General features: G+C 38.1%; 57 protein-coding genes and 1 pseudogene (1 of these 58 running past the window's edge). 47 read left to right on the forward strand and 11 right to left on the reverse strand.

The window, feature by feature from the left end; genetic code table 11:
* Window positions 1-297: 297 nt before the first annotated feature.
* The 18 genes from ACFQWC_RS00005 (at window position 298) to ACFQWC_RS00090 (ending at window position 19,535) form a co-directional block, all read left to right on the forward strand.
* Window positions 298-1,260, forward strand: a complete 963-nt coding sequence (locus tag ACFQWC_RS00005) for a helix-turn-helix transcriptional regulator (RefSeq protein ID WP_377105462.1) — start codon at window positions 298-300, stop codon at window positions 1,258-1,260.
* Window positions 1,261-1,334: 74 nt separating this feature from the next.
* Complete coding sequence (locus ACFQWC_RS00010) at window positions 1,335-1,967, forward strand: type 1 glutamine amidotransferase family protein (protein ID WP_377105464.1); 633 nt, start codon at window positions 1,335-1,337, stop codon at window positions 1,965-1,967.
* An 854-nt stretch (window positions 1,968-2,821) separates the two neighbouring features.
* On the forward strand, window positions 2,822-2,947 hold the full coding sequence (locus ACFQWC_RS00015) for a hypothetical protein (protein ID WP_377105466.1): 126 nt from the start codon (window positions 2,822-2,824) through the stop codon (window positions 2,945-2,947).
* A gap of 66 nt (window positions 2,948-3,013) precedes the next feature.
* Window positions 3,014-3,805, forward strand: coding sequence for a hypothetical protein (locus tag ACFQWC_RS00020; RefSeq protein ID WP_377105468.1), 792 nt, complete (start codon window positions 3,014-3,016; stop codon window positions 3,803-3,805).
* A gap of 120 nt (window positions 3,806-3,925) precedes the next feature.
* Entirely contained in the window at window positions 3,926-4,294 is a 369-nt protein-coding gene (locus ACFQWC_RS00025) for a hypothetical protein (RefSeq protein WP_377105470.1), read from the forward strand.
* Window positions 4,295-4,722: 428 nt separating this feature from the next.
* Window positions 4,723-5,703: a LacI family DNA-binding transcriptional regulator gene (locus tag ACFQWC_RS00030; protein ID WP_377107182.1), complete on the forward strand. Its 981-nt coding sequence runs from the start codon at window positions 4,723-4,725 to the stop codon at window positions 5,701-5,703.
* Between the two features lie 6 nt (window positions 5,704-5,709).
* Window positions 5,710-6,600 (forward strand): ribokinase, encoded by an 891-nt coding sequence (gene rbsK, locus ACFQWC_RS00035; RefSeq protein WP_377105472.1) that lies wholly within the window; start codon window positions 5,710-5,712, stop codon window positions 6,598-6,600.
* Entirely contained in the window at window positions 6,597-6,983 is a 387-nt protein-coding gene (gene rbsD, locus ACFQWC_RS00040; protein ID WP_377105474.1) for a D-ribose pyranase, read from the forward strand. The genes rbsK and rbsD overlap by 4 nt, the downstream gene beginning before the upstream one ends.
* Window positions 6,984-7,001: 18 nt before the next feature.
* The gene (locus tag ACFQWC_RS00045; RefSeq protein WP_377105476.1) at window positions 7,002-8,492 is read left to right on the forward strand and encodes a sugar ABC transporter ATP-binding protein; all 1,491 of its coding nucleotides are present in this window, start codon (window positions 7,002-7,004) and stop codon (window positions 8,490-8,492) included.
* On the forward strand, window positions 8,485-9,438 hold the full coding sequence (gene rbsC, locus ACFQWC_RS00050) for a ribose ABC transporter permease RbsC (protein WP_159362499.1): 954 nt from the start codon (window positions 8,485-8,487) through the stop codon (window positions 9,436-9,438). The genes ACFQWC_RS00045 and rbsC overlap by 8 nt, the downstream gene beginning before the upstream one ends.
* A gap of 10 nt (window positions 9,439-9,448) precedes the next feature.
* A complete protein-coding gene (gene rbsB / locus ACFQWC_RS00055) occupies window positions 9,449-10,387 on the forward strand; it encodes a ribose ABC transporter substrate-binding protein RbsB (RefSeq protein WP_377105478.1) in 939 nt (312 codons plus the stop codon).
* Window positions 10,388-10,683: 296 nt separating this feature from the next.
* Entirely contained in the window at window positions 10,684-11,073 is a 390-nt protein-coding gene (locus ACFQWC_RS00060) for a hypothetical protein (RefSeq protein ID WP_377105480.1), read from the forward strand.
* A gap of 513 nt (window positions 11,074-11,586) precedes the next feature.
* Window positions 11,587-12,441 (forward strand): malate synthase, encoded by an 855-nt coding sequence (locus tag ACFQWC_RS00065; RefSeq protein ID WP_377105482.1) that lies wholly within the window; start codon window positions 11,587-11,589, stop codon window positions 12,439-12,441.
* Window positions 12,442-12,772: 331 nt separating this feature from the next.
* Window positions 12,773-14,164 (forward strand): ABC-three component system protein, encoded by a 1,392-nt coding sequence (locus ACFQWC_RS00070; protein WP_377105484.1) that lies wholly within the window; start codon window positions 12,773-12,775, stop codon window positions 14,162-14,164.
* Window positions 14,161-14,871: an ABC-three component system middle component 1 gene (locus tag ACFQWC_RS00075; protein WP_377105486.1), complete on the forward strand. Its 711-nt coding sequence runs from the start codon at window positions 14,161-14,163 to the stop codon at window positions 14,869-14,871. The genes ACFQWC_RS00070 and ACFQWC_RS00075 overlap by 4 nt, the downstream gene beginning before the upstream one ends.
* Window positions 14,864-17,224, forward strand: a complete 2,361-nt coding sequence (locus ACFQWC_RS00080) for an AAA family ATPase (protein ID WP_377105488.1) — start codon at window positions 14,864-14,866, stop codon at window positions 17,222-17,224. The genes ACFQWC_RS00075 and ACFQWC_RS00080 overlap by 8 nt, the downstream gene beginning before the upstream one ends.
* A gap of 135 nt (window positions 17,225-17,359) precedes the next feature.
* Window positions 17,360-17,653, forward strand: a complete 294-nt coding sequence (locus tag ACFQWC_RS00085; protein ID WP_377105490.1) for a hypothetical protein — start codon at window positions 17,360-17,362, stop codon at window positions 17,651-17,653.
* A 739-nt stretch (window positions 17,654-18,392) separates the two neighbouring features.
* Entirely contained in the window at window positions 18,393-19,535 is a 1,143-nt protein-coding gene (locus ACFQWC_RS00090; RefSeq protein ID WP_377107184.1) for a restriction endonuclease, read from the forward strand.
* 238 nt (window positions 19,536-19,773) lie between these two features.
* Here the strand turns inward: ACFQWC_RS00090 and ACFQWC_RS00095 are convergent, their stop codons facing one another.
* The gene (locus ACFQWC_RS00095; protein ID WP_377105492.1) at window positions 19,774-21,102 is read right to left on the reverse strand and encodes a purine-cytosine permease family protein; all 1,329 of its coding nucleotides are present in this window, start codon (window positions 21,100-21,102) and stop codon (window positions 19,774-19,776) included.
* Window positions 21,103-21,343: 241 nt separating this feature from the next.
* On the opposite strand from ACFQWC_RS00095, the gene ald reads away from it, so the two are divergent.
* Complete coding sequence (gene ald, locus ACFQWC_RS00100; protein ID WP_377105494.1) at window positions 21,344-22,462, forward strand: alanine dehydrogenase; 1,119 nt, start codon at window positions 21,344-21,346, stop codon at window positions 22,460-22,462.
* 179 nt (window positions 22,463-22,641) lie between these two features.
* Here ald and hxlB read toward each other — a convergent pair whose 3' ends face one another.
* On the reverse strand, window positions 22,642-23,199 hold the full coding sequence (gene hxlB / locus ACFQWC_RS00105; protein WP_377105496.1) for a 6-phospho-3-hexuloisomerase: 558 nt from the start codon (window positions 23,197-23,199) through the stop codon (window positions 22,642-22,644).
* Between the two features lie 7 nt (window positions 23,200-23,206).
* A complete protein-coding gene (gene hxlA / locus ACFQWC_RS00110; RefSeq protein WP_044339358.1) occupies window positions 23,207-23,839 on the reverse strand; it encodes a 3-hexulose-6-phosphate synthase in 633 nt (210 codons plus the stop codon).
* A 195-nt stretch (window positions 23,840-24,034) separates the two neighbouring features.
* Here hxlA and ACFQWC_RS00115 point away from each other — a divergent pair, with 195 nt between their 5' ends.
* The 4 genes from ACFQWC_RS00115 to ACFQWC_RS00130 all read left to right on the forward strand — a co-directional run bounded on the left by ACFQWC_RS00115 (window position 24,035) and on the right by ACFQWC_RS00130 (window position 27,244).
* On the forward strand, window positions 24,035-24,400 hold the full coding sequence (locus tag ACFQWC_RS00115) for a winged helix-turn-helix transcriptional regulator (protein ID WP_377105499.1): 366 nt from the start codon (window positions 24,035-24,037) through the stop codon (window positions 24,398-24,400).
* Window positions 24,401-24,568: 168 nt separating this feature from the next.
* Window positions 24,569-25,249 carry a metal-dependent hydrolase gene (locus ACFQWC_RS00120; RefSeq protein ID WP_377105501.1) on the forward strand — a complete coding sequence of 227 codons (681 nt, stop codon included), beginning with the start codon at window positions 24,569-24,571 and terminating at the stop codon, window positions 25,247-25,249.
* A 105-nt stretch (window positions 25,250-25,354) separates the two neighbouring features.
* Window positions 25,355-25,597 carry a hypothetical protein gene (locus tag ACFQWC_RS00125; protein ID WP_324744920.1) on the forward strand — a complete coding sequence of 81 codons (243 nt, stop codon included), beginning with the start codon at window positions 25,355-25,357 and terminating at the stop codon, window positions 25,595-25,597.
* A gap of 327 nt (window positions 25,598-25,924) precedes the next feature.
* Window positions 25,925-27,244, forward strand: a complete 1,320-nt coding sequence (locus ACFQWC_RS00130; protein WP_044339354.1) for a DRTGG domain-containing protein — start codon at window positions 25,925-25,927, stop codon at window positions 27,242-27,244.
* A 276-nt stretch (window positions 27,245-27,520) separates the two neighbouring features.
* Here ACFQWC_RS00130 and ACFQWC_RS00135 read toward each other — a convergent pair whose 3' ends face one another.
* Window positions 27,521-27,826, reverse strand: coding sequence for a YtpI family protein (locus ACFQWC_RS00135; protein ID WP_377105504.1), 306 nt, complete (start codon window positions 27,824-27,826; stop codon window positions 27,521-27,523).
* 93 nt (window positions 27,827-27,919) lie between these two features.
* Between ACFQWC_RS00135 and ACFQWC_RS00140 the strand changes: the two genes are divergently transcribed.
* Window positions 27,920-28,861 (forward strand): DHH family phosphoesterase, encoded by a 942-nt coding sequence (locus ACFQWC_RS00140; protein WP_377105506.1) that lies wholly within the window; start codon window positions 27,920-27,922, stop codon window positions 28,859-28,861.
* Window positions 28,862-28,985: 124 nt separating this feature from the next.
* On the opposite strand, the gene ACFQWC_RS00145 is transcribed toward ACFQWC_RS00140, so the two are convergent.
* Window positions 28,986-29,351 carry a hypothetical protein gene (locus tag ACFQWC_RS00145; RefSeq protein WP_377107282.1) on the reverse strand — a complete coding sequence of 122 codons (366 nt, stop codon included), beginning with the start codon at window positions 29,349-29,351 and terminating at the stop codon, window positions 28,986-28,988.
* A 534-nt stretch (window positions 29,352-29,885) separates the two neighbouring features.
* Here ACFQWC_RS00145 and ACFQWC_RS00150 point away from each other — a divergent pair.
* The 4 genes from ACFQWC_RS00150 to ACFQWC_RS00165 all read left to right on the forward strand — a co-directional run bounded on the left by ACFQWC_RS00150 (window position 29,886) and on the right by ACFQWC_RS00165 (window position 33,291).
* On the forward strand, window positions 29,886-30,392 hold the full coding sequence (locus tag ACFQWC_RS00150) for a CBO0543 family protein (RefSeq protein ID WP_377107186.1): 507 nt from the start codon (window positions 29,886-29,888) through the stop codon (window positions 30,390-30,392).
* Between the two features lie 281 nt (window positions 30,393-30,673).
* Entirely contained in the window at window positions 30,674-31,255 is a 582-nt protein-coding gene (locus tag ACFQWC_RS00155) for a TetR/AcrR family transcriptional regulator (protein ID WP_377105508.1), read from the forward strand.
* Between the two features lie 203 nt (window positions 31,256-31,458).
* Window positions 31,459-32,631 carry an MFS transporter gene (locus tag ACFQWC_RS00160; protein ID WP_377107188.1) on the forward strand — a complete coding sequence of 391 codons (1,173 nt, stop codon included), beginning with the start codon at window positions 31,459-31,461 and terminating at the stop codon, window positions 32,629-32,631.
* A gap of 213 nt (window positions 32,632-32,844) precedes the next feature.
* Window positions 32,845-33,291 (forward strand): carboxymuconolactone decarboxylase family protein, encoded by a 447-nt coding sequence (locus tag ACFQWC_RS00165; protein ID WP_377105510.1) that lies wholly within the window; start codon window positions 32,845-32,847, stop codon window positions 33,289-33,291.
* A gap of 390 nt (window positions 33,292-33,681) precedes the next feature.
* Here ACFQWC_RS00165 and ACFQWC_RS00170 read toward each other — a convergent pair whose 3' ends face one another.
* Genes ACFQWC_RS00170 through ACFQWC_RS00180 form a run of 3 tightly spaced genes read right to left on the reverse strand, consistent with a single transcriptional unit; the run spans window position 33,682 to window position 37,377 of the window.
* Window positions 33,682-34,767, reverse strand: coding sequence for a GerAB/ArcD/ProY family transporter (locus tag ACFQWC_RS00170; RefSeq protein ID WP_377105512.1), 1,086 nt, complete (start codon window positions 34,765-34,767; stop codon window positions 33,682-33,684).
* A gap of 33 nt (window positions 34,768-34,800) precedes the next feature.
* Window positions 34,801-35,898, reverse strand: coding sequence for a Ger(x)C family spore germination protein (locus ACFQWC_RS00175; protein ID WP_377105514.1), 1,098 nt, complete (start codon window positions 35,896-35,898; stop codon window positions 34,801-34,803).
* A gap of 15 nt (window positions 35,899-35,913) precedes the next feature.
* On the reverse strand, window positions 35,914-37,377 hold the full coding sequence (locus ACFQWC_RS00180) for a spore germination protein (protein WP_377107190.1): 1,464 nt from the start codon (window positions 37,375-37,377) through the stop codon (window positions 35,914-35,916).
* 477 nt (window positions 37,378-37,854) lie between these two features.
* Between ACFQWC_RS00180 and ACFQWC_RS00185 the strand changes: the two are divergent.
* From ACFQWC_RS00185 to ACFQWC_RS00210, 6 genes and pseudogenes are all read left to right on the forward strand, one after another.
* A pseudogene (locus ACFQWC_RS00185) lies at window positions 37,855-38,770 on the forward strand (DHH family phosphoesterase).
* Between the two features lie 187 nt (window positions 38,771-38,957).
* Window positions 38,958-40,520, forward strand: coding sequence for a phosphodiester glycosidase family protein (locus ACFQWC_RS00190; RefSeq protein ID WP_377105516.1), 1,563 nt, complete (start codon window positions 38,958-38,960; stop codon window positions 40,518-40,520).
* 197 nt (window positions 40,521-40,717) lie between these two features.
* The gene (locus ACFQWC_RS00195) at window positions 40,718-41,326 is read left to right on the forward strand and encodes a class I SAM-dependent methyltransferase (RefSeq protein WP_377105518.1); all 609 of its coding nucleotides are present in this window, start codon (window positions 40,718-40,720) and stop codon (window positions 41,324-41,326) included.
* Window positions 41,327-41,581: 255 nt separating this feature from the next.
* Window positions 41,582-42,019 (forward strand): VOC family protein, encoded by a 438-nt coding sequence (locus ACFQWC_RS00200; RefSeq protein WP_377105520.1) that lies wholly within the window; start codon window positions 41,582-41,584, stop codon window positions 42,017-42,019.
* Between the two features lie 49 nt (window positions 42,020-42,068).
* Window positions 42,069-42,491, forward strand: a complete 423-nt coding sequence (locus ACFQWC_RS00205; protein ID WP_377105521.1) for an NUDIX hydrolase — start codon at window positions 42,069-42,071, stop codon at window positions 42,489-42,491.
* Between the two features lie 108 nt (window positions 42,492-42,599).
* The gene (locus ACFQWC_RS00210) at window positions 42,600-42,887 is read left to right on the forward strand and encodes a hypothetical protein (RefSeq protein WP_377105522.1); all 288 of its coding nucleotides are present in this window, start codon (window positions 42,600-42,602) and stop codon (window positions 42,885-42,887) included.
* Between the two features lie 788 nt (window positions 42,888-43,675).
* Here the strand turns inward: ACFQWC_RS00210 and ACFQWC_RS00215 are convergent.
* A complete protein-coding gene (locus ACFQWC_RS00215; RefSeq protein WP_377105523.1) occupies window positions 43,676-44,182 on the reverse strand; it encodes a hypothetical protein in 507 nt (168 codons plus the stop codon).
* Window positions 44,183-44,611: 429 nt separating this feature from the next.
* Here ACFQWC_RS00215 and xerA point away from each other — a divergent pair, with 429 nt between their 5' ends.
* The 13 genes from xerA to ACFQWC_RS00280 all read left to right on the forward strand — a co-directional run bounded on the left by xerA (window position 44,612) and on the right by ACFQWC_RS00280 (window position 56,127).
* Window positions 44,612-45,499: a site-specific tyrosine recombinase/integron integrase gene (xerA, locus tag ACFQWC_RS00220; RefSeq protein WP_377105525.1), complete on the forward strand. Its 888-nt coding sequence runs from the start codon at window positions 44,612-44,614 to the stop codon at window positions 45,497-45,499.
* 6 nt (window positions 45,500-45,505) lie between these two features.
* A complete protein-coding gene (locus ACFQWC_RS00225) occupies window positions 45,506-46,339 on the forward strand; it encodes a tyrosine-type recombinase/integrase (RefSeq protein WP_377105527.1) in 834 nt (277 codons plus the stop codon).
* 17 nt (window positions 46,340-46,356) lie between these two features.
* Window positions 46,357-47,244: a tyrosine-type recombinase/integrase gene (locus ACFQWC_RS00230; protein WP_377105529.1), complete on the forward strand. Its 888-nt coding sequence runs from the start codon at window positions 46,357-46,359 to the stop codon at window positions 47,242-47,244.
* A 13-nt stretch (window positions 47,245-47,257) separates the two neighbouring features.
* Entirely contained in the window at window positions 47,258-48,097 is an 840-nt protein-coding gene (locus ACFQWC_RS00235; RefSeq protein WP_377105531.1) for a tyrosine-type recombinase/integrase, read from the forward strand.
* Between the two features lie 657 nt (window positions 48,098-48,754).
* Window positions 48,755-49,606: a hypothetical protein gene (locus ACFQWC_RS00240; protein ID WP_377105533.1), complete on the forward strand. Its 852-nt coding sequence runs from the start codon at window positions 48,755-48,757 to the stop codon at window positions 49,604-49,606.
* A 164-nt stretch (window positions 49,607-49,770) separates the two neighbouring features.
* Window positions 49,771-50,325 carry an SMI1/KNR4 family protein gene (locus ACFQWC_RS00245; protein ID WP_377105535.1) on the forward strand — a complete coding sequence of 185 codons (555 nt, stop codon included), beginning with the start codon at window positions 49,771-49,773 and terminating at the stop codon, window positions 50,323-50,325.
* Window positions 50,326-51,210: 885 nt separating this feature from the next.
* Complete coding sequence (locus ACFQWC_RS00250) at window positions 51,211-51,564, forward strand: Na(+)/H(+) antiporter subunit C (protein WP_258263011.1); 354 nt, start codon at window positions 51,211-51,213, stop codon at window positions 51,562-51,564.
* Between the two features lie 104 nt (window positions 51,565-51,668).
* The gene (locus tag ACFQWC_RS00255; RefSeq protein WP_377105537.1) at window positions 51,669-52,259 is read left to right on the forward strand and encodes a hypothetical protein; all 591 of its coding nucleotides are present in this window, start codon (window positions 51,669-51,671) and stop codon (window positions 52,257-52,259) included.
* Window positions 52,260-52,411: 152 nt separating this feature from the next.
* On the forward strand, window positions 52,412-52,654 hold the full coding sequence (locus tag ACFQWC_RS00260) for a hypothetical protein (RefSeq protein WP_377105539.1): 243 nt from the start codon (window positions 52,412-52,414) through the stop codon (window positions 52,652-52,654).
* A gap of 222 nt (window positions 52,655-52,876) precedes the next feature.
* On the forward strand, window positions 52,877-53,164 hold the full coding sequence (locus ACFQWC_RS00265) for a hypothetical protein (protein WP_377105541.1): 288 nt from the start codon (window positions 52,877-52,879) through the stop codon (window positions 53,162-53,164).
* A gap of 216 nt (window positions 53,165-53,380) precedes the next feature.
* On the forward strand, window positions 53,381-54,247 hold the full coding sequence (locus ACFQWC_RS00270) for a GNAT family N-acetyltransferase (RefSeq protein ID WP_377105543.1): 867 nt from the start codon (window positions 53,381-53,383) through the stop codon (window positions 54,245-54,247).
* Between the two features lie 129 nt (window positions 54,248-54,376).
* Window positions 54,377-55,102: an alpha/beta fold hydrolase gene (locus tag ACFQWC_RS00275; protein WP_377105545.1), complete on the forward strand. Its 726-nt coding sequence runs from the start codon at window positions 54,377-54,379 to the stop codon at window positions 55,100-55,102.
* A 548-nt stretch (window positions 55,103-55,650) separates the two neighbouring features.
* Window positions 55,651-56,127, forward strand: a complete 477-nt coding sequence (locus ACFQWC_RS00280) for an SRPBCC family protein (RefSeq protein ID WP_377105547.1) — start codon at window positions 55,651-55,653, stop codon at window positions 56,125-56,127.
* A gap of 481 nt (window positions 56,128-56,608) precedes the next feature.
* Here ACFQWC_RS00280 and ACFQWC_RS00285 read toward each other — a convergent pair whose 3' ends face one another.
* Together ACFQWC_RS00285 and ACFQWC_RS00290 are read right to left on the reverse strand one after the other, a co-directional pair.
* Window positions 56,609-57,403: an SDR family NAD(P)-dependent oxidoreductase gene (locus tag ACFQWC_RS00285; protein WP_377105549.1), complete on the reverse strand. Its 795-nt coding sequence runs from the start codon at window positions 57,401-57,403 to the stop codon at window positions 56,609-56,611.
* A 96-nt stretch (window positions 57,404-57,499) separates the two neighbouring features.
* On the reverse strand, window positions 57,500-57,671 hold the final stretch of the coding sequence (locus tag ACFQWC_RS00290; protein WP_377105551.1) for an AraC family transcriptional regulator. The gene runs 851 nt beyond the window's last position; only the last 172 of its 1,023 coding nucleotides appear in the window; its start codon lies beyond the right edge, outside the window; its stop codon occupies window positions 57,500-57,502.

A 57,671-nucleotide genomic window follows, 5' to 3' on the forward strand; every position in this document is an offset into this window, starting at 1 on the left:
GAACAGTTTAATGGACGGGATCAAGTCCCACGGGGGCTTCCGTTCTACCCCGGCTACCGTAATCATATATCGATATAAAAAATGGTCAACCAGAAATATCTTGCTGACCTTATAATACGAAAGGGGGCTGTAGCTTAAGATAGTTCGGGTAGCCGAGTTATCTTAAGCGTTTTTTCTCTGTTCATTCAAGGGTCATTTAAGGGCATAAGAGGATTGCTCAAAATCATAATATTTAAAATAATTGGTATTGTAAGATGGTTATTCATTATATATAAAGGGATATAGAGGAGGAATCATATGCCTAAAATTGACAATATGTTAGCCATTCTATGGATGCTTCGTTCAGGTGAAAAAATGACAGCACAACAAATTTCAGAAAAGCTAGAGATGAATATAAGGACGGTGTATCGTTATATTGATACCATTTCAACAAGTGGCGTACCGATCGTTTCAGAACCAGGACATAACGGTGGATACTCTTTATTGAACCATTTTGTTGAGGCTCCTCTGTTTTTTGATTTTGAGGAGCAAACTTCACTCTTTCATGCGGCTGTTTTTGCAGAAGAAGCCGGGTATTATGGAGGGGAAGCACTCGATAGGGCCATTTCTAAACTAAGCCACCACTCCAATCAAGAGCAGGAAGCAAAGATCAACCAACATGTAACCAGTCTTGAAGTCATAAGTCGATTACGTCCACCCTCTATGGAACTTTTACTGAAGGAGTTGGAACAGGCCGTAGCTGACGGGTACTCAGTCAACATTCTTTATCATAAAAGTGTCGAAAGACCATTAAGTGAAAGATTGGTCGATCCGTACAGATTGATCTATTGGAATAACAAGTGGTATGTGATTGGATTTTGTCATCTTCGGAATGATATCCGCAGTTTTAGAGTGGATCGAATGGAAAGTCTGGTGCTAACCGAAAATACGTTTATCCGACCGGAGAATTTTTCAGCACGTGACTTTTTCGTGAAAAACCTTCTTCCAACGATTGAAGATAAGGAAGGGATTATGTCTTTGGTTCTTCATGGGGGAAAAAGTGCATTGGATGATATTTGTCAACATTGGTTTTTAGGACATTATGTAAAAGAACGCACCTGCAATCAAGCAGTTTTTCTTCTGGAAAAAGAGATCATACATACATATGTACCTTATTTACTTTTACCGTACAATACATCGATTAAAGTGATTGAGCCAATAAGTCTTAAAAAAAGACTTGTTGAAGTTCTGTCGGAATTAATGGAATTTCATCAAGTTTAATGACTTCCCTGACGCTACTTGTCAGGGAAGTTTTATTATAATGACTCTATAAATGGTGATGGGAGTGTTATGGGATGCAAACAACAAAGGCTTTTCTATATGTATTAGATACAATGTCGGACTGGGAATACGGGTATTTAATAGCTGAACTAAACTCAGGAAGATATTTCAAAAAAGAGGCAGCACCTATAAAAGTCATGACAGTAGGGGCTACTAAAGAAATGATTACGACGATGGGGGGACTGAGCATAAAACCAGATATCTCCCTTGATGAATGTACTCTTGAAAGGGAAGATCTTTTAATCTTACCAGGGGGGACGACTTGGAGTGAAGACATTCATCAACCGATTTTGGAAAGGGTTGGCCAAGCTTTAGAGCTTGGCACGGTAGTTGCTGCCATTTGTGGTGCAACGGAGGGCCTGGCGAATATGGGATACTTAGATACTAGAAAACATACAAGTAATAACTTAGAATATACGAAAATGGTATGTTCTAACTATAAAGGAGAAACGTTCTATGAGTCGGGACCTGCGATAGCTGATGGTAATTTAATTACGGCATCAGGAATAGCTCCTCTGGAATTTGCAATGGAGGTACTGAAAAAAATAGATGTGTTTAAGCCCGATACATTGCATTCATGGTATAACCTAAATAAGACTCATCAACCCCAATACTTCTTCGAGCTAATGAATTCAATAAATAAATGAAGGTACTGAAAAGCCCAATTTCTCTATTTCTATTTGTAGAGAAGTTGGGCTTTTTGATGTGGAATTTGATGAACGAATCAACCCAACCCCAATAATCGGAAGCGGCGTCATATTCGTCAACAAATCAGTAGACGGAAGCATTCCTCTTAATTCGTCTTGACGATTAAAAAAGGCTGAAATAAGGGGACATATTCAGCCTATTGATTCAAGAAATACAATTTGATGATCATCGAGACATGATGGGCTGTCACCACATCCAAGACCTCTTCAAGTGAAGGGATGGCTTCTCCTTGGAAAGAGGGGTGAAACCTTCGTCTTATTAAAGTGCTATTCAATTGCATAATTATCCTGAAATACTTTCGATTGCTTTAATTTGAATGTATTTGAAAGCATTATCCTATAAAGAACTATAAAACTCATCTTCACTTTTTCAGCTTGTTAATCGAAAAAAGAAAAAGTTGAAATCTACTATTTTAACTTCGCTTATATCTTCTGCTCATATATAGTTATTTAAAGTTTAGAGGTAAAGTAAGTTAATTCAACACAGAAAAATGACTCCTCTATTTTACGTAAAACTCTTTTATTTATAAATTAAGAATTGCAAAATAATATTAAGCACTAGTCATCCCTTGAAGTAACAATAAACTCTAAGCTGACATAAACAACATCCAAAAAAGAACAAAAGTAGTTTTTAATCTTATTATGTTGTCCATTCCTGTTAAACTTCAAAATAAACTATATTTGAATTTCTACATCGTTTTCTACTTTACTAGTTTGTTTTAAATACATTTTTTGTTTATTTATACAATTAATGGGTATTTTTAAAGAGGTAAGAAAATATAGGAGGTATAGAAATGAGAAAAATAATTTGTGGGATTTCTGTTTTCACATTGTTCATGTCTATCGCGTTACCTATCTCTGCAAAAAATTCAATTTCATTAGAAGAAAGAAAAATTAAGATTGGTGAAGGAATCTACTAAGTACATCCTACTAAGGAAGAGATTGAGGATTATCGACAAAAAAATAATTTACCTAAGCCAATTCAAATGGATGTGAATGAATTTAGAGATGAAATTATTAAGACAATGAAATTAAAAAAGACCGAAAAGTTCTCGACTGAAAATGGAAACAAGCATGTCGTTAAATATTATGAAATTGCTTTTCAATCCTCCAAACATGCAGATTTAATTAAGAATAACTTACGAAAAGATGCTTCTTTAGCTAAATCAGACGGCCCAGTAATGATACCACCAGGTATTGATGATCCCCCTCAATGTGAAATTGACGAACAACTACTCAGAATTGATATTGAGTTCTCAGGCCTAAACTTTGAAGGAAGATTTGATACGGCTACAGGATACCAAAACGACTTAGAAAACGAGAGATTCATAAAAGGTTTTGAAATTGTCACAGGAGAATTTGTTTCTAATCCCGTTTACAATTTGCTAACAGGTTCAGTTTTAGAAACAGTAAAATCGGGGGCTGAAGGGAATACAGACGCAACTTCATATGACCGGGTAGTATCCAAAAACGCTCAGGTTTGTACTAAGTCCGGATGGAAGACTTATTTTATATCTAATCAAAAAGAGGTTTATTGGGCTCACGACCAAAGGGCCACGGACACTAATTCAGGAAATGTTTACACTGATTATCAACAATATTTCCCTTCTGTATACCATCCAATCCATTGGATTCAAAACACTTGGTTTGAAGATGAAGAAACATTACTAGAAATTGCTTATGAAAGATATAGAAGAGGTGAGGGTGTGGGTTATGATAAAATTGAAGATGAGTATTACAAGAGTATTTGGAATTTAACACCAGGTTATAATTACTAAATGCAATCCTGATTGACCTCTCTATAAGTAACAGCGTTAGAAACGTACTATATTTTACACGAAAGGATCGTTACAATTGACTCTAAACAAAAAGTCGTTTCTCTAATAGCTTTCATTCTTGTGGGGGTTACCATTCTGATTTTTGTTTTTAATATAGTAAATCAATCACCAAAAAAAGTAGTAACCAATATCATGGAGGATGTCCAGGAAAACAAGGAAGTCGAAGAAATCTCAAATGAGAATCAAAAAAAACTTCAATACTTTTTTGAGTATTCCCAAGAGCGAAATTTAGAGAATCCAAATTTAATTGTAAGTGATTTTCCTAGTAGACCCAATATTGTTACAGTAACGATCGAAATCATTCAAAACGATAAAAAAAAGGGTATAGAAGCAATTTATGAAGGTCGTGCTGATTTTTATTTAAAGAAACAAGGTCTTAAATGGGAGGTAGAGAAAATACAAGTTACTCCCTACAAAAAAGAAAGGTAACTTTAGAACTGGATCTTTAAAATCAGAACGGAACAGTCATTTCGCCGACCATCTTTATGTATCTTAGTCCATATTCAGTATAGAGGACTTCAAAGGATAATAGTTCACTCACATGTTTACTAATCCTATGACAAAGAAAAAGACTCGTCACTTGAAGAGTCTTTTTTTTCTACTGGCTACCATTTATGAATTCAAATAGTATATCATTATAGACTGATATATAGCTATTGCTCTTTATAGATTCCAAAACTTTGGATCGCCTGCTGAAATACCAAGGACACTAGCTCTTAGTTCATGAATTCAAAATTTATCCTTTGAACTGGTCAATAAGTTTTAGGATTAAACTATTGCAAACGATTACAAACCTATGTTATTTTATGTGTAACCGGTTACACAGTAACCAACCAAACGAACAGGAAGTGACAAGCGTGGCAACAATCAAGGATGTGGCGAGTGAAGCGGGGGTGTCGGTGGCGACGGTCTCCCGGGTGCTCAATGATAACGGCTATGTAGGAGCCGAGACGAGGAAGAAGGTAATGACGGCGATCAAGAAGCTGAATTACAGCCCGAATGAAGTCGCACGCTCTCTCTACAAACGGGAGTCAAGGCTGATCGGGCTGCTGCTTCCGGATATCACAAACCCGTACTTCCCGCAGCTGGCGAGAGGGGTCGAGGATGAAGTGAGTGAGGCTGGGTTCAGGCTCCTCCTTGGAAACAGCGACGAGAACATTCAGAAGGAGCTGGATTATATCCAGACCTTTGTTCAAAACAATGTCGTCGGCATGATTTCTGCGACCAATCATGTGGAGCATGATCAGCTGTATAGTGAATTGAATCTCCCACTCGTCCTCCTTGACCGGACCACGGACAATTATCCGGCTGTTTATGCGGACGGACGCAAAGGGGGACGCCTGGCGGCAAAGACCCTGGTTGAAAAAGGGGCGAAGCGGATCACCGTCATGAAGGGACCGGTCCACGTCAAGCCGGCACAGGACCGATTCCGTGGTGCCGTCGAGTACCTAAGTGGGACCGACGTCGATTTCACCGTGATGTCGACGATCTCGTTCTCCTTTGAAGATGCAAAGGGATGGGCTGAGGAACTGTTCGCCACCTATCCAGATACGGACGGGGTCATCGCGAGCAATGATATCGTCGGGATCGCGATTCTCCATGAGGCCCTGAGGCTGGGGAAGAAGATACCTGAAGACTTGCAGATCATCGGCTACGATGACATCCCCCAGAGCAGCCTTTCCTATCCGGCGCTCTCCACGATCAGGCAGCCGGCATACGAAATGGGTAGGCAAGCGGCGGCACTTCTGATTAAACTGATAAAAAAAGAAAGAGACATCGATACAACGGTTCAGCTTCCCGTTGAACTTATACAGCGAAGCACAACAAGAAAGGGATGAAGGAAGATGAAAAAAGCGAAAATTGCCGTGATCGGCAGCTCATCCATGGATTTGGTGGTGACATCAGCGAAACGCCCAGGTGCAGGGGAAACGGTACTCGGCGACAGCTTCGACACGGTACCAGGTGGGAAAGGCGCCAACCAGGCCGTTGCAGCAGCAAGGCTTGGGGCTGATGTTTACATGATCGGATGCGTGGGGGATGATCCATACGGCCAAGAGATTTTAGAAAACTTTAAGAATAACGGTGTTCATACCGACCATGTGGAACCGGTTACAGGTGAAAAATCCGGAACCGCCCATATCATCCTCGCTGAAGGCGACAACAGCATTGTCGTCGTAAAAGGGGCCAATGATCTTGTGACACCAGAGTACGTAGAAAAGACAGCCGATTTCCTCAAAACATGTGATCTAATCATGATTCAGCAGGAAATTCCAGAGGAAACGGTTGAGTACGTGGCAGACCTGTGCAACAAGATTGAAGTACCACTGCTACTGAACCCGGCACCGGCACGGAAGATTTCACAGAATGTCATCGTTGGCGCGAGCTACCTGACACCAAATGAGCATGAAGCAGATGTACTCTTTAACGGAATGAATCCGTCAGAAGCGCTGAAACAATATCCTGACAAAGTCATCATCACCGAAGGAGCAGCCGGAGTCCGCTACCATGATGGAACAAAGGAAATCATGGTTCCTTCCTTCAAAGTCGAAGTGGTGGATACGACAGGGGCAGGCGATACCTTCAATGCCGCATTCGGAACAGCCGTAGCTGAAGGACAATCAATGGAAGAAAGTCTCCGATTCGCAAACCGCGCCGCATCCCTTTCCGTGACCGGTTTCGGGGCACAGGGCGGAATGCCGACAAGAAACGAAGTGGAAAGGAAGCTGGCAGAATGAAACGACATGGCATCTTGAACAGTCACATAGCAAAAATACTTGCCGATTTCGGCCACACGGATACAATCGTCGTGGCCGATGCCGGTCTCCCGATTCCGTCAGACGTCGTGAAAATCGACCTGGCATTGAAACAGGGGGAGCCTTCCTTCCTTGACGTGGTCGAACTGTTAAAGGAAGAAATGGTCATCGAAAACGTCACGCTTGCAGAAGAAGTAGAAACAAATAAAGGGGTACACGAGCAAATGACCTCATGGTTCGATGGGATCCAGTATGTATCCCATGAAGACTTCAAGAAAGAAACCCATAAGGCGAAGGCCGTCATCCGCACGGGGGAAGTCACACCGTATGCGAATTGTATCCTTCACGCGGGAGTCATTTTTTAAAACAAAGGGGGTAGTAGCATGCAGATCAGCATGAAGAATATCCATAAAGCATTTGGGACGAACAAGGTCCTTGAAGGCGTGGACATCGAGATCGGGGATGGTGAAGTCCATGCCCTGATGGGAGAAAACGGTGCCGGAAAGTCGACCCTGATGAATATCCTGACGGGCCTTCATAAGAAGGATCAGGGAACGATCACCATCGACGGGAAGGACAAGACGTTCGATAATCCGAAGCAGGCCGAGGAATTCGGCGTTACTTTCATCCATCAGGAGCTGAACGTCTGGCCGGAGATGACCGTCCTCGAGAATCTCTTCATCAATAAGGAACCGGTTACACAATTCGGTCTCATTAATACGAGAAAAATGAAAGCGGTTGCGAATGAGCAGTTTAAAAAACTGAACATTTCCATCCCTCTCACAAAAGAAGCCGGACAGTGCTCGGTCGGACAGCAGCAGATGATCGAAATCGCCAAAGCCCTTATGACGGATGCGAAAGTCATCATCATGGACGAGCCGACGGCGGCCTTGACGGACCGGGAAATCGACACGCTCTTCACCGTCATCCGTTCACTAAAGAAAGCCGGTGTGTCGATTGTGTACATCTCCCACCGGATGGAAGAGATCTTCACGATTTGTGACACCATCACGGTCATGCGGGACGGACGCACGGTGGATACGATGCCGATTCCCGAGACGAACTTCGATGAGGTCGTGAAGAAAATGGTCGGACGGGAATTGACCGACCGCTTTCCAAAACGCCAGCCAAAGCCAGGCGAAACGATGCTTGAAGTCAGGAACCTGACGAAGAAAGGGTTGTTTGAAAAAATAAGCTTCGAAGCACGTTCAGGAGAAATCGTCGGCGTGTCAGGATTGATGGGAGCAGGCCGAACGGAAATCATGCGCACCATCTTCGGACTCGACGGCCGTTATGAAGGCGAAATAATCGTAAATGGGAAACCGGTCACCATTAAAACACCAGATCAGGCGGTGAAACTCGGTCTTGGCTTCATCACCGAGGATCGGAAGGATGAAGGACTCATCCTCGACTTTTCCCTGAAGGATAACATCGCCCTTCCAAGCCTCTATAGCTTCACAAAGAAAGGCTTGATCAATGATAAAAGCGAACAGGACTTTGTAGAGATGCTCATCAAACGGCTGACGATCAAGACCGAATCAGCCCGGACCCATGCAAAGAACCTTTCGGGTGGGAACCAGCAGAAGGTGGTCATCGCCAAATGGATCGGGATCGGTCCGAAAGTGCTCATCCTCGACGAACCAACAAGGGGAGTCGATGTCGGGGCGAAACGGGAAATCTATCAACTGATGAACGAGCTCACCGACCGCGGCGTCGCAATTGTGATGGTCTCATCCGAGCTGCCAGAAGTACTCGGGATGAGCGACCGCATCCTCGTCGTCCATGAAGGGACCATCGCAGGGGAGCTTTCTAAGGAAGACGCAACACAGGAAAAAATCATGACATTGGCGACAGGAGGTCACGCACATGAATAACGCACTCAAAACGAATCACGTCGGCAATCTGATGCAAAAGCTCGGTCCACTACTCGGACTGTTTGTGCTGATTGCGACCGTATCCATCATCAACCCTAGTTTTCTAGAACCCTTGAACTTATTGAATCTATTACGTCAGGTCGCGATCAACGCCCTGATTGCCTACGGGATGACCTTCGTCATTTTGACCGGAGGAATTGACTTATCCGTCGGATCGATCCTCGCCTTATCCAGTGCCCTGATGGCAGGGATGATGGTATCCGGAATCGACCCGATCCTTGCGATCCTGATCGGCTGTATCCTCGGAGCTCTGATGGGAATGGTCAACGGATTATTAATTACAAAAGGTAAAATGGCACCATTCATCGCGACACTTGCAACGATGACGATGTTCCGTGGGTTGACGCTTGTGTATACTGACGGAAATCCAATCACAGGACTTGGCGACAGCTATGCCTTCCAACTGTTCGGAAGAGGATACTTCCTTGGAATCCCAGTACCGGCCGTCACGATGATCCTGACGTTCGCGATCCTGTGGGTGATCCTGCACAAAACCCCGTTCGGCCGCAAAACATATGCCATCGGTGGAAATGAAAAAGCAGCCCTCATCTCAGGGATCAAAGTACCACGCATCAAAGTGATGATCTACTCCCTGGCCGGCTTATTGGCCGCACTCGCAGGAGCAATCCTCACGTCACGCCTGAATTCAGCCCAGCCGACAGCGGGTACATCCTATGAACTCGATGCCATCGCCGCCGTCGTCCTAGGTGGGACAAGCCTGTCAGGCGGACGAGGACTGATCGTCGGAACATTGATCGGTGCACTCATCATCGGAACGTTAAACAACGGTCTGAACCTGCTCGGCGTCTCATCCTTCTTCCAAATGGTCGTAAAGGGTGTCGTCATCATCATCGCGGTTCTCATCGACCGAAAGAAAGCAGCGTAGGAGGGATACTATGAAAAAAGCATGGTTACTACTAATCAGTTTGTCACTCCTATTCCTCGGCGCCTGCTCCCTGCAGCCGCCGGAATGGGCCAAGCCAAATAAAAGCTCAAACCCGGAAGACATTAAAATCGGACTATCCGTTTCGACACTTAATAACCCATTCTTCGTCTCCATGAAAAACGGGGTAGAAGACGAAGCTAAGAAACAAGGCATGGAAGTCGTCGTCGTTGATGCACAGAATGACGCCGCCAAGCAAATCAATGACGTAGAAGACCTCATCCAGCAGGGCGTCAACGTCTTACTCATCAACCCGACGGACTCAGCGGCCATCTCTACTGCCGTCCAGTCCGCCAACAGCCTTGGTATTCCGGTTGTCACACTCGACCGCTCAGCTGAAAAAGGAGACGTCGCCACACTCGTCAGCTCGGATAACGAAAAAGGCGGCGAAATGGCCGGAGAATATCTGGTCGAACAGCTTGGTGAAGGAGCAAAGGTTGCAGAACTTGAAGGTGTCCCTGGAGCATCCGCCACTCGTGAGCGGGGAGCCGGGTTTCACAACATCGCGGATGAAAAGCTGGATGTCGTGGCCAAGCAGACTGCAAACTTTGATCGTACCGAAGGATTGAATACAATGGAGAACCTGATCCAAGGGAATCCAGATATCAAAGCCGTGTTCGCACATAACGATGAAATGGCGTTGGGAGCACTGCAGGCGATCCAGAGTTCTGGTCGTGACGTTCTAGTCGTTGGATTTGATGGGAATGAAGATGCGATGACTAGCATTCGGAATGGTAACCTGTCTGCAACTGTCGCTCAGCAGCCTGAAAAGATTGGTTCGTTGGCCGTTCAGGCTGGGGCAGATGTGTTGCAGGGTAAGAAGGTTGAGAAGAAAATTCCGGTGCCGTTGAAGTTGGTGACGGAGGAGAATATAGAAGACTCTTCAGAATAAATTGTGGTGGTAAACCTCATTCGTGCATGTGTACGAATGAGGTTTTTTTCTTTGTTGTTAAAAGTAGTGGAGAAAAGAATTTAGCTTTTCTTGCTTGCGTTTGCTCCAAATGAGTTGGGGGGTCCCTGTTTTTCAGATGATTAAGCCAAAAGAAATAATCACCTTTAATAACAGCATATTTAATAAAGAATATTCACCTAAGGGTATCCTTTCCCAGGCCTTCTCCCTATATAAAAGTTGAATACAGATTGAATCAAATGAGTAGATGGAGAAATTTAAATCAATGGATGTTCGATTTGCATACATTTTATCGCCTGTATCTGTGGATTGTGTTGAATGCCATGTATGAGGGCGGAGTTCAGTTAGGGTGTGTGGTGCACGGTGAAGGGCATTATATTCGGTCCATTGGGAGGACTCGAGAGAATCTGTTTTTTAAAGTGAGAATATGGCCTTTTTGTAAGAGGTTGGAGTCGGAGAGGTATGAGTATGGGGGAGTCTATACGTTTAAGCCGATGAATGATTTAGCTTGTGGGATCAGAATGTTTGTAAAAAAGAGATGTAATGATTCTGGAATTGACCAGCTTGGTAATAAAGCTGATTCCAGAATGTCTTCGTGCGGCGAAAAGCATGTGAATCGGGTGCGGAGAGAACCTGCAAACAGACTTAAGAACTTAGAGAACGAATAGATTTTAGAGAACAACAACATCAACACCACTGCCATTAGAGACACTTAGGATGTAGATAGGGGGAGGCGCTGATTGGATATTTCATTGGCAGGATGGATCATGATATTTGAGTAGTTCAAACGGAGGGCTCTGGTTCGAGCACTTGGAAGAGTGTAGAGAATTCAAATCTATATCATGATTGACTGATAAGGTCATTAGGTTGAAAGTGGGATTTTCCAGATTAATGAAGAAAAGTCGAATGGGATCCGTCCCCATTTAACCGGAGAAAAACCAAAAAAGCACGGGTGTACCAATCATCAAGATTTGAACAAAACTACATTTTACCTCTCAATAAAATAGTTTGTCAATGCTAAAGTTGTATTTATATCAAAAAAATGGTAAGGTTATTATCTGGTGATTTTCTACATTGAACGTTTTGTTATCTATCTTATTTATTCCGAAGGGAATTCAAACAGTTTTTGTGAGCTTTTTAGGCAATAGTACCCGAGTGTTTATACAAGGAGGACTAATATATTGAATTTAATCAATAAGAAAGTTACACATGAGCGGTTTGGTATGGGAAGCATCGTGAATCATAATGATACGGTAGTTGAAATCCATTTCGCCTCGGAAAATAAAAAATTTGTTTACCCGGATGCATTTGGACAGCACTTGAAACTGCATGATAAAAGTGCTGCCAATTCACTTGAAAAAATTTTACACGAGCAGGAAATGGAACTCAAAGAGGAAGAAATGCAGAAAGAAGAGGAAAAGGTACGGCAAAGAAGAAACCAGGAGCTTCGAGTGGGTCATGAAAAAAGTATGAAAAATCATAAACTTCATCCCGAATCGCAGATGGTTTACAGGTGCGATACAGAAGAACAGAGTAGCTCCTTTTCAGATTGGACGGTTTCCTCTGGTGAAATAAAAAGTGGTACGAATAAGGGTAAGCCAAACAAGCCCAGTCGCTTACACCAAAACAGTGCGGTCCTGCTGACAGCAGTCGATCCCGGCATGCCTGAAAAAGACAGACGGATCTTAGGTGTATATATGGTGAAGGATCATTTCATCGGTAAATTTTGTGAAGATGGAAATATTCCTGCCCATTCCCATTACAGACTCCAACTGACAGACGAGGAATCGAAACAGATGCCTTTCTGGAAGTACTATGTCAATGAAAAGTCCCCTCAGCAAACGACATGGAATACAGGCAAGTACCGATATTTTGATAATTCCTGGATGGCTCAGATTTTGCGCGACATCGTTTCATTGAAAAGTGACACGGAGGAACAAGAGCTGGCACAACAATTTCTGGACCACTTCTCTAAGATGAATCAAATAGTAGAGCAGGAGTTAAAAGAGCCAAATGGAGCATTATTGCGCGCTTAGATAAGAACAACGGGTGAACTAGCACATATAAGGTTAGAGAGTGTGTTTGGTTCACTGCGAATAGTGTTGAAAAGGGACAAGGCGGCCGCCTTGTCCCTTTTTGTGGTTTTTGGTGATATTAGGGTCAGACCCTCGGTACGGTGAAGCGTTGATGAACTGGGGGACAGACCCCATTCTCTGGTGAGAACAACTGACTACAACAATATTTATAATTTCAAATAGTCATATTACTAAATTTCTCCTTCTAGCAATATCTTATTTCTGTTAATATTAAGATTGAGCATTTGGAAAAAAATTCATTTTTAATGCGAAACTGTAGGGAGTGTTATGTATGAAAAATGAAGAAAGAATTGTGAAAGTAGAAAAAAGAGATACTCACAATGCAATCTCTTCTTGGAGTGGTTACGATTATCAAGGAAAGGTCGCAATATATTGGGTAATGCATTTAATTAATCAAATGGATATATCAGCTACTGAAATCAGTGATTACTCATTAGAAATAGAACATCTTGAAGATTTTACCATAAAATTAAATTCCAGCCCTTTCTCTATTCACCAAGTGAAATCTTATCAAGATAAGGCTACCATTTCTCCATACAAAGAAGCAATTTTAGAAATGATGGGGAAATGTGCAAAATATGATTCTATTACCTCAATACACCTCCACACTTGTTGCTTTATTTTAGCACCAAATAAAGAGGAACTAAAAACAACACTATCACAATTAACACCAGCAAAAAAAGTAGAACAATTTAAAGAATATAAAGAGCTGCTTTTTGAAAAAGAAAATTATGATGAAGTATATAAAAAATTATTTCTAAATAATCATTCTAAGCCACCAAGTAAAAGAGTAATCGATATACTTGATATAGATAATGAAATAAAATCAGAAATAAGAAAATTTTATAAAAAAAATCACGCATCTCTTCAAATAAAGTTTTCTGATTCGGAAGAAAACATAAACTTTATCTTTCATAACTTTGTTCATGAGATTAATCAATTTGTGTCAGCAAGACATAAAAAAAAGATTAATAAACCAGAAATTTCTTTTGATGTTTTTCTTGAAATTTTAAAAAATGAATTTGTTTTCAAATTTTCGCAAAAAACAGCTACAAGTATATTGAAATTTACACTTGAGGAATACTTTAAAGAATACTGCGAGAATGAAGATCTAAATTTGAAAGAGTGTGAGAACTGGAATGAAAATTGGAAAACTATTTGTTCTTTAAGTGATGAAGAATTTTTATTACTTTGCAAAAAACTGTCTCCCAATTTAAATATAAAAACAAAGGAGATTACTCAATATGATTACAAGGAGCTCATTGTAAAACCTGGGGTTCACAAATCACTAATACCAATGGTTTTAGAAGCAGGAGGCTTTGCGTTAGAGATTGAAGGGCTGAGTGAGTTATTCGTTCTAAATAAAGAAGGTATGCATCATTTAATTACAACAATTGCTGAAGTATCAGGGAAAAATACGGTTAATATTCAAGGGAAAAAAGTATTTGATTCATTAAAGAATGACAATGAACTTACCACTCTTCTATTTGATATTCACAAATTAATTACTAATGAGCTTGAGGGCCAATTTGATGGGACTATAGTGGATGTAGGACAAGCTTACCAAGAGTTCCCTGAAGAATTAGAGATAAGAGAGACAATTACAGTTCCTAAAAAATTAGAATTTATTACAGTAGATACAGCCAAGGGGGTATTTAAATGAAAAGCCTAATTAAGAAAATTCTTGAAGGAAAAGGTTTTATTGTTGATGAAAATATTCTAAAAGACGAGGGCAGTCTTCTAAGTAGACGGACAGAAAATAATAAGTTTGATTTTCTTACTGTAATGTTAATTGAAAATAAGGATATCAAAACCGAGAAAATCAAAGAGAAAATTGAAGAGTATCTATTAAAGATAGTCAAAAATCAACAAATATTTGTTGGAGTAGAAAAAAACTTATCACTTTTGCTCCTTATTGAAGTAGATTCATTAGAAAATTCGAGAGAGATAGCCCCATTAATATATGATATAGAGGAAGATCCTTACGATTTTAAAAAATTTGTATTGACTTATACAAAGCACCAAGTTGAGCTTCTTAAATCTTATATAGGTACGTCTGAAGGAAATGTAATCTCCTGCCTTAACGACATCTTAAACAATCCAACAACTTTTTCGAAATTTAAGAATCATGAAGACTCTGAAGAAGTACTAATTTATGATTTGGTGTCGAAATTATTTATTAAGATACCATTTTTAAATTTAGATAATAATCAACAAGCGATAACAAATTTATATGAAAAAATTGTAGAGAGGATAGATGATAGGGATAAAGATTTATGGGAATCTTTGATGCAACTAAATGAAAACTCCGGAAATAACCCTGACATTGAAGAAATTTTAGAATGTATAGGAGTTGAGACTTTTGAATAAATATGTAATTAAGAGATTATACATAAAAAATTTTAAATCAATTGATGAAACAACACTTGAATTAGGGGGGGCTAATTTAAATGTATTAGATGGCCCCAATGGATTTGGAAAAACCACTATATATGATGCCATTCAATTAATTCTTACAGGGAAGATAAGAAGAATTGTATCAAATAAAATCGTCACAACGAATAGAGGATTTAATGATTATCTGTTAAGTAAAAACCAAAGCGAACCAACTATAATAAAGATTGAATTCGAAAATAGAAATCTACCAGATGATCAATTTGTACTAGCTAGATCACTAACACCGAGTGAATTAACAAATGTTCAAAGGAGACCAGGAGATTTTACACAATTTAAACTTTACAAATTAAAGAATTTCGAACAGATGAGTTTAGAAGAAAGTATAACTGAAGATCAGCTGAATAATCTTTTTGGTATAAAAGATATGGGTGATACGTATAACCTTTATCATTATATTGAACAAGAGGAGAATTGCTTTCTTTTTAAACAAAATGAAAAGGATAGAATGGGAGCAATTTCTAAGCTTTTTAATATTGAAACAGAGATGAATCATAAACAATACTTAGAAAAAGTAAAAAACAAATTAATAAGTTCAAAAACCAAACTTATAGGAAAAATTTCTAAACATGAAAATGAATTAAATGATGATACCAAATCAAATATCGAAGTGCATGCCTATAAACCACTTATTGATCCTGATAATGTATTGGATGTACCGTGGGATAAGGAAGTCATAAAGCCATTAGATAGTAAATTGAAAGAGGAGTACTATAAAGAATTAGATGAAATCAATTATTTGCTTTCAAATTTTAAAGAATTTAAAAACCAATTAAAAAACGAAGAATTAGATAATGTAATACACAATGAAAAGAAATTAAAGGCAATAATTATTCTTGGACACTTCAATAATGATTTTTCTGATATTGAAAAACGATATAATATCCAATTAAAATTGGAGAAAATTCATTATATTTTAAAGAACAAACAAATTATAAACAAAGAAATTGATTGGGATTTCTTACTAGAAACATTGGGACTCCCTTTAGACAAGGAGGTTGTAATTCAAAAAATCCAATTAATAAAATCTTATAATCAAAACTCAAATGCAATCTCTGCTGTGGTCAATCAAATGAATCAGACGCGAGAAAAACTTTGGAAAGATTATGAAGAATATATTGAGTTTGATCCTAATAATAAAAATGATTGCCCATTATGTGGAGATAGTAAGGAGAGTTTTGAAGAATTACTGAAGCAAATAAATTTTAGAACACAAGAATTAAAAGAAAACTTTGATGTATCTACAAAAAAAGTCAATGATGAACTAGACACTCTCTATAAAGAATATTTTAATAATGTTATTTCTCAAATTGAACAAAAGTTAAATAATATATCTATTAATAAAGAATTTTTCGAGCAGTTAAAGTATAATACTGGTCAGGTTTCTGATATGGAAAAGGCTATAACATGGTTTCAGAAATTAGACATTGAAATAGAATCATATGTTAATAAAAGTATGCAATTTGTAGAAGATTTAAATGAAAAAGTTCAAACATTAAAAACTGAAGTCGAAAATAAAAAACAGTATGTGAGTGATTTTTGTAGAGAACATATGAATTCCTTTAAGGGAATATATCGTAACCGTTTAAAGCAGAATGAAGAATTGCTTTCCAAGATAAATACTTCCTCAATCCTTGAAAAAAAGAATTATGTTGAAAACCAGTATTTCTTACAATCAAGTATATTGTTTCAAAAGACTCAGAAGCTTAGATTAGAGCTTGTTAAGTTAGAAAAATCATTGGAGTCAATTGGAAGAATTGTAGACACCTATAATGAAAGCATAAATAAACACCGAAGAAAAATGATAAGTGATATCGAAATTCCTTTTTATATATATTGCGGGAAAATTATACAGAACCACCAGAGGGGTATTGGTGTATTTATTAAAGAGGACCATATAACTAGTCAAGAGGGAGAAACTCAATTGAAATCTATTAATTTCGTTCCTCCTCAAAAAACAGACCATGATATTGTACATTCCTTTAGTTCTGGTCAACTCTCTTCAACTGTAATTGCTTTTACTTTAGCCTTGAATAAGGTATATGGAAATAATGGTCTAATGACTTTACTAATTGATGACCCAATACAAACTATGGACGAAATGAACATGGCCTCATTTGTAGAACTTTTAAGAAATGAATTTACTGATCGTCAGATTATCCTTTCAACTCACGAAGATAATATTTCATTGTACATTAGGTATAAGTTTTTAAAATATGGTCTAAGTGTTGAAAAGTTAAATGTTAAACAACAATTATATGTGAAATAAAAAAATATGAAATCTACTAATATTTAATTGGTAGATTTCATATTTTTTTTAGAGAATTTTTATAAGTGAAATAAATAAATCTTAATGTTTTATTAATTGAAAATTGGAAATGATTAGAAAAGGAGGTGGATAATAATGAGTATTTCAGTCGAAAAAATTTATAAAAATCAAATAGTTGGAGCAATAAACACTTATATAAGGTTAATTAATGAAACAGTAAGTACCAATAAAAACATAATTGGAATAATTGATAATGAATGGCATTCTTATTTAGATGGAGAAGGGGAAACTTTTGTAGCAATTTTAAAAATCAATAATAAAGAAGAGAAACTTTATTTTGAAAAATGTGAGTGGAAAGGCTTGGATATAAACATGTTTGCGAATGAAAAATTACAAGAACTCCATAAGAGATTAATTTTTGAAATTTAATCTGAACTTTATTCCGTGAATTATTATTATATGTATATGTATGTATCTAACTAACAGAAAGAATCTTTAGATTCAGACAGGAAAAAGGAACCACTCCTATAATGGTGTCAGACTCGCGTCACACGTAAGCATTAATGTGCTGAGGATCTGACCCAGAAATAGAAAAAGCATCCCAAATTAATCCTTAGTTTAACTTTAGTTATCTTCAAAAACATTATAATTCATCATTCTGTAGGAAATTTCTTTTCCATCATACTCAATGTTACATTCTTCGAGTAATTCATTAGTTTCTCACTATTGTTATAACAATTAAATAAATAAGTTATAACTATTCCTCTTGAAAACTTGTAGCATCATTATTATCGTCAAAATTTTTTTGGTAGTTCGAATGAACATATCTATAAGCTACGGCCAATTTGAGTGACCTCTGTGAAGCAAATTCACTTTTACTGTACTGGGGGTCTAACCCTATTTTCGTGATTAAAGAATAATTCTTAAAAGAACCTTAAGTAAGTAGGCAAGGGTTAAATAGCTATTTAAATATTTCTAAATTGATAAGTCTTGAAGAGACACTGTTTATATTAACCTATATCTAAATGAGATTACTTACAATTGTGAAAGTGCTTTTTTACTGGATAAATATGCTAAAATTGATGTTATAATAACTATATAATAAGAGTAATATGCTCTTATAATAACATAACTAATAATAGCGGATTTTCTCATGGAAGGAGGTAAAATGGTGGGCAAGAGTAATTTGATATCCAAGAAGAAAATGTCAGAAATAGTAGGTTGGTCAGAGTCAAATGGTCGTAGATGGGTAAAAAATTTTAAAGAATTTATTCCTGAAGAAACATCTGGAAATAGGATTATGTATAATACAGAGTCATTAAGGATTATGAAACTGTTAAAAAGATTGAATGAGGAAGGATTATTCATTCCAGAAATTAAACTACTTCTACAAAATGAAGGTTTACCTAAAAATGAATTAGATGAAGTGGCTCTGTTCAACAAATTAAGTAAAAAAGAACACAGGCAAATTAAAGATACAATCCCCTCAATAAAAGAAATGATGATGCCTTATTTAAGTTTGATTAAAGATGGCAAGCCTTATCCAGCAAACGAAATCACAAAAAAGTTGGTTGCTTATTTTCAATTGTCTGATGAGCAACAGGTAATGAAGTACGAAAACACATCAGACATAATTTTTCTCTCAAGAGTAAGGAGTGTACGCTATAGCTTAAAGAAAGAAAATTACATAGAGGAAGTAAATAAGTTAACGTATCAAATTACACTTGATGGATTGGAATTATTGAATGAAAACAAAAATGAAATTGAAGAAGAAATTGAGGAACTAGAAAAGGTAGTCGATCCTTTAACGGTAGTAAAAGAGAAAATTGATGAATTAAAGCAGGAGCTGGCAGAAACACTCTTAAAACAACTGAGAAATGTACACTGGATTAAATTTGAGGATATAGTTATAGAACTTCTTACCGTTATGGGTTATGGTGATGGGGAAGTTACGCAACGTAGTAATGATGAAGGTCTTGACGGTATCATTAAAGAGGATAAGCTTGGACTGGATAACATTTATGTTCAGGCTAAACGATATAATGCTACAAACTCCATTGGACGTGATGTTGTTCAAAGCTTTTCAGGGGCTCTTGATGGTAAAAGAGCACGGAAAGGTGTATTCATCACTACTTCTTATTTTACTGAAAATGCTAGACAATATGCTAAACAACTGGGAGAAGCGAAAAAAATTATACTTATTGATGGAAAAGAATTAGCTAAACTTATGATTGATCACAATGTCGGTGTAGATGTTAGCCAAACTTTTGTTGTTAAGAGTATTGACTATGATTATTTTAAAGATGAATAATGCGGTATAAAGTTTTAAATAATACATTTCGTTTTTATTTATAAAAGCTAAGTCTGTAACGGGAGTTAAATTTGTTAGTATGGAGTTTTAATATGCACATAATTATAATTATGTGTAGTTAATTCAAGATAATGATGCAATATTTTTAGTAGACGGACAAGGTAATTTACATTCTCCACTTCTTGGATTTTATTGAACAAGAAAGAGTGAACCTAACATATAGGTTCGCTCTTTTTCCTTATCCAAGTTTTTGTATATGGCCCTGATTTCCCACCCTACTTCTTTTTTTACTAAACACATAGATAATAGAGGTCATCAAAAAACAACTAAACCCCGGCGAAAACGAATCCGGAATCACCAAATAAACCACCATTCCAATCATTAAAACATGCAACGCCTCCCGATTAAAATTGGACTCCCCACTCGCCAGCCTAATAAGTGCACTCTCAGAAATCCTACCTCTCCTAATCACCAAATAATCAGCCACTACAATCGCCGATATCGGAATAATCAAGATCCCCAGATATGAAATATACTCCTGCGCATTATAAACCAGCTGAGGAAACGAACTCAAAATAATTCCGGCGACACTGAACAACAGTGCACTCTGAATCCGCGATAGGGACGGCAGGGCATTAAGCAGACTATATCCCCCCGTATACGCATTACTAAGATTAATCGAAATCATCGACACCATAGCACAAGCCGTAATCACCATTAAAAGCAGGCTGGAGTCGGTCAACTGCCCAGCTGCCACGAATGGATTCAGATCCTTGAACAAGCTTGCACTCAATCCTCCAAGGAGTGCCGTCATCATGAATCCGACGACGTTTCCTCCATACAGTCCCCAGAATCCGTGGCGGTCGCTTTTGCTGTAGCGGGTGATGTCGGAGGATGCGCTGACGCCTGAGATGTATTGGACGAAGACGAGGCTTGAGTAGAATAGGAACGTTCCGATGGAGAATGGTTCCTGGCCTTGTGTGAGTGTTGGGAGGGAATCGGCTCCTTTTGTTAGGAACAGGTACAGGATGATTCCCTGGCCGATCACGAGGATCGGGATGAATAGTTTGGTCGCTTTCTTGACGGCTTCGAAGCCGATGAGGGCTAGAAGGGTCATGATGATGGCGAGTCCGATGGCGACCGGTATGAATGGTATGGTGTACGGTGTTACTTTTTCCACCATGGAGATGATGACGAAGGTTCCTCCGATGGTTTGGACGCTGAACCAGTAGAGGGACGTCAGGGACCGGATGGGGGATGCGATGAGCATCGACAGCCGGGTTCCGATGATGGATCGCAGGACGTATTGAGCGGGCAGGCCGTAGCGGGAGCCCGGTAGAGACAGGAATGATACGAATAGGAAGGCGACGCTTGCTCCGAGTACGGTGGCTGTGAACGCTGCCTGAAAGGATAGTCCGCCTTCAAGGACGGCCAGAGCCGGGATGAGGAAGTTTCCTGCGTTCACGGAGAAGGCGAGTTGTATGATGAAGTATTCGATCCATGTGGTTGATTTTAATTGTGGTGGGACCTTTTCTAGTCCGAGTCGTTCGATCATGGGTTGTTTCATGAAAAAGTCTCCTTTGGGTATACTAAGATGCACTGTTTCTATTTTAAAGAATTTTTGGAAAAAAGCGAAGAAATAATCATTAAATTTTTTAAAGAAAAATAGAGATATTTCCTTATTTATTTGTTAGAATGTAAGTGCTTACAGGGTGAGTAATTGCCCTTCGCTATTATAGATGAATAGTGTTATATTTAGGAAGTAAATGCTCCAAGGAGCAATAGTGCATTTAGGAGGTTGGCTTAGTATGCGTATTGGTGTACCAACGGAAATTAAAAATAATGAAAATCGGGTGGCTATGACTCCCGCAGGTGTTGTGAATCTGGTTCTTTTTGGACATGAGGTTTACATCGAATCAGGAGCTGGATTAGGCTCAGGATTTACAGACGAAGATTACGTAGCAGCAGGTGGACACATCGTTGATTCTGCAGCGGAAGCATGGTCCATGGACATGGTCATGAAAGTGAAAGAGCCACTTCCAAGTGAGTACTCTTATTTCCGTGAGGGACTTATCTTATTTACATATTTACATCTTGCTCCAGAACCTGAATTAACAAAAGCGTTAATCGATAATAAAGTGATCGGAATCGCGTACGAAACGGTTGAACTGAATCGTGCCCTTCCATTATTGACTCCGATGAGTGAAGTGGCTGGACGTATGGCGACTCAAATCGGTGCACAGTTCTTAGAGAAGATCCACGGTGGTAAAGGTGTATTACTTTCAGGTGTACCAGGGGTTCGCCGCAGTAAAGTAACGATCATCGGTGGAGGGGTTGCCGGTACGAACGCAGCGAAAATGGCTGTCGGACTTGGTGCCAACGTAACAATCCTTGACCTTAACCCGGATCGCCTTCGTCAGCTGGATGATATCTTCGGAAGCGACGTAACAACACTTATGTCCAACCCGCTGAATATCGAACAAGCTGTAAGAGAAGCGGACCTAGTCATCGGAGCTGTACTGATTCCAGGAGCGAAAGCACCTAAATTAGTAACAGAAGATATGATCAAAGCGATGACGCCGGGATCAGTTGTAGTCGATATCGCCATCGACCAAGGTGGAATCTTCGAAACAACGGACCGCATCACAACGCATGACGATCCAACTTACGTGAAGCACGGAGTTGTGCACTATGCCGTTGCCAACATGCCTGGTGCCGTACCACGTACGTCTACGATCGCACTTACAAACGTAACAGTACCTTACGCGGTTCAAATCGCAAACAAAGGCTATAAAAAAGCATGCCTGGAAAACGAAGCGCTATTAAAAGGTATCAACACGTTGAACGGATATGTAACATACCAAGCAGTAGCCGAAGCACACGCTGTAGACTACTCAGACACAAGAACACAATTAGAGCAACAATAACATCACGAAGCCGACTGCATGGGAATGTTCAGTCGGCTTTTTTATGTAAATATAGTAGAGATTATGAAGCCCTCCGTGTTATGTACTTATGGTGATTGGAGTGCAAAACTTTACATTAAAAATAGAAGTATACAGAAAAAGCCACATTCTGAAATGTGGCTTTTTCTGTATTTATTACTCTATTCGAGATTGGCATGTTTACCATACATTTTAGTAGAATCCAATCTCTTTTTCTCCATGAAGCGCAGGATGATGGCATCATAAAATAACAACATCGTTTGCTCAAATAGTGAGCCCATTGGTTGGATTGTTTTGTAATCACCTTCGGATTGGTCTTTCGTTACTCCAGGTAATGTAATGGTCAGATCAGCTAATTCCCCGATGGTTGATTCAGGAGAAATTGTTATCGCTGCGACGGTACCTCCCAAGCTTTTAGCTTTTTCAGCAATGGCCACTAGCGTTTTGGTTTCTCCTGAGCCTGATCCAATGATTAATAGATCATCCTTTTCTAAGTTAGCTGTTACTGTTTCTCCAACGACATAGGCATCAATCCCCATGTGCATCATTCGCATCACAAAAGATTTCCCCATCAATCCAGATCTGCCAGCACCAGCCACAAAGATTTTCTTGGATTCTAGAATCAGGTTTACTAATTTCTCTGCCTCTTCATCAGAGATTAAGTGCACTGTTTGTCTTAATTCTTCTACGACTTTGGCTAAATATTGAGTAGAATTCATCGTTTCATTACCCTTGGTGAATTAATTCCTGCATTTCACGTGCAGTCGCTCGTTTATCTTCTTTGCTTGTAATCCCGCCACCTACAATGATGAGGTCAGGCTGTTCTTTAATAACTTCCGGTAGTGTTTCTAATTTGATCCCACCGGCAATTGCCGTTTTGGCATTTTTCACAACGCTTTTGATCGTGTGTAGATCTTCAAATGAATTTTTTCCTACAGCTTGCAGATCATAACCTGTGTGTACACAGATATAATCGGCACCAAGTTCGTCCAATTCTTTCGCACGGGCTGCAACGTCTTTCACCGCAATCATATCAACAAGGATTTGTTTCCCTTGTTTTCGGGCTTCTTCTACTGCGCCTTTGATTGACTCGTCTTCTGCCGTTCCAAGAATCGTAATGATGTCCGCACCCGCAGCAGAGGCTTGACTTACTTCATATCCAGCTGCATCCATAATTTTTAAGTCCGCTAATACGGTTAAGTCAGGGAATGCTGCTTTTACTTCTTTCACTGCTTTTAGGCCTTCATTGATCACCACGGGTGTACCAATTTCTACAACATCAATATACTCTTCTACCTCTTTTACTAATGCAATGGCTCCTGGAATATCCACAAGATCTAATGCTAATTGTAACTTCATTTATATTCGCTCCTTCTAGAGAATTTTATTGGTTGTGCTAAGTGGTTAGTTGTAAATGTTTCTATATTAAAAGTTATTTACTCACTAGCATGCTGTTTAGTATACTCAGTATGTAATTGAATTTAAAGTACGCACATTTACCGCATATAGTGATAAAAAGTATACTAATGGATGAATAAAGGAGAGTTGAGGAAAATGCCAAATTTAGGAGAGAAAAATTTCAACTGTGAAAAAGAATTAACCCTCGCCGTAATCGGTGGTAAATGGAAAATGTTGATTTTATGGCATCTAGGCAAGGAAGGAACAAAACGATTTGGAGAATTAAAATCTCTTATGCCGGGTATCACTCAAAGAATGCTTGTCAACCAATTAAGAGAACTTGAAGATCATTTAATCGTGCACCGGGAAGTGTATCCTGTCGTCCCGCCTAAAGTCGAATACTCACTCACCAAGCATGGGGAAAGACTGTTGCCAATCTTAGAGGGTATGTATGAATGGGGCAAAGATTATGTCGAGAATGTACTGGAAAAGGAAACGGATGATCAATCAGCGGTAAAATAGATAGTCTTTCTAACCAAGGGTTAACCTTGGTTTTTTTTTACTGTTTTATATGAGTAGAGACAACAACTTAATTGCTACTACTCGCTTATTTTTATAAAATTGGGGTATAACATAAAATAGCAAACGAGAGAAAGAAAAATAGATAAGTTTATTTGGAGGAGATGTAAAATGAAGATTTCATATCATGGACATTCAGTAGTCAAAATCGAAACCAATGGTAAAACGATCCTGATCGATCCATTCATCAACGGAAACGAACTGACGGACCTTAAAGTGGATAACGAAAAGCCGGATGTCATCATCCTTACACACGGTCACAACGATCACGTAGGTGACACCGTCGAGCTTGCGAAGAAAAACGACTCATTGGTGATTGCAAATCATGAACTGGCTACGTACTTAAGCTGGCAATTAGTGAAGACCCATCCGATGCACGTCGGTGGAGCCTATGAATTTGACTTCGGTAAAGTGAAGCTGACTCAAGCCTTCCACGGATCAGGTCTCATCACAGACGGCAACGAAATCATCTACATGGGTATGCCAGCAGGCGTTCTCTTAATGATTGAAGGAAAAACCATCTTCCATGCAGGGGATACAGGATTATTCTCCGACATGAAACTAATCGGGGAACGACATCCGATTGACCTTGCTTTCCTTCCAATCGGGGATAATTTCACAATGGGACCTGAAGATGCGGCCACGGCAGCAAGCTTCTTAAAAGCGAAGAAAGTTGTGCCGATCCATTATGATACATTCCCGCCAATCAAGCAGGATCCAAACAAATTCATCGAGCTGCTCGAGGATTCTGAAGGGCAGATCATGAAGGCCGGAGACGTAATCGAATACTAATAAAATAAGGGTGGTGCATTCGCATCACCCTTTTTCTCATGTTTACACAATATCCTCCACTCACTCGCATATACATGATACAAGCCCAGAGAGGAGGAAGAACGCATGAAACAACGATATATACTATGCTTACTCGTAACAGGAGCACTCATCTACTACGGAGCTCCCCGCATGTCCATTTTCGCTGAAGGCCTTCAAGGCACCTTCGCCATCAGCTGGCTCGTCCTCGCCACCTTTGTCGTAGCAGGAAATCTTGCAGCCCTTCTATACACACCTAAAGGAACAAGTAAGGGTAAGAAGTTAAAATCGAAGCCGGTACGGAAAGTGAGATCGAGATCATTTGGATGAGCTTTTTATTTAATAGGGTATTGTTTTTTGTGAACTTGAAAGAACCGAACCGCTGATGTTGATTGGAGCGGAAGGTGCTCGACTCCTGCGGGAATAGCGTGAAGGTTGAGACCCCACAGGGCTTTAGCCCGAGGAGGCTCAACTCACGCCCCGCGGAAAGCGAGCACCTGGAGCGGAAATCAACCAGCACTTTCTACTTTAGAAGAGACAAGTTCATTAAATTATCGGGGCTTACACCAATGTAAGCCCCGATTAAATTGAAACACCAAGCTTTTCACATTATAATAAACATATAAACCAGGACGTTATAAAGAAGGGTGAAAAGCATTGGCTACTAAACACGAACAAATACTAGACTACATAGATACCTTGCCAGTCGGTGAAAAAATCTCCGTCCGCCAAATTGCAAAAGCATTGACCGTAAGCGAAGGAACGGCATACAGAGCGATCAAGGATGCCGAAACCAAAGGATACGTCAGCACCATCGAGCGTGTTGGGACGATCCGGATCGAACAAAAGAAGAAAGATAACATCGAAAAGCTCACCTATGCAGAAGTGGTCAATATCATTGATGGACAAGTATTGGGTGGAAGAACGGGATTACATAAAATGCTCAATAAGTTCGTCATTGGAGCGATGAAGCTTGAAGCCATGATGAGATACACGGAAGCGGGAAACCTGTTGATCATCGGGAACCGTACCCAGGCCCATGAACATGCACTGAGAGCCGGGGCTGCCGTACTCATCACCGGGGGATTCGATACAGAAGATCATGTCAAGAAGCTCGCAGACGAACTGGAGCTTCCGATCATCTCCACTTCCTACGACACCTTTACAGTGGCCACCATGATCAACAGGGCGATCTATGATCAGCTCATCAAAAAGGAAATCATCTTAGTAGAAGATATTTTGACAAAAGCGGATGACACGGCTTACCTGCATATCAATGATACGTTGGAGGAATGGTACGAAAAGAATCAGTATACCTTCCACAGCCGTTTCCCAGTAGTGGATAACAACCTGAAGGTACATGGGATGGTCACCTCGAAAGACGTCATGGGGCAGGAGAAATATACGGGCATCGATAAGATCATGACGAAGCAGCCGATCACCGTCAGCCCGAATACAAGCGTTGCCTCTGCCGCTCATATCATGATCTGGGAAGGGATCGAATTACTTCCCGTCGTCAATGAACAAAACAGGCTACAGGGAATCATCAGCCGTCAGGACGTATTGAAGGCACTTCAAATGATCCAAAGGCAGCCGCAGGTCGGGGAAACGATCGATGATCTGATCAGTAACGCAGTGGAGGCAGCAGCTGAAAAGAAGGGCGATAAAGAAGTCTACCAATTCGCCGTGACGCCGCAGATGACGACCGGTATCGGGACGATCTCTTACGGGGTATTCACGACATTGATGACCGAAGCGGCCAACCGTGCATTGAAACCCTACAAAAAAGGCGACATTGTCATTGAAAACATGACCATCTATTTCATCAAGCCCGTCCAAATGGAGAGCATGCTCGAAATTCACCCCAAAGTGCTCGACGTCGGAAGGAAATTTGGTAAAGTGGATGTTGAAGTATATTGTGAAGGTGTAATGGTAGGGAAATCCCTGATGATTTGCCAGTTAATTGATCGTCATTAGTTCACTTTATTAGCAACCCAAGGCTATAAATGTAGTGATTAGTATGTATTTGGAAGTATTAGTTAAACAGATAATACTTATGTTGATTGGAGCGGAAGATGCTCGACTCCTGCGGGAATAGCGGGAAAGTTGAGACCCCGCAGGGCAAAGCCCGAGGAGGCTCAACTCACGCCCCGCGGAAAGCGAGCATCTGGAGCGGAAATCAACCACTACTCGCTTATTAAAAAGTACCTACAAACAAAAAAAGACTAGATCAAACATCTAGTCTTTCGTACCTTATTGCTTATCCAATTCCTTCGCTTCTCTTTGAGCATAAGGAAGCACATGCTTGTACAGCTTATAGCCTGCCCAGCAGCTTCCAAGTCCAATCAGGATGAAAAGAGCGCCGATGAAATACGTCAGCGTCCCAGGGAATAAAAACAGCTGATTGATCCCAAACAGGGCAACAAATAGCCCAAGTGCGATGCTTGCCTTCGCCGATAACCATTTCTTTTCCATTGGTCGATTCGTCCGGACCTGTCTGATTTTATAAAAGACATAAAACGTGAATGTTACGACAATCAGTAGTGCTAGAAAATACATAATTTTGTCCTCCATCGTTGACTTCTCTCGCTACTATTTTACAGATATCAGGACAGAATGCCAAATAAAAAATCCACTACAAAGGAGATTCCCATGAAAGAACAAATACTTGACCTCATCAAACAATATGAAACGATCATTGTACATAGACATGTCCGCCCGGATCCTGACGCCTATGGTTCCCAGGGAGGACTCGTGGAAATGTTGAAAACGTCCTTCCCGGATAAAAAGATCTATGCCGTCGGGCAAGAAGATGAAAGCCTTCATTATTTAAAACGCTTGGATATCATAGAAGACCACGTTTTCGAGGGAGCGTTAATCATCGTTTGCGATACGGCAAATGAAGAACGAATCTGTGATAAGCGCTATACTTTAGGGGATAAGCTCGTTAAAATCGATCATCACCCCAATGAAGATGCATATGGGGACTATTTATGGATCGATACATCCGCAAGCTCAGTAAGCGAAATGATCTATGAATTCTACTTGTTCGGTAAGGATAAAGGGTTAACGCTGTCTGATGAAGGCGCTAGACTTTTATTTGCCGGGATTGTCGGAGATACAGGAAGATTCCTTTACCCGAGCACCACACAGAATACGTTTGATATCGCAGGCGAATTGATTCGCTTTGATTTTGATCGTAATGAACTATTCAACAAAATGTACGAGATCGATGCCAATGTCATCAAGCTGCACGGATATGTCCTTCAAAACTTCGAAATGGATGGGGACGGCTGTGCAAGCATGATTATGACGAAAGAAATACTGGAAGAGCATCAGGTCGTCCCTTCAGAAGCTTCTTTACTGGTCAGCACATTGGGGAACGTAAAAGGCATCAAAGCGTGGGTCTTCTTCATTGAAGAAAGTGATCAAATCAGGGTCCGCCTTCGTTCCAAAGGGCCAGTCATCAACACCATCGCCAAAAAATACAACGGCGGCGGACACCCATTGGCTGCAGGGGCTTCGATTTATTCATGGGAAGAAAAAGAAGAAGTGATGAAGGATTTAAGAGACGTGTGCAGGAATCATAGATAAGACTTGTTGGAGCCGGCGGATGCCGGCTTTTTATCGGGCAAAAGGGTTAGTTTATGTGGAAGTATAATCGTTTGCCGTTTATAGATCCAAAACGTGCAACGATCTTGAAGAGAGATACTTACGTTTATTCGTCCGATTCGATAAAATCTTCTATATAGAAGACTGCTACTTTATAAGCCTTTATCCTTCTCTTAATATAGGTCCTCTGTCCACTACCCGCTTTTGATTTCTCAAGAAATGAAGGAAGTGTTATAAGCAAACCCTCCAACACCTTTTTCACTTCCATCAAATCTGCTTTGCTGACATCCAATTCCTTGCCTGTCCATTGTGCAAGAAGTATATCTGCCCCAATCCGAGCTGCTTTCAATCGCTTCTCAAGCAACTTCGTCTGTGGCGCCTCTGGTTTCATATTAGTCAGCGCATTTTCGTTACCATGGATGGATATCCTTTTTGGAATCATTGCAATATTTATAATCGTCAGCTCTGCCATGCTCTATTCCATCTCGAAAATCAGAAAAGAGAACATCATTGAAGGATTAAAACAGGAAAACATCTAACTAGAAAAAGAGGAGTACTCATAGTGGGTGCTCATCTTTTTAAATTTTTATTCTTTTCGGGACTGTAAAATCCAGAAACGGCCGGGGTTTTCAACCCTCGTTTTGACGATGGGTATTTTTTTCTAACTAGATAATAGCATGAGGGAAACGATTGAGGTCGAGGTGATCAGTACTGTGGTATCCTTCAAATTATAATGGCTAATGTTTATGCTACTTGTTTCTGGCTAATGCGAATGGTGGTGAGCCGCAGACAAGTAGCTTTAAGGTCTAAAGGTTGTTTTTATACTTGAGAGGAAGTGCTATGGCTACCTTTTCAAATTTTCGAGAAATAATTGTTAAGATAGAAAGTGAAGGGGAATAGCCCTTAATGAGAGTAAAAGTCTTCATTTCATTTAATGTATTGTGAATCGGAGGTATGGAAATAATAATAGAGGTGTTTTTTCTTATTAGGAGGGGATTATATGTTCATGATTATAAGAGTAATCTTGTGGATATTTGCTGCATGGCGATGGGGAGATTGGCGGAATTGGAAGAAGTATCAATCTACCATATTGTTCTTTATCCTGCTCGATTTATTATATAATTTTCTAACATATAATCACACGTTGTGGCAATACGAGCCTACAGCTCTTATACCAAACCATACTTTGAATAATATGATAGTCATGTTTATATTTTATCCTTGCATTGTACTTTTATATCTAGGACGATATCCATCTGGTAAGGTCAAGCAAGGTGCTTGGATTATTTTTTGGGCGGCATTTTTATCTCTTATAGAGTTTATTAACAACAAAGTGGGCCTCATAACCTTTCATAATGGCTGGAATATAAAGTGGTCTATATTTTTTTATCTGTATTCCTTACCCATCTTAAGACTTCATTATAAAAAACCATTACTGACCTATTTCTTGGCTGTTTTTATAACAATAGGATTGTTATGGTTATTCGAAGTTCCCATAAGTAAAATGAAATGAGTTCCTTATTCTTATCAGTATCTTCTAACAAACAACAGTCCCCACCTTGACATTGATTGGCATAAAGATCCCTTTCCCTATTCCATAAAGTATCGTCTACTAAAAGTTGTAGGTGCTGTGCTGAGAAATACATTAATAATCACCGTATTGAAGTAAAAGAACAAAGCCAGCTGTAACATTTTTCTATTCTTCGATAGTGCACACCTCTGATACTTGACATGAGTAGGTCGAAGTAATATCATTAAAAAAGACCGATTGTTCTTTTTTTGGGGGGTGAAATGTTGAATAAAGGAAAAAAAACCAGAACACACATCATAGAAAAGTCATCTGTATTGTTTAACAAAACTGGTTATAAAATGACCTCCATTTCAGATATCATGGAAGCAACTGGTCTTAAAAAGGGAGGGATATATAATCATTTTGATAACAAAGATACATTGGCAAAAGAATCATTTTCGCATTCAAAAAACGTATTAAAAGAAAAATATTATGAAGCAGTCGGAGCAAAAGGCACTGCCTACGAACAGCTTGACGCTTTTATTTCCATCTTTTGTTCATTATACGAGGACAATATAGTAGTTGGAGGATGTCCACTAATGAATGCTGCCATCGAAGCAGATGATTCGAAAGTGGATTTTGAGGATTCCATAAAAGAAGGGTTCGCCGGATTATTAAAGTTAATTCAGAGCATTATAGAATATGGAAAAAAACACGAAGAAATTGACAATCGATTAGATGATAAACAATTAGCTATATTTATTCTCTCTTCTTTGGAAGGTTCTTTAGCATTAAGCCGATTGTTTCAAGATAAATCCTATTTAGATTCGGTTATTAAACAGATAAGGTCCACTCTTTTCCAGTAAAGATCCATTTTCATATTTTTTTGACAAAAAAGAGACCGATAAGTCTTTTTTTGTCTGAACTGAGTCGGTTAAACACGTTCCAAATGGAGTATTCAGAATAGGGTGATTGTCACAAATTTACTGAGGCATAAAACAGGGAATAAGATTCAGGGAAGTACATTTTCTAATGAAAATACAAAGAAGGTGTTTCTATAGTGAAACGTATGCTGTTAGTTTCATTTTTAATGTCGGTAGGGGCTACCTTTGTCGCTCCATTATTTCCTTTGTACAGTGAGACGTATGACATGAACAGTTTGGAAATCACACTACTATTTTCTATTTATGCAACATTCTTATTACCTAGTTTGCTTGTTATTGGTGTGAATTCGACTAGATGGGGTTTGAAAAGGATTGTACGTATCAGTATATGGCTATCCATTTTGTCCGCACTTATTTTTCTCGTAAGCGCTAATGACTGGATGCTTTATTTAGCAAGATTACTGGAAGGCATTGCATATGGGGCATTCACAGGAACAGCTGCTGCTTTTTTAATACTCCAGACTTCCCCTGATAGGGTCCAAAAAGCGATTAAACTATCAGGAGTAGCTATACTATCAGGATTTGGATTTGGTCCTGGGATTGCAGGGTTAATTATTGAATATAGTAATCTGCAACCACTCAAATTTCCTTATGGAATCTTACTCGCACTTCTAATCATTTCGCTGCTCTTATTGGAAACTCTCCCTGAGGATTCCATTACTGGTGAGCAGAGGAAAAGTAATGCAAAGGTTTCTTTAGGGTTACCAAAGGAAATTCGTTCTCCTTTTGTTTTGATGGCAGGATTGCCGATATTTATAGTTTTCACCATACAAGGGATTGTCTTTTCGTTAATCCCTACTTTTGTCAAAAGTGTCATTCAAACAACCAACCTCGCAGTTTCAGGGATGATTATCTTTGTTCTCCTCATTGGGGGAGTTTTGGCTCAGTTTATTCCCTGGTTAAGTCATTCAGTCAAACGAATACGAATTGGAATGCTGCTTCTGTTAACTGGGGCTTGGATCATTGTTGCTTCTGGTATTGTCTCAAATTTACCATTGCTATGGACAGGTATTATCCTTCAGGCCATTGGTGGTGGGTGGACTTTTCAAATAGCTTTAACATTTGCAGGGCAGTTACCTAATCCGGTAGAGCGTCCAAGAGCAATTTCGGTCTTTTATTTGTTTGCTTATTCAGGATTTATTTTCCCTGTAGTGGGTGTCGGATTGCTAACACTATTTCTTGATTTGCATTTTTCTCTCCTTATTTTTAACATCTTCGTTACGTTTATCGCTATCTATGTTTTTAAATATTCTAAAATTTTTACTCGTCATTACTCACATCAGGTGGTATCAACATAACCTATGAAAAATCAAAAAACCACAATAGTTAATAATTCATTCTGCCGGTAAGAAATGCTACTAGTCATAGAGCAAAATTGTAAAAATTAAGAAACATCTAGAACTGAACGATTGTTTAATTTAATTCTATGTTAGTTAAAAAAAATTACATTCATACTTTATTACTCCCATTTGGGGAGAATTAAGATAAATCATTCTAAAGGGAGATGCCTTATGACTCAAAGAGTTGCTTATTATGAAGTTGCTGCCGATGCTATGAAAATAATGATGGATATGGAGAAATATACGAAAAAAACGAAGATTGACCGCAAACTTCGAGAACTTATAAAGATCCGTGCTTCTCAAATGAATGGGTGTGCATTCTGCATCAACATGCATACATCTGATGCCAGGAAAATGGGAGAAACTGAACAGCGAATTTATTGCCTGAGCGCTTGGGAAGAATGCGAATTTTATTCGCCTGAAGAAAAAGTAGCCTTGGAACTGACCGAACATATCACTCTAATTCCAAGCAAAAGGGTACCTGACAACCTATACAGACGTGTCCGGGAACATTTTGATGAGAAACAATATGTCGACCTAGTACTGATAATCAATCAGATCAATAGTTGGAACAGAATTTCAATTGCAATGGGAAATACAGCTGGTAATGATAATTAAAGGGGATACACCTATCCAAACAGAATTTCATCCTTCTTTAGTAAGATCCCCGCCTTCGCAAGCAGGATTTGTTAAACTACTATTCGTTAACAATATTGAACAAGGTCAGACGGATAGCATGTCTTTTATACTTCCTAGTTGCTTCAAATGAACATAAACCAGTTATTGAAGCAGAGCTGTTAAAGAATAGAGGGTTGACTCGGCAAAAGTATAGTTTGCCGAGTCAACCCATCTATAAATTAACCTGACATCATCTTGCTCGAGTGATCTCCTCACAGTCAAGGTGTTCATCTACTTAATAAAGCGGGAATAAGCGCATCTTTCAATCGGGACATGGTTTATATGTTCGTAGGTAAGAAAATTAGCAAGAGCGAATCATTAGGTTAAGGTCTAAAATTTCTTTAGTCTTGTAAGGAAAAACATGGTTGGAATATAGATATAAAGAAAGTAAATGCCCATCGTTGAATGATAATCTGTTAACAGGCGAATACTCTTGTAATCTTTTACGAATAGACCTGCTAACAGCATTCCAATGAGAAAAACCAGGAGGCTTGTACGCCGCTTAGTTTTGAAGGCGTTCATCATTCCTCGGCTCGCTACCCAAAGGCCGAGAGAAATGTTTGCCAAAATTTTGATCAACCAAACCGATATCGCTAAATACTCTAATCTTTGCAGAATAGGTACTTGAATGATCTTAAGCATAGTGAGCGTCGGCCATAGAAGATGACGAATATAGTCTACATTGAAAAACATCAACGTTATGAGCGTTGTTAACAAATAGAAAGAAGTTACAAATAGTATAGTGAAATGGGCCCATTTTTGCGATTTTTCTGGAGTTTTTATAAAAGGGTAATAGACAAGGATCGCTTCGAACCCCATGAATATATAAAGTGTGCTCTTAAACGAAGAGAGGACTTCGGGCATTGAATGGTCATTGAGTGACATGAGGTTCTGAGGATGGAGATGGGGGAGTAGCAAAAGTATGAACGGAATGACGATTAAATATGAAATCACCATTCCCCAGAAACTAAGCCCGGTAACGCTTCGAAACCCTCCAGATACCGTATAATATATAAGAAACAATAATACTATTCCCATTAGTAACGTATTCATTTCTGGAAAGACCCAGACTTGAACAACGTCAATATAGGCACGAAATTCAATAAAAGCCCCTATATAAAAATAAAGAATGATGGCTACATTTATTGTACTGCCAAGTATTTTACCAAAACATAAAGTATTAATATGGGTAATATCAATCCCTTCTTGTTTTAGAAGTAGAATCTTGTAGATCATCCAGATAATCAAGTGAATACTTATTCCCAAAAATAGGATCGTCATCCATGAGTCATTTCCCATTCTTTTGACAAGGCTGTGCTGGAAGTTCAATATTCCTACACCGACCATGCTGACATATATCAAAAATACAATGAAGAAGGGGGATATTTGATATTTTTCATCAATCGGATTCTTCATAAATAATAGATCTCCCTTTTAGTATCAATTGATTTATTCTGTAGTTCCTGATTGATTTATCGTGACGTTCACACTTACATGTGTATTTATTTCTGGATACATTTCACTTAGTTCTTTAGAGTTCAAATTCTTAGATTTATGTCTAACTAAGTCCCCAAAACCGACAGGATCCACATTATTTTCCTGGAAAAAAGATATTAATTTTTGAATCTCTTTTTCAAAATGATCTCCCATTTTTTCTTCGAGTTTTGTTACCTTATCCTTTGACTTTAATACGGCTATATTTGGGATCTCCTCCACTTTTACATTTATTTCTAAATGGATGGAAATGGAGGGGGGGAATTCTTCTATCTTTACATTCATAGATACTTTTGATTTGTTAATATGAATTAATATTTGCTTCTCAGGGCCTTCATTTAATGATTCTTCTGTACCTGGAACCATATAACTCCCAATTTTAGCGTTTTTAAGAAGTAAATTTAGTAAGAAAGCTTCTTCATTGTTAATATTAATGATCTTCTTATCTTTTTTGAATAAAGCTAATCCATCAATCTTCACTTCTCCTTGTTCCTGCTTGAAAAATGGAAGGAACATATCCCGTCCCTCTCCATAATAATTGAATAATGTTTCATGTAGATTCATCATAGGTAGATTACCGCTTTTAATATTTTGTTCGACCATGTAGGATAAAAAAAAGGGCTCTCCTGATTTTTGTATTATATCCAATAATTCTGCGGCATTACCCTCTGCTACTCCGAGTTGAAGCATTGAAGGGATTTTTGGATCCCGGGTCAAACTTTGTAATTGATCTCCAATTCCCTTTTCTGAATAGTCATTTCCTAATAACACCATTCCCAATTGACCTATTTCAACTTGATGTTTTGACCTGCGGTTTATTCTTGGAATAAGATCATAATTAGAACTGGAAACAGTATCTATCAGTTTGAATTCTGTATCCCCCATTGCCTTATAGCGAGGAATAAGGACCGCCCCTTTATAGCTTTTTCCATCCATATCAATACTAAGGATTTGGGGGAGTTCAATATCATCAACCACTTTCTGCTTGGGAATACAACCTGGTAAACATGTGCTCAAAACGATCATCAGGATAATAAATGTAGTCTTAGCCATAGTGGCTTACTCCTTCTATTCATTAGTAAAGTCTTTTTTAAATTTATCTGTACGAATAACGTAACGTAATATAGAGGTAGGTCTTAAATACCCGGGTCTTTTATTTAGATTTTTATAAGAAGAACGTATAATACTATCCCCAAAATCATTCACTCTTAGTGGAAATAAAGGAACGGTGTAGGGGGCACCCAATGATTTTAATTGAGTTAAATGGATGAGAATGAAGGTTATGCCAATAAACATCCCAATTCCTCCCCATAGCGAGGAAAGGATAATAATTGGAAAGCGTAGATAACGAATGGTGTTAGACATCTTAAATAAGGGAGTCGTAAATGAAGCTAACGCAGATAGAGCAGTAATAATAATTAGGATGTTACTTGTTAACCCTGCTTCAACCGCTGCTTGACCAAGTATTACCCCCCCTACAATACCCAATGTTTGACTGATTTTAGTAGGTAATCTTGCACCTGCTTCTCGAAGGAACTCGATTGTGACCTCTAAAAATAAAACTTCAACAACAGGGGGAAAAGGAACGTCCTGCCTTGAAAAGATAAGGGGACCAAGCAAATCCATTGGAATGACTTCGTAATGATAAGTAGTTAAAATTAAATACATTGACGACGCAAATAAAGAGAAAAGTACTCCGAGAATTCGAATGATTCGAAAGAAAGATCCTAAAACCCATGGTAAATAATAGTCCTCCGGTGAGATGAAAGAATCAAAAATGCTTGAAGGACCAGTAACAAAATAGGGGGAACCCTCACATGTTATGGCTACCTGTCCACTGATAAGTGAATATACTACACGATCTCTCCGTTCCGTTGAGAGGAAAATTGGGAATGGAGACTTAGAGTTGTCAGAAATAATCTGCTCCAGCTGAGATGAATCAAACACAACATCAAAATCCATATCGCATAGCCGCTGTTCAACAGTCTCGATGTATTGCTTATTTGTTACTCCTTCTATATAAACAATGGCGACTTTTGTTTTGGACACTGTGCCAATAGTAAAGTCCTTTACAACCAAATTCGGAATGTTTATTTGAGCCCTAAGCAAACGTATGTTAGTGCTAATGTCTTCTACGAACCCTACCTTTGGACCAACAACACTAAACTCATTTTCCGTATCATTATTTTCACGCATCCCTTTTTTGGTAGACAAGTTAACTAAAGCATATTTTTCTCTCTGATTATGATTGAAGTGGATGGCTGCATATCCTTTCAATACTTTTGATTGTATTTCCTGGAACTTATCTGTAATCTCTATATCGTCAACCGGAATCCAGGTTAACAAGTCCTCAATTTTTTTTAGTTCGGAATCCAAAGCGCGGTTTTGTATTGCGCGAAGGACTTGTTGCTGAAGAACTTTTTCATCAATCAGAGTATTGAAATAGGAAATGGTAATGTCTTGATTGGAGAGAGAAATAGTTGTCGTTTTAAAATCATAAGATCTTCCTGACAGTTCTTTAAAATGATTCATGTCTTTTATTTCAGTTAGCAATTTTATTCCTCTCTTTTTCCTGGAATGTCATTTGGTCAAATGAACAAGATATAGTTTTTCTATTGTATTTTAGTAATTAGTAATGGTCCTTTTAATTATGCAGTAAATCCTAATAATGATATTTAAGGGAAGTGAGTAATAGGGGCAATAATTATGTGGTAGAGCAATACTATATAGGAACCTCTTGGATTTTGGAAAAATTTTCTTTGAATCAGATACACCATTTTGCAATAATTGGTGTAAAATGGATGCAGGATTACTTATGAATTTTAATATGCCCAATCTGTTGTAACTAATTCTTTAGTTCAAAGGGCAGGCTTGTTTAAATTGCGAACCAATAAGCTTAAACACTAGAGCTAGCTGCTTGTTCAGCAAAAGCCCCATCAGTTTAATAGAAGATTGAATATTTTTCTCGTCCCTTTTAGCTTTGAAGTTAAATCATGACCTCGTCAAACAATCAAACAATATGAAACGATCACTGTACATAGACATGTCCGCCCAGATTCCGATGACTATGGATCCTAAGGGGACTTGAGGAAATGCTGAATGCGTCCTTCCTGGATAAAAGATTTATGCCGTCGGGCAAGAAGATGAAAGCCTTCATTATTTAAAACGTCTGGATGTCATAGAAGTCCACGTTTTCGAGGGAGCGCTAATCATTGTGTGCGATACGGCGAATGAAGAACGAATCTGTGACAGTCGTTATAAGTTGGGGGATAAACTCGTGAAAATCGATCATCACCCCAATGAAGATGCATACGGAGATTACTTGTGGATCGATACTTCAGCAAGCTCAGTAAGTGAAATGATTTATGAATTCTACTTGTTCGGTAAGGATAAAGGATTAACGCTATCTGATGAGGGCGCAAGACTTTTATTTGCCGGGATCGTGGGAGATACAGGAAGATTCCTTTACCCGAGCACCACGCAGAATACGTTTGATATCGCAGGCGAGTTGATTCGCTTTGATTTTGACCGTAATGAACTATTCAATAAAATGTACGAGATCGATGCCAATGTCATCAAACTGCACGGATATGTCCTTCAAAACTTCGAAATGGATGGGGACGGCTGTGCAAGCATGATTATGACGAAGGAAATTCTTGAAGAGCATCAGGTCATTCCTTCAGAAGCTTCTTTACTGGTCAGTACATTGGGGAACGTAAAAGGCATCAAAGCGTAGGTCTTCTTCATTGAAGAAAGTGATCAAATCAGGGTCCGCCTCCGTTCCAAAGGGCCAGTCATCAACACAATCGCCAAAAAATACAACGGCGGAGGACATCCATTGGCGGTTGGGACTTCGATTTATTCATGGGAAGAAAAAGAAGAAGTGATGAAGGATTTAAGAGAAGTATGCAGGAATCATAGTTAAGCTTGTTGGAGCCGGCGGATGCCGGCTTTTTATTTTGGGAAAATGTTCGGGAAGTTTTCATTCCTATGATAGAAAGTTAACGAAATATAAACAAAGTTCATCAAAGATTTATACTATAGTAACGTTATATTATTAATTTCCCTTTAGTAGGGTGGTGCATTAAAAATTTGTTTGGAGGTTTTATAATATGCACCGCTCATTAATAAAAACGGCCCTTGTATCTGTGTTATCACTATCTACTGTTCTGACAATTGGATTGCATGATCAAGATGCAGAGGCTGCGAATACGCAAGAGACCCTCTCAATCGGAAAGAAAAATTTACCTGAATCACGAAATACACAACAATTAGCCAGGGGAGTTACGTACACAGACATTGAGAGAGGCTATGTTTCAGATAACAGGTATTATACGGTGGATGTAGCTTTTTTGGGTACAAAGGAAAAAGCGGATACCCTTATTCAAGAACTAAAGAAAAAAGGATACAAAGCAAAACTTCATAAAGTTGAGAATAAACACCCTGAATCTACTGATGTAAAAGAGAAACATATTGGGTATGTGGTGCGTAAAGGGGAATTCAAAGAAGAAAAAGTAGCGAACGATCTTGCTGATCAATTGAAAACAGACGGATTTGAGAAAGCAAGAGCCACTTTTTCGGAATATGATGGAACAACGATGTCAACGGGACCGTGGAAAATAGATGTTCTTGAGATTGATCCTGATAAATTTCAGGGGGAGTTGACGAATGCCCTTGCAAAAGATAAGATCACAGGACGAGAAACCGTTTCTTCCATGGCTGACCGGACACTGGCTGGATTAAATGGAGGCTACTTTGTCGTAGGTTCAGCTGACGGAGTTCCTGGCGATCCGGCGGGAATCTCGGTAGTCAATGGACAATTGGTAAGCGAAGCGGTTGGCGAACGTACAAGCCTGCTTCTTTCTGAAAACAGAGCAGAGATAACAGATACCTCCACTTCACTGCAAGTTGAAACTGAAAGTGGAGAAAGAGCAGTGATTGACGGGATCAACCGCAAACCTGGATTGATTAGGAGTTGCGGTGGGGTAGAGGACGCAGAAACCAATCAACCCAAACACGATGTAACATGTACAGACCAAGAAGAAATCATTGAATATAACTCCTATTTCGGTGATACTACTCCTAAAGGAGATGGCTTTGAGGTTGTACTAGATGAAGAAGGGACCATTGTTGACACATACTCAGAGAGAGGGAACAGTATTCCTGCGAAAGGCAGTGTACTTTCAGCGACAGGAGATAGGGCAGATTGGCTACAAAATCATGTTGCAGCTGAAGAGAAGTTATCAATCACAAGAACCGTAACAGCTGACGGAAAGCAAGTAGAGACTCAACCTGGTTTAGATATCATAGGGGGAGCACCTCAACTTCTTAACGATGGAAAGATAGACATTCAGGCAAGAGAAGAGGGGTTTGCTTGGAGCAATGACTTCTATTATCACTTTGCACAATACCGTCATCCAAGATCCTTTGCGGGTATTAAAGAAAACGGAAATATCTTATTGATCACCGTAGAAGGTCGTAATCCTGAACAGAGCATTGGAGTCAACTTCTTTGAAAGTGCTCAAATCCTTCAATCCCTTGGAGCGGTTATAGGAATGAACCTTGATGGTGGAGGCTCATCCGCAATGGTCGTGAACGAACAACTTGTAAACAAGCCGTCAGACACCACTGGTGAACGTCCAGTGTCCGATGGCATCCTTATTTTGAATAAATAAAGACCAAACAAAAAGCCAATTTACTGCATTAAACGGTAAATTGGCTTTTTGTTTGGGTCACAATCCTACTATTTCGACTTTTTATGGAATGGATATCTAAAGTTCGCTTTATGAGCGAGAATTGTGCTTTAGGGGTTCGAGTTCTGATATAATGACCACCATAAAGCAGGATTTCTTTATGAATAGGGGAGTGGATTGTGGAACATAACGTCTTTGAAGATATGGCAAAAAGATACGATACTGAAGAAAGAAAAGAGCTAGCTACTGTAATAGTTAAGGAAGTAAGATCAAAATTGCAAAATAGTAAATCAAAATCATTATTAGACTACGGAAGTGGTACTGGCCTCATTAGTTTAGCATTATCAGACCTAGTAGATTCTATCTTGTTAGTTGATTCATCAGAACAGATGCTGGAAGTTGCGAAAGCTAAGATTTCTCAAAAGGGAATCACCAACTCAGAAGTACTTTATTCAGATTTCACCCAAGGAACCCCCGATCTTAAGGCTGATATCGTATTAATGTCCCTCGTCCTTCTTCATATTCCAGAAACTAAGAAAATTCTACAAGAATTGTTCACCATTCTAAATGATGGCGGCAAGCTCATCATCGTAGATTTTGACAAAAACGAACAAATCAGTCACCCAAAGGTTCATAACGGATTTGATCATGAAAATCTGAAAGAAAAACTCTCTGAAGTGGGGTTTACTTCTACTGAGATTAAGACGTTTCATCATGGGCAAAAAATCTTTATGAATCAGGATGCTTCAATGTTTATCGCGAGTAGTATGAAGTGGGTGAACACGTAAAAATATAAGAAACCGAGTCTTACATAATAAGTAGACTCGGTTTTATTTTGTGAATTCATAAAGTAAATGGAAAAAGAGGCTTTAACCATTAAACGGGCTAGTAGAATTAAGGGATTGCTCAGAATCGAAATATTTGAAATAATTGGTATTATGCTAAAAAGAAGGATATTTTCTGCACTAAGCAAATGATAAGTTCAAACCATCTTTACACGAATACAGGTATTGAAAGTATCAGGAACATAGGAGGTATGAGATATGAAAATCAATAGAATTGATCATGTGAGTATAAACGTACAAGATCTTTCAGGGGCTAAAGCGTTTTTTCTTGATTTAGGACTTCAAGTGCAAGCGGAATGGGAAATGGAAGGAGAGCAGTTGGACAGAATCGTTGGGCTTAAAGATGTTAAAACGGCATGTGTAGGAATGGGGATGCCAGACGGTCAGGCATGGATAGAATTAGTCAAATTTTATTCACCGTCAGATGAAGAAGGTATTCAGCAAACGTTCCCCAACACGCTGGGTATCCGACATATCTGCTTTGCTGTTGAAGATCTTGAAACAATTGTTTCAAATTTGAAAATGAAGGGCTCGGAAATCTTTAGTGAGATCCAGCAATATGAAGACAAATATAGGTTGTGCTACGTTCGTGGTCCGGAGGGTATTATTTTAGAGTTGGCGGAGGAAATCAGGTGAATATTGAGTGGAATTTAAATGCCCTTAAATCTATTGGAGAGTGTTATTTATGACACCAATAAAAAAAGCTTATGGATACGTCACAAGAGTAATAGATGGAAAGATACAAGTATTGGTATTTCAGCACAAGGATATCCCTGAGGCAGGTATCCAAATACCTAAAGGTACAGTAAAAGAGGAAGAAGGTACATATAACGCAGTAATTAGAGAAATTAAAGAAGAAACTGGAATTCAAAGTTTTGAAGTGGATCGTTTGATATCAGAAGACTATTGGGAAAATGATGATGGTTCTATACATAATAGGTATTTTTATAAGATAGACTGTAATGAAATTGCTGATGAATGGGAGCACAATCCGACAGGTGGAGGAGAAGAAAAAGGACTTACTTTTCAATTCTTTTGGGTATCATCTGACGAAGAAATTGAACTAGTAAGAGGCCACGCAGACTATTTAAAGCTAATTTTCAATTAAAATTTATGTACCTCTTATTCCAACCGAAGAGGGCAAAAATCGAAGACCAGCCTATGATCTCGGACTATTGCCTTCTTATTATAAATAAAAATATATGGAGGAATAGTTATGTGGGTAATATTAGGGGTTATTGCAATAATAGTAACTTTTATAAATCTTTATATGTATACAGCAGGAAAGGATTATAAGCTTGCTATGGCAATGGGATTATCATTTACAGCATTAACACTTTGTGCAGAATACAGTTATGTATCCCGGTGGGTAAAAGTAGAAGATTGGGCGGCTTTATCGGATGTAGTACCTGGTATGGAAAGGGCACTATGGTTTTTGACATTTGTTTCTATCCTACTAAATATAGCCCCTGTATTTTTAGAACGAAAACGTAAGAAAGTATGACTTATTATCACATCAACACTTTGTCATTTAGAGAAATTACAGAGTCATTGGAATCCGTTTTTAAGCAGGATCAAGTAGTTGATAGACCAAAATAAGATGGACAAGTTAAGTATGGAACCAAGTGAGCTAAGTAAGTACTGTAATAATCCCATGATTCGGTGAGGGGATATAATGTCATTGCTCTTGAGCCATCAGAGATCATGAGGACCCATGGGGGCGTTGATCTAAGAAGGATTAACGCTTTTTTTAAGAATTAACGCTTTTTTTGTTGAAATGGCTCAATAACAGTAGGTTCAGTTGAGGAGGTGGATTAAACCGCCTTTCTAATTCAACAATCGGGCAAGATTATTGAATAAAATTCTTGGGGAAAAAGAATGAATTTTCTTATAAGCCATATTGTTTTTACTTATGTCTAGCCCAAAATGTCCTAGAAAACTTTCAATTCACTTTTTGGACAAAATAAAATATTCTATTATACAAAAGCAAAATTTTACTTAAGAAGTATTATATTTTACTTTAAATTATAGACAAGGAGACAAGGATTTGAATGAGATGATAATTAAAGTAGAAGAAAAGTTCATTTCCCGTTAAATGATTTCTTGTGAGCGCGTAAAAAACGATGTGCAAAATCCATTTTTAAAAATATCTGAAAGTTAAATATGGTTTTAGTAAAGGGTCATAGAGATAGCAAAATGTATCACCTAAACTGGAGCATATTAATGAAATAATGGGTAGTGCTTTGGTATAAAAAAAGACAGGCAGAGGATCTGCCGGACAGGGTGGAATGATTAGTACATTTTACTATGTGGTTTGTTACTAATGATGTTAATGGAACGGTCGATGCATTTCATGTAACTAATATTTCCTGAAATACGTTGTTTTGTTGTATAAAACGCTTTTGAAAACTTATCGATTACAATGCGTGTATCTTGCATTCCAAAGTGCTTAATGTAATTTTTAATCGCTCTTCTAATTTGTTTATTACTCATGTGCTTACCTTCTGTCTCTTTTTTTTGAATGTAGTTAGTCGTCTTTTTCCCGATTTTATAAACAGCTCTGCGTCCGTATTTCCCCATATCCTTAAATTTAATTCCTAAATCAGGATATGCATTGATCAAATTAAAGAATTTTTTACCAAATACTCCTGCAGGACCTCTTTGTATAGTCCAGTCTTTACCATAGACGTCAGGTAACCCAAATTCATCACCAATTTCAAAATTCCCTTCACGAATTCTCTTAAAAGCTTCTTCTAGGGTGAAAATGGTATCATTCTGAAATATAGTATCATTCATCAACCCTAACTAACCTTTCCCCCATAAATTACAAACCACCCTAAAAAAACTTATGTTTTAATTCAGAAATAAACGTTACTTATTTTACCATAATTATTACCTATCTGAAGATACAAAAATAAGAAATTATAATCTTAAAATCTTTAGTGAACCTTTTAGAATACTAGTTAGGTCCAATAGCTCTTATTTGAAATACCTACATCTTTAGCACAAGAAAAAAGCTTATTAATTTAGGAAAGAGTTAACCCAAACGCAAAAGGGCCAGCATTTTCATAAGAAGGTTATAAGGCTTAGAATGTCGGTAACTTTGGAGTTTAAGAAATTCTCTCTATAAAAGCTCTTATAGTAATCACAATTATATAAGTATAAAGATAAATAAAAATGTCTAAGAATAATATATATAACCACCATTGATAGAAGAGAGGTTAGGTTATGGAAGAATCAAATGATTATTGGAAAAGTAGCTTACAGGATGAATCATTAAGAACAATAATGAATGAATATTTGCTAAGTTTAAAACTTGAAAACAAAGCTGAAAGAACAATAAAAAACTATCGGTGGTTTTTAGAACGGTTCTTCAGCATGTGTACTGTTCCTTTAAATCAATTAACAACGAATGAAGTGAGAAAGTACTTTTTACATTTCACAAATGGAAAAAAAGAGAAGACGGTAGATGCTTATCTAACAGCATTATCATCATTTTTGCAATTTTGCCTTGCGGAAGAGTATACAGAAAATGTCATTATTAAAAAAAGATGGAGACCCAAAATTCCAAAGTCCTTACCCAAGTATTTAAACGAGAATGAGTTTGCTAGAGTAAAGATTGTAACAGAAAATTTGGCTCTTCGTGATCGTGCACTGATGCTACTATTATTCTCGTCAGGATGCAGGAGTTCGGAAGTTTCTAATCTTTCTATTAAAGATGTCAATTTAGAAAAAAGAACAGCTGAAGTAACGGGAAAAGGAAAGAAAATTAGAAAGGTGCATTTTTCGGAAGAGTGTGCCCTTGTATTGAAGGACTATATACAGACAAGAATCTGTAAAGGAACAGACCCATTATTCTTATGTAATTCCGATCAACGCTTAGGTCCAAAATCCATTTATTACATAACGAGGAAAATTGGAAAAAAAGCTGGGTTAAATCAATCGTTGCATCCTCATTGTTGTCGCCATACATTTGCAACAAACATGCTAGCAAGAGGGGCAACCATTGAATTCATAGCAGATGAATTGGGACATTCCAATCTAAACACAACTCGTATATATGCACGTATTCTAACTGAAGACATGATTACATCTTATCAAAATATAATGGGGTAGATAACCATGAACGAAGAGGTACTAGTGTCATTTTTTGACGATCATCAATCAAGGTTTAGTAAAGAAACAATCAGAAGTTATAGACTTTCGCTTCAACAATTCTTCTTCTTTTGTAAAAAAGGATATAGTGAAGTAAAGGCTGCTGATATAAGAGCATGGCTTGCTTCACTAGAGGAAAAAGGTCTAAAAAAACGTTCGATACATATTAAACTATCAGGATTGAAGTCGTTTTATCAATATTGTATGGAAGAAAATCTTCTAAAGAAAAATCCATTGTCAATGGTAAAAACCCCTAAAAAAGATGATGTCCTTCCATACTACTTAAGTAAGCGCCAGTTGGCCGAGTTACAAGAATTAACACGGAATGATTACCAATTTCGCCCTATCATTGAAACATTATATTCCACAGGAGTAAGGATCAGTGAGCTGTTACAAATAAAATTAGAAGATATTAAATGGGATACCCGACAAATATGGATACGGAAAGGAAAGGGAACCAAAGAAAGATTTGTCCTTTTTTCGCATGACTGTGCGGAACGCTTAAAACTATACCTAGAAAAACGTGAAACAAACAGCTTGTTCTTATTTGCTAATCGTAGAGGAGGTCCACTTCACCGGGAATATATACAAAAAAACTTTCGTAATTTCTCCGAATCACTTGGTTTTAAGGTGAGCCCCCATACTTTACGCCATACATTTGCCGCACATTTAGCAGAAAAAAATATGCCACAAAGTTACATTCAGGATCTACTGGGTCATGTGGATATTAATAGTACACGTATTTATACTCGTCTAATGGAAACAGCACGAAAAAAGCAGTATGACAGATATCAAACTTAAATGAAAGGAGTGTCTATATGGAAAAGTATTGGCAATTAACTAAGGCTTTACCCTTGGAAAACAATCAGGAGGTAGTAAGTGATTTTTTGTTAAGTTTGAAACTTGCAAACCGAAGTGAGGGAACGGTCATTCAGTACAGGCGTTTTTTAGAACACTTTTTTAATGATATGGTAGATCCGTTCTCCTCGCTCTCATCAGATACGATTTTAGAGTGGTTTAGAACTCATCAAAGTCATATTAAAGAAGCCACTCTCCAACTACGTCTTAGTATTTTATCCTCTTTCTATTCTTTTTGCCTTAAAGAAGCGCTTGTAGAACGGTCTCCCATAAAAAGCCGTTGGTTTCCTAGACTTCCTCAACCGGTGCCTAAATACCTGGATAAAGAAGAGGTTGCAAAAATCCGACAACAGTGTGAATTAACAATCCTCAGAAACCAACTGTTGGTTGAATTCATGCTTGTTTCAGGTTGCCGGGTCAGTGAGGTACATCGCCTAAATAGAGAGGACTTAAATTTTGAAAAACGGACTGCCAAGGTAGTAGGCAAAGGAACAAAAATTAGGCACGTTCACTTTACAGACAAATGTGCTGTACTCCTAGAAATGTACCTTAAAACCAGCCGAAAGAAAGTATCTCCTGCACTTTTGGTGTCAAATACCACGGGAAAACGTTTAAGCATTCGAACCATTCAGCAGATACTAAAGGATATAGGGGATAATACTGAACTTAGTTTAGGGCTTCATCCTCATCGATTGCGGCACACTTTTGCGACAGAGCTATTAGCTAAAGGAGCAGAATTATCTTTTATAGGAGATGAACTTGGTCATTCGGACTTAGGAACTACCCTGATCTATGCTCGCCTCCCGAAAAGAGAAATCATTGCGCTCTATCGAAAGTATATGGGTTAGGGGAGATCCAGAAATGATAGAATCCGAGGAGTGTATCCATAAATTCATTGAAGAATACAGTTTTCGTTTAGATGAAAAGACGGTTGATCTCTATCAAAAAGCTGTCAGACAGTTATTGATTTATACTACTAAGTCGGTCGTTGAAGTTACTGCAAAAGATATAAGAAGTTGGTTAATAACATTAGAGTTAGGTGGTTATAAAAAAGTAACCATTAAGACAAAACTAGCAGGCATAAAGCTATTTTTTAAATATTGTTTAGAAGAAGAGTTTGTCTCACATAGTCCAGCAGCACCAGTACCATTCCCTGAACTAGAAGATTCTCTGCCGCACTACTTGGAAATGCATCAATTGATAGAATTGAGACTTTTAGTGGAAGGGAATATTGAAGATCGTGCTATTGTGGAGGTTTTATATGCGACAGGCATACGAGTGAGTGAATTAATTAACTTGCAAATTGAAGATATTTGCTGGATTGAGCGCTTAATTAATATTCAAAGCGGAAAGAGAAAGAAAGGACGTATTGTATTATTTACCCGATCATGTGGAGAGCATTTAAGGGCCTATTTAGATCAGCGCCGGGATACTATTCCGAATGTTTTTGTTGACGCAACGGCAACTAGGCCAGCAGTGAAACGTACAATTCAATCGAGGTTTGAGAGATATGAAAAAAGGCTGGGGGTTCGATGCACTCCTCATACGTTACGTCATACCTTTGCTGCCCATTTAGCACAAAAAGGAATGCCACTGGAATGTATTCAAGTGCTTTTAGGACATAACAGTCCCCACCAAACTCAATTATACGCTCGGTTATATAGTCATGCACGTAAACTGATGTACGATGAGTGGATGTAAGGGAAAAACTGATATTTAGGAAACTCCCAGTTAATTAGTAAGCCTAATCGCTATATTATTGAGATTAGGCTTTTTAATATTAACTTGGAAAAAGCATTTTACTCAATTAAAGGGCCATTTAATGGAACAAGACCATTGCTCATAGTTGTAAAATTTTGCATCGCCCTTTCCGGTGCGGTACGTTGTACTGCAATTCTCCAACATACTATCTACATGAAATGCGAACGGTACCTAACACATCATATGATTTCACTCTGTGCTCAAGATAGGAAACACGTTTATGCCAGCAATCAATCTTAGTAATGGATTCTATCACAACGGCTTCCATACTTTTGAGTTCTTTGAGCAATCTTATGACCTCACCCAAGTCGAGCGTGATTGTATTCATCCCGACAAAGAGGAAAAACTTTGGTATAGGTTCAGTTGCGTCGCATTCGTATCGTCACCTTTTTCCGTGACGATAGAGTTCACTCTTATCATAAGAGTGGATTTTTTTATGTTATTTTTACTACAAAAAATGGAAATTTAGTGAAATAAATCCTAATATTTGTTAATAAAATTGGGTATTTTTTACTTTTATTAAACATTACGAAGGTATTTGGAAAAAATTGTTGAATTCTGTTATTGATCTTAAATTGAAAGGAGAAATGCAATAACATGATGAAACAAGTGTCAAAGATTTTGTTGGTGTTGCTATTAGCCTTTGGTGCAGCCTTTTCGTTTTTAAGCTCAGCTTCAGCGAATGCTGGTACGAACGATTATCAGGTATCCAATCCTGATGTTAAAACCTTAACGGAGAAGACCTATTTAACATTCGATGAGGATGGGACATCCAGAAAAATCAACAAGAGTGAAGCCAAAGAGATCGAAAAGTTAGCGAAAGAACAGCACCAGCAGAAAGAACGTAAGAGTCTATATAATACTAAAAAGATGGACCTTGCAGCGTTAGATCCTAATAAACCGTCAAAGTCATCCGATACAGAAATGGAGAAGGCTGTTGCCTCTGAAGTGAATTATGTCGAAGTGACGAATAACACCATCTTTGACAATGTGAACAAAACTGTCACATTAAAAGTGACCATTACAAAAATTATTGGTGATCCCCCTGTCATAGTCATTGCCGGATACGACTTGCTGAGCAGTAAAACACTTGAAGGTACGTACAGCAAAGTAACTGGATTTGATGTAGAATGGACAGGAGCACAAATTTATATTGGAAGAACGTATTCAAAAACATACAACGTAACATCAACCAATTTCTGGATGACGCAAAGGGTCACAACAGTGGGCTGGTTGGGGTCATATCCTGAAACTGATAGCGGGCAAGCAGGGCCAGTATTGGCAAACAAAAAAGCTACTTTCTACCCGGTGATTCAAAACAATCATAGCGGTCAGTACATGCCGACTCCGACAAGAGCCGACATGGCCGTCGTACCATTAGAAGATCGCTCACCGTGGAACAATACACTTAGAGGACAATATATTGCTTCGTATATTGATGTATGGTGATCCGAATTGGGATTGGTCTGGAGTAGATATCCACCACGTCATCCCAAGAGAGTACGGGGGAGGAAACAGTTTTTCAAATCTGTACCCGTTACCGCGAACCATCCTCCAGCAAACGGTATCTCCATGGTGGGCAAGCTACTAAAATGAAAATAGGGGGAATTTAAATGATACTTAACAAGACGTTACATGCTCTAAAGAAACGACTCGATGAAAAAGGAAATATGGAGATTGTGGCTGAGCAAGGGAATATTCACACGGTTCATTGTTCATTTAATCCCCCTATTGAAAGCGGAGACCTGAAGGCATTTCAAGAAGAAAGAAAATGGATGTTTCCTGAAGATTTTCAACAATTTCTATCTCAACACAATGGGGCAAAAATGTATGAAATGTTACTAGGCTCGATTAATATTGGTGGTGGATTGCAGATATACTCTATAGAGGAAATAAAGGAGATAAACGATGCCCTTAAATCCTTGTATGATTATATTCCGATAGGGTATGTGCTTGAAAATAATCTATTGATAAGTCGAACAGCTATTGAACGAGATGATCCTGACTACCTGTATATTGCCGGGACATCTTTGAAACCGGAACCATTACATTCGAATTTGGAAATTTTTTTAGATCGGTTTGTGGTGTCCCAAGGTTCAAACTTTTGGGAATGGCCGAACTATACAGCAAAGAATTATTATAAACATTCCGGAGGCATCGAATTTTAATACTGATTAAATCAAAGAATAGCACGACCATTTTTCTGCTTGTATATTGAACCATTTGAGTGGTTTTTACTTTGCCAACATATACTGTTTTTGAGGTTTCATAGATTGGAACGAAACCATAAAAAAGCTTGGAGCATCCCAAGCTTTTTTTGCGGCCACTCTGTCAGGATTTTACAATATGTACCCTGATGAAGTATATCTAAGGGAGATAACCCTCAAACGTATGTAAATAAAAAGACCAAACATATAGTATATATAAAATATGTTTGGTCTTTTTTGTTATGATTCTGTTCGTAACCTCGTTGCTTTATATTTTCTTATCAACTAACTAAGCAGGTTAGTTGAAGTATCGTCTTTATGTCTTACTACACAATCGGGCAGGTTTGTTGAATAAATACATAAAGTATTGAAACTTTTGTTCGATAAATTCGTATAGTTAGTAAAGTATTTAAAATGGTGGTGTCACTTTGGAAACTAATGTTCAAACTTCTCAATATGATCAAGCGGTGACCAAAAAAGAAGTGAGTATGGGGAAGTTACTAAACATATTAGGACTTTTCATATTTGCTGGGACAGCATTAACTAATATAACAACTCCACTCCCTTCAATCGAGGACACCAAACAATTTTTGTACTGTATTGTTGGAAGCGCTTTTATCTATTTTCTTTTAGTGAATATCTACTTCACTGGACAAATAGGTAGAAAGGTCGTCCTTACAACTCTCTTTCTGTTAGGTTGTTTTAGCATATTTATGGCTATTTATCTTGCGACTAATCCAGTATCACACTAATACCTATATTCAAGTAACAGGGGCGTTTGCTGAACAAGCAGTCGCCCTTTGTTCTAGTAAAGGACAGGATAACGGAAGAACAGGGGGATTTTGAGTGGAAATATTAATGTCCATAGTAATCGGAATAATTATGATGTGTGCGGTTTATTTAATACTTTCTAAAAGTCTACTTAGAATTATTATCGGCACAGGGCTTCTCAGTCACGCGGTTCACCTTTTGCTTATAACAATGGGAGGATTACCAAAGGGAGAAGAAGCGCCTCCCCTACTGGGTGAACATTCTTCTAAAGGATATATAGATCCTCTCCCTCAGGCATTAATTTTAACAGCAATTGTAATTAGTTTTGGAGTAACTGCATTTTTCTTAGTTTTAGCGTACAGAGCTTATCAGGAACTGGAAACCGATAATATGGAGAGAATGAGTGAAAACGAGGATCGTTTGACGTGAAAATAGTACTACTTTTCGCAAGATAGGTGTTGGCCTTTTGCATATTCTTTATTACATTAAAGGGCAGGATACTTGAAGAAGTAAAAGAGTCAATGGGGGATTAAATGTATAAAGCAAATTTGAAAAAATATTTAAACAGATTTCTTTTTTTGTTAATTGGAGTCTTTGTAATTTACAGTTTTTATGTTCAGATTGAATATAGATATTACGTTAATCAGAGTATCGATAGAAATTATGATAATTTATCAATTATTACAGTTAAAGGTAGTAATCTGGCTAACAGGCTGGAGGAGTTTGTTAATTTAACTGAAGGAAATAGTGAAGTGAAAAGCGATTTGTACAATAATTGGAGAATTGTTAAAGGAGAAAGTAAAAGCATTCACTCCTACTTATTTGCCATCAATACAATACATATGGGAGACGCATCATCCGATTGGGATTTAATGCAATATAGCTTATTTCGTGTTGATGAGTTTATATCTGGTATGACTAATAAGTTTCTTGAAAATCATTCTTATGTCATAAGTAATGAAGAAAAAGAAAAAATGGAAGCCGTAATTACAGTTTTTAGAACCATCAGTGAAGAAAAAGACAATGAATTAATTGATATGAAAAGTATTTTACAGTCAATAAAGGAACCGATGTTAATTATTGATGACAATTATTCAAATACACTTGAAAGAATAGGTAAGTAAACCAATAAAAGGCTATATAATAAAGCTAACGAAAGCCAAATAGCAGCCAGCTTGTCTACAGAAAGACATAGTATCTTCAGCTATGGGCTAAAACCCAAGGCTTTTCTGTATTCGATGAAGAAGTTCAAGAGGTTATAGAATTTAATATAGAGATGGCAAATGAAACACAAAATGAAAAATTCAATAACCTTCTCAATGAAATGGATATGACAATAGAAGAATACTGCAAAGAATATGCTTATGAATCGATGAAGGGAAAGCTATTGGAAAACAAACTGTATGACGATATAACATCTAAAGGTGAAGAGTGGAATGAATTCAAGAAGAAAGTAATAAACGAATATAGAGAAAAAAATGATACTCAAATTAATAATCTATTAGAAAGAGCAAATTAATGTGGGAGAGTCTTTATTCCATAACGGGGGCGTTGATCTAAGAAGGCAGATTAGTGAAAGAAGGTACTTAAACTAAAGAGCAGGTTTTTCCAATAAGAAATCACAAAAGGATGAGCATTTACTATAAATTAGATTTGACGTATTAATGTCTAATAAGAAAGTAACGGGAAAAATGGAGATGAAGCACATTAGTTATCAATAAAAAAATATGGAGGAATTGTTATGTGGGTAATATTAGGGGTTATTGCAATAGTAGCAACTTTTATAAATCTTTATATGTATACAGCAGGAAAGGATTATAAGCTTGCTATGGCGATGGGACTATCTTTTACTGCATTAACACTTTGTGCAGATTACAGTTATGTATCTCGGTGGGTAAAAATGGAAGATTGGGCGGCTTTATCGGATGTAGTACCTGGTATGACAAGGGCATTATGGTTTTTGACAATTGTTTCTATCTTACTAAATATAGCACCTATACTTTTGGAACGAAAACGTAAGAAATTATGACTTATTATCACTTCATTTATACACCTTGTCATTTAGAGAATTCACAGAGTCATTTCAATCAGTTTTATAGCTGGATCTAGCAGCTGATGGACCCCCTTTGTTTTCAGGAAATGAGAAGAGTGTTAAAGGAGAATGTACTAAAATTTTTTCTTGTATATGAGTAACTGGGGAAGAAAGTAATACTCTCAATATGGAATCGATTAAGGAGAAAATTTTATGATTACAAGTAAGATGGCAAAGTTAGATTTAGTCCAGTTTGATAAAAAAGACATCCCGGGTTTAATTGAACTGTCTGAATCAGTTGGGTGGGATTATGATGAACACGAGATTGGTACTGTTATGTCATCTGGTAAAGTATTTGGCCATAAAAATAATGAGGGTAAGATTGTTTCAAGCGCAGCCATTATCCCTTATGAAACGAATCTAGCCTCTATTGGTATGGTCATAGTCAACAAAGAATATAGAGGAATGGGATTAGGAAAAGAAGTGACACAACAATGTATGAATTCTCTTTCAAGTGACTTTTCAATTATGCTAATTTCAACTGAAAATGGAAAGCCTCTCTATGAAAAAATGGGATTTCAAATCGTTGACCATGTGCACAAGTACATATGTGATACCTATTCAACTTCTAATCTAGCCAATAGAAAAGTAACCATTGAACATTTTAATGAGAGCGACTTAAATAAAATAATTGAGCTAGATGAAGAGGCTTATGGAGATAAAAGAAGCACCTTTCTTAAACATAGAATTAATCAATCCAAGGATTGTGTAATGGTGAAAGATACTATAGGGAACATTATAGGTTTTGGATTATCTATATTAGGCCCTATCAATCTAATAATAGGTCCCATTGTGGCACCGGATGCTCAGGTAGCATCTATGATTCTAGAAAAGCTGGCTATTGGACATCAAGGCAAATTAAGGATCGATATACCATCAGGTAATGGAATGTTTATGGAAGCAGTAGAGAAATGCGGGTTTTTAAACGTGAGTAATCCACCCATTATGATGTTTAATTCCACTAAGATGCCACAGAGAAATGGTGAATTATTTGGAATTGCTGCACAGGTGTTTGGTTAAGAGACTTCGATCTTTATAATTTCTCCGATCTGAATGTCGGTAGCTTCTTTATTCGATTATCGCTGCAGTTTAGGCGAAAAAGCAGCTTTTATGCTATTGATAGTTGGCCAAAATGAAGGGATAGATTAAATGACTAAAGAAATGTTAGTGCAAATAAATGGTTGTAAACTATATGCAAAATTGGTGGGAGAAAATCATGAAAAACCAACTGTTGTAATGGATGCTGGATATGGTGATTTTTCCAAGGCTTGGGATTCAGTAATCGAAGATCTTTCAATGCTCTCTAATGTTCTAATTTATGATAGAGCGGGACTTGGGAAAAGTGAGACAAGTTCTAATCCCAGAACTAGCGGTGAGATGGTAAAAGAATTGAAGGAACTTCTTATTGAAGCCAACATTAATCCCCCCTATATATTAGTGGGGCATTCATTTGGTGGAGTAAACTTGAGAATGTTTGCAACTGAATATCAAAATGAAGTTTGTGGACTTGTCTTGATTGATTCTACACCTGAAGATTATAGAGAAAGATTTCTCCCAACAATGTCAGAGGATTTTCAACAAGCTTATAATAAGCAATTCATTTATGAAGGAAATTATTATGAATTTATGGAGAGCTTAAAGCAGTTGAAAGACACTAGACTTAAATTAAATGTCCCACTAATTGTTCTTTCAGCTGGAAAAAAAACTCATTATTCAAAGGAATCACAAGAGTTATGGAATGAAATGCAGAAAGAGATACTTGAAATATCCTATGTAGGTGAATTGGTGATTGCTGAAAACAGTGCTCATTATATACAAAATGATGAACCAGAAGTGGTAGTAGGTGCTGTGAAAAAGTTGATTGACAGTGTTTGAAGTTAGATTGTGAAAAATTACACTTGAATTAATCGTGGCGATAGCTAATAATGGGTCGATTCTTCAGCTTTATCGATACTCCATTATAGGGAAGGTTAATTAAACAAGAAGCATTTTGGGAAGTGACCATTATTAAAACAATATTGAGCAATGTAGCATTTGCAGTAGTGACAGTTTTTACGTTATTTCATGTAGTAGATAATTATTTGTTAGGGATAGTTCCTTTAATAGGTTTGTGGATAATCTTTGACTACATAAAAAAATTCGAGCAGAAAACGGTTGATATTAAAACGAAAAGAATCGGTGCATTTAGTTATTTTTTTACTGCCATTATAGGCTTGATATTATTCGAACTTGGGAGGGAATTCGAATAAAAAACATCAACACTAAAGAACGAATGGAACATTATAATCTGCGGTTTAAGTATTATGGTACTTTAAAAGCATGGAATAAATGGTTGATATTTTCCTGAGCTGAACAAACATTAGTTTGTTTTTTTGAATTAGTAGCTGGAGAAACTTCCAGGATAAAGAAAAGGAGATGAAATGATGAATAAGTATGGTACATTACATGAATCAAATGGTCGTTATGCTTTAAGATTTGAACGATTTTTCTCTCAAAAGCCAGAAGATGTTTTCCTTGTTATTACAACTCCGAGGTACTTCTCCCAATGGTACCCTTTTGCCACTGGAGAGATGGATGTCAGACTTGGGGGCAAAATTGACTTCGATGACGGAGAAGGAACGACTTATAAGGCTACCATCACTGAGTTAGAAAAGCCATATTTATTTGGTTTCCGTGAAGAAGGTGATCTAGTGAACATATCTTTGCAGGAAAGGGATAAAGGTTCTCTAATGATCTTCACCCATACTTTTGACGACGATTCATGGGCAGTTAATACCGCTGCAGGATGGCATCGGTGCTTGGATGTACTTCGCCAGATAGTCAACGGACATCCAGTGGAATGGAAAGATAATGCCTCTGAATTAAAGGAGTATTATCAGGAAGCTTTTCGAGCGAATTAATTAAATATATTGAGTTAACCATTAGAGACTAATTGGTATAAGGTGCTTATTTCATGCAAGTGCTTTAATTGAATAAGAAAGATTGAAAGCCAACATTAGGTGCTGGCTTTTTATCATACTTAATAAAGGAAGCGGTAGTATGAAAGTCGTTGATTTTTGGTATCAAATTGGCTTGATTTGATGGTTTACTATGAGAAAGTAGAGACTTTATCTTGTATTAAAGTGTTCAACAAACGGGGGCGTTTATTGAAGAACGCGTCCTTTTCCTGTATTTGGCCAGTTAATAGAACAACTCTTTATTACAGAGTAGACTCTTACTATGTAATAACAAATAATTTTCTATTAAGTAATGCACCTTAATAGAGATTTTATTTATCGGAAATAAGATTTCAACAATCAGGCCAGATTGTTGATCGTTTAACGAAGATTTGTTTTTTGAAAGGATTCTTACTCACCTTGAGAGGTGAGTAAGGGAAAAGTGCTAGAAAATAGTCGGTACCATGCCTCCATCCATACGAATCGGAGAACCTTTAAAAGCGGAAGCATAAGGGCTACATATAAAGGTAGTTAATCTACCTATTTCAGCTGGCTTGATAAATCGTTGAATTTCAGATTGAGGTAGATTTTTAGTCATAAATTCTTTCTCTTTTGCTGAAAAAGTCATATCTTCATTTGGATACATCCCCTCAATTATATGATGCACATTTTCAGAGAGCGATGGTCCTGGCAAGATGGTATTGATTGTAACTTCTTTTCCTATTGTTAATTTAGATAGGCTTTTTGACAATGATAATAGCATTGATTTTGTCATGCAATATTGAGGCATTTGTCCCGATGGCATAACTGCTTCTTCACTCGCAATAAAGATAATTCGGCCAAAATTATTTTTTATCATTTTAGGTAAGTAAAATTTGGATAGTCCATTTGCTGCAAGAACATTAGTACGGATATACTTTTCCCATACTTCATCGTCAACGTCCTCATACTTCATAATTTCATATATCCCCATATTGTTAACTAAAATATCAATTTGGGGATGTTTTTTAAATAATGCTTCCCTTTGTTGATTATCTACAATATCGGCAGTAGCATTTTGAGGGAAGATATCAGGGAACTCTAGCTTAATTTCATTTACAGTTCGTTCTACCTCTTCGTAATTTCGTCCATTAATTAGTACATTAACACCTTCCTTTGCAAGTTCAATGGCAATTGCTTTACCGATCCCTCTTGTTGAACCAGTGACTAAAGCTGTTTTATTTTTTAAGTCCATATCCATAATACATTGCTCCTTTTAGATTGAAAGATATTCCTTTTCTTCTGTAGCACTTATTCAGTTATCCTGCTGATAATACAGTGTCGAAAAGTAAATTAGTCAATTTATCAAGTTTGCACCGAGATGTTCAGTACGCCATTGTAAAGGGGTAGCACCTTCCCATATGTGAAAGGCGCGGTAGAATGAGTTTTGGTCTTCATATCCAATTAAAAAGGCAACCTCTTTAATATCCAACGACGGGTCTGCCAGGTATTCTCTTGCCTCCTCGTGT

Origin of the sequence: Rossellomorea sp. GCM10028870, from assembly GCF_042666755.1 — a bacterium.
Lineage (GTDB): Bacteria > Bacillota > Bacilli > Bacillales > Bacillaceae_B > Rossellomorea.

Coding starts and splice junctions, on each gene's coding strand:
- ACFQWC_RS00270 (WP_377105543.1), top strand. CDS start 53,381: ATGATTACAAGTAAGATGGCAAAGTTAGATTTAGTCCAGTTTGATAAA.
- ACFQWC_RS00150 (WP_377107186.1), top strand. CDS start 29,886: ATGATTATAAGAGTAATCTTGTGGATATTTGCTGCATGGCGATGGGGA.
- hxlB (WP_377105496.1), bottom strand. CDS start 23,199: ATGAATTCTACTCAATATTTAGCCAAAGTCGTAGAAGAATTAAGACAA.
- ACFQWC_RS00175 (WP_377105514.1), bottom strand. CDS start 35,898: ATGGCTAAGACTACATTTATTATCCTGATGATCGTTTTGAGCACATGT.
- ACFQWC_RS00095 (WP_377105492.1), bottom strand. CDS start 21,102: ATGAAACAACCCATGATCGAACGACTCGGACTAGAAAAGGTCCCACCA.
- ACFQWC_RS00015 (WP_377105466.1), top strand. CDS start 2,822: ATGAGAAAAATAATTTGTGGGATTTCTGTTTTCACATTGTTCATGTCT.
- ACFQWC_RS00265 (WP_377105541.1), top strand. CDS start 52,877: ATGTGGGTAATATTAGGGGTTATTGCAATAGTAGCAACTTTTATAAAT.
- ACFQWC_RS00075 (WP_377105486.1), top strand. CDS start 14,161: ATGAAAAGCCTAATTAAGAAAATTCTTGAAGGAAAAGGTTTTATTGTT.
- ACFQWC_RS00010 (WP_377105464.1), top strand. CDS start 1,335: ATGCAAACAACAAAGGCTTTTCTATATGTATTAGATACAATGTCGGAC.
- ACFQWC_RS00020 (WP_377105468.1), top strand. CDS start 3,014: ATGGATGTGAATGAATTTAGAGATGAAATTATTAAGACAATGAAATTA.
- ACFQWC_RS00160 (WP_377107188.1), top strand. CDS start 31,459: ATGCTGTTAGTTTCATTTTTAATGTCGGTAGGGGCTACCTTTGTCGCT.
- ald (WP_377105494.1), top strand. CDS start 21,344: ATGCGTATTGGTGTACCAACGGAAATTAAAAATAATGAAAATCGGGTG.
- ACFQWC_RS00210 (WP_377105522.1), top strand. CDS start 42,600: ATGTGGGTAATATTAGGGGTTATTGCAATAATAGTAACTTTTATAAAT.
- ACFQWC_RS00045 (WP_377105476.1), top strand. CDS start 7,002: ATGCAGATCAGCATGAAGAATATCCATAAAGCATTTGGGACGAACAAG.
- ACFQWC_RS00170 (WP_377105512.1), bottom strand. CDS start 34,767: ATGAAGAATCCGATTGATGAAAAATATCAAATATCCCCCTTCTTCATT.
- ACFQWC_RS00240 (WP_377105533.1), top strand. CDS start 48,755: ATGATGAAACAAGTGTCAAAGATTTTGTTGGTGTTGCTATTAGCCTTT.
- ACFQWC_RS00260 (WP_377105539.1), top strand. CDS start 52,412: ATGGCAAATGAAACACAAAATGAAAAATTCAATAACCTTCTCAATGAA.
- ACFQWC_RS00145 (WP_377107282.1), bottom strand. CDS start 29,351: ATGGCAGAGCTGACGATTATAAATATTGCAATGATTCCAAAAAGGATA.
- ACFQWC_RS00180 (WP_377107190.1), bottom strand. CDS start 37,377: ATGAATCATTTTAAAGAACTGTCAGGAAGATCTTATGATTTTAAAACG.
- ACFQWC_RS00200 (WP_377105520.1), top strand. CDS start 41,582: ATGAAAATCAATAGAATTGATCATGTGAGTATAAACGTACAAGATCTT.
- ACFQWC_RS00230 (WP_377105529.1), top strand. CDS start 46,357: ATGGAAAAGTATTGGCAATTAACTAAGGCTTTACCCTTGGAAAACAAT.
- ACFQWC_RS00190 (WP_377105516.1), top strand. CDS start 38,958: ATGCACCGCTCATTAATAAAAACGGCCCTTGTATCTGTGTTATCACTA.
- ACFQWC_RS00255 (WP_377105537.1), top strand. CDS start 51,669: ATGTATAAAGCAAATTTGAAAAAATATTTAAACAGATTTCTTTTTTTG.
- ACFQWC_RS00125 (WP_324744920.1), top strand. CDS start 25,355: ATGAAACAACGATATATACTATGCTTACTCGTAACAGGAGCACTCATC.
- ACFQWC_RS00235 (WP_377105531.1), top strand. CDS start 47,258: ATGATAGAATCCGAGGAGTGTATCCATAAATTCATTGAAGAATACAGT.
- hxlA (WP_044339358.1), bottom strand. CDS start 23,839: ATGAAGTTACAATTAGCATTAGATCTTGTGGATATTCCAGGAGCCATT.
- ACFQWC_RS00140 (WP_377105506.1), top strand. CDS start 27,920: ATGAAAGAACAAATACTTGACCTCATCAAACAATATGAAACGATCATT.
- ACFQWC_RS00280 (WP_377105547.1), top strand. CDS start 55,651: ATGAATAAGTATGGTACATTACATGAATCAAATGGTCGTTATGCTTTA.
- ACFQWC_RS00090 (WP_377107184.1), top strand. CDS start 18,393: ATGGTGGGCAAGAGTAATTTGATATCCAAGAAGAAAATGTCAGAAATA.
- ACFQWC_RS00165 (WP_377105510.1), top strand. CDS start 32,845: ATGACTCAAAGAGTTGCTTATTATGAAGTTGCTGCCGATGCTATGAAA.
- rbsB (WP_377105478.1), top strand. CDS start 9,449: ATGAAAAAAGCATGGTTACTACTAATCAGTTTGTCACTCCTATTCCTC.
- xerA (WP_377105525.1), top strand. CDS start 44,612: ATGGAAGAATCAAATGATTATTGGAAAAGTAGCTTACAGGATGAATCA.
- rbsD (WP_377105474.1), top strand. CDS start 6,597: ATGAAACGACATGGCATCTTGAACAGTCACATAGCAAAAATACTTGCC.
- ACFQWC_RS00225 (WP_377105527.1), top strand. CDS start 45,506: ATGAACGAAGAGGTACTAGTGTCATTTTTTGACGATCATCAATCAAGG.
- rbsC (WP_159362499.1), top strand. CDS start 8,485: ATGAATAACGCACTCAAAACGAATCACGTCGGCAATCTGATGCAAAAG.
- ACFQWC_RS00245 (WP_377105535.1), top strand. CDS start 49,771: ATGATACTTAACAAGACGTTACATGCTCTAAAGAAACGACTCGATGAA.
- ACFQWC_RS00205 (WP_377105521.1), top strand. CDS start 42,069: ATGACACCAATAAAAAAAGCTTATGGATACGTCACAAGAGTAATAGAT.
- ACFQWC_RS00285 (WP_377105549.1), bottom strand. CDS start 57,403: ATGGATATGGACTTAAAAAATAAAACAGCTTTAGTCACTGGTTCAACA.
- ACFQWC_RS00135 (WP_377105504.1), bottom strand. CDS start 27,826: ATGTATTTTCTAGCACTACTGATTGTCGTAACATTCACGTTTTATGTC.
- ACFQWC_RS00070 (WP_377105484.1), top strand. CDS start 12,773: ATGAAAAATGAAGAAAGAATTGTGAAAGTAGAAAAAAGAGATACTCAC.
- ACFQWC_RS00005 (WP_377105462.1), top strand. CDS start 298: ATGCCTAAAATTGACAATATGTTAGCCATTCTATGGATGCTTCGTTCA.
- ACFQWC_RS00275 (WP_377105545.1), top strand. CDS start 54,377: ATGACTAAAGAAATGTTAGTGCAAATAAATGGTTGTAAACTATATGCA.
- rbsK (WP_377105472.1), top strand. CDS start 5,710: ATGAAAAAAGCGAAAATTGCCGTGATCGGCAGCTCATCCATGGATTTG.
- ACFQWC_RS00085 (WP_377105490.1), top strand. CDS start 17,360: ATGAGTATTTCAGTCGAAAAAATTTATAAAAATCAAATAGTTGGAGCA.
- ACFQWC_RS00115 (WP_377105499.1), top strand. CDS start 24,035: ATGCCAAATTTAGGAGAGAAAAATTTCAACTGTGAAAAAGAATTAACC.
- ACFQWC_RS00120 (WP_377105501.1), top strand. CDS start 24,569: ATGAAGATTTCATATCATGGACATTCAGTAGTCAAAATCGAAACCAAT.